Source organism: Sphingomonas sp. CD22 (assembly GCF_034556155.1).
Classification (GTDB): domain Bacteria; phylum Pseudomonadota; class Alphaproteobacteria; order Sphingomonadales; family Sphingomonadaceae; genus Sphingomonas.
The window spans coordinates 56,806-109,285 of the sequence record NZ_JAYDYX010000001.1; the positions used below are offsets into that span (position 1 = coordinate 56,806).

Annotated in this window: 59 protein-coding genes, 1 tRNA gene and 1 other RNA gene (2 of these 61 running past the window's edge); 32 read left to right on the top strand and 29 right to left on the bottom strand. The window is 69.4% G+C overall.

The features are described 5' to 3' along the window. Positions 1-1,770 carry the 5' portion of a phosphoribosylformylglycinamidine synthase subunit PurL gene (gene purL, locus SFC76_RS00260; RefSeq protein WP_322847501.1) on the bottom strand. Its footprint begins 450 nt before the window's first position, so only the first 1,770 of its 2,220 coding nucleotides appear in the window; the start codon lies at positions 1,768-1,770; its stop codon lies off the left edge, out of view. A 103-nt stretch (positions 1,771-1,873) separates the two neighbouring features. On the opposite strand from purL, the gene SFC76_RS00265 reads away from it, so the two are divergent. Beyond that, the gene (locus tag SFC76_RS00265) at positions 1,874-2,182 is read left to right on the top strand and encodes a polyhydroxyalkanoic acid system family protein (protein WP_322847502.1); all 309 of its coding nucleotides are present in this window, start codon (positions 1,874-1,876) and stop codon (positions 2,180-2,182) included. Positions 2,183-2,309: 127 nt separating this feature from the next. On the opposite strand, the gene fghA is transcribed toward SFC76_RS00265, so the two are convergent. From fghA to SFC76_RS00280, 3 genes are read right to left on the bottom strand one after another with little or no spacing between them, the layout of a single operon-like run. Continuing rightward, positions 2,310-3,146, bottom strand: a complete 837-nt coding sequence (fghA, locus tag SFC76_RS00270) for an S-formylglutathione hydrolase (protein ID WP_322847503.1) — start codon at positions 3,144-3,146, stop codon at positions 2,310-2,312. A 3-nt stretch (positions 3,147-3,149) separates the two neighbouring features. After that, positions 3,150-3,533: a VOC family protein gene (locus SFC76_RS00275; protein WP_322847504.1), complete on the bottom strand. Its 384-nt coding sequence runs from the start codon at positions 3,531-3,533 to the stop codon at positions 3,150-3,152. A gap of 32 nt (positions 3,534-3,565) precedes the next feature. Further along, complete coding sequence (locus tag SFC76_RS00280; RefSeq protein ID WP_322847505.1) at positions 3,566-4,672, bottom strand: S-(hydroxymethyl)glutathione dehydrogenase/class III alcohol dehydrogenase; 1,107 nt, start codon at positions 4,670-4,672, stop codon at positions 3,566-3,568. Between the two features lie 136 nt (positions 4,673-4,808). On the opposite strand from SFC76_RS00280, the gene SFC76_RS00285 reads away from it, so the two are divergent. From SFC76_RS00285 to SFC76_RS00300, 4 genes are all read left to right on the top strand, one after another. Beyond that, positions 4,809-5,462, top strand: a complete 654-nt coding sequence (locus SFC76_RS00285) for a PepSY-associated TM helix domain-containing protein (RefSeq protein ID WP_322847506.1) — start codon at positions 4,809-4,811, stop codon at positions 5,460-5,462. A 62-nt stretch (positions 5,463-5,524) separates the two neighbouring features. After that, positions 5,525-6,004, top strand: coding sequence for a DUF2271 domain-containing protein (locus tag SFC76_RS00290; protein WP_322847507.1), 480 nt, complete (start codon positions 5,525-5,527; stop codon positions 6,002-6,004). Between the two features lie 14 nt (positions 6,005-6,018). Continuing rightward, complete coding sequence (locus SFC76_RS00295; protein WP_322847508.1) at positions 6,019-6,858, top strand: DUF4198 domain-containing protein; 840 nt, start codon at positions 6,019-6,021, stop codon at positions 6,856-6,858. A 10-nt stretch (positions 6,859-6,868) separates the two neighbouring features. Beyond that, complete coding sequence (locus SFC76_RS00300) at positions 6,869-7,834, top strand: FAD:protein FMN transferase (protein WP_322847509.1); 966 nt, start codon at positions 6,869-6,871, stop codon at positions 7,832-7,834. Between the two features lie 177 nt (positions 7,835-8,011). Here SFC76_RS00300 and SFC76_RS00305 read toward each other — a convergent pair whose 3' ends face one another. Next, positions 8,012-8,656, bottom strand: a complete 645-nt coding sequence (locus SFC76_RS00305) for a histidine phosphotransferase family protein (RefSeq protein ID WP_322847510.1) — start codon at positions 8,654-8,656, stop codon at positions 8,012-8,014. Then, positions 8,657-9,115 (bottom strand): M67 family metallopeptidase, encoded by a 459-nt coding sequence (locus tag SFC76_RS00310; RefSeq protein WP_322847511.1) that lies wholly within the window; start codon positions 9,113-9,115, stop codon positions 8,657-8,659. 17 nt (positions 9,116-9,132) lie between these two features. Between SFC76_RS00310 and SFC76_RS00315 the strand changes: the two genes are divergently transcribed. The 4 genes from SFC76_RS00315 to mtgA all read left to right on the top strand — a co-directional run bounded on the left by SFC76_RS00315 (position 9,133) and on the right by mtgA (position 13,070). Next, positions 9,133-10,080, top strand: a complete 948-nt coding sequence (locus tag SFC76_RS00315; protein WP_322847512.1) for an RluA family pseudouridine synthase — start codon at positions 9,133-9,135, stop codon at positions 10,078-10,080. Between the two features lie 61 nt (positions 10,081-10,141). Further along, entirely contained in the window at positions 10,142-11,044 is a 903-nt protein-coding gene (gene rpoH, locus SFC76_RS00320) for an RNA polymerase sigma factor RpoH (protein WP_322847513.1), read from the top strand. Position 11,045: 1 nt separating this feature from the next. After that, a complete protein-coding gene (locus tag SFC76_RS00325) occupies positions 11,046-12,386 on the top strand; it encodes an NAD(P)/FAD-dependent oxidoreductase (protein ID WP_322847514.1) in 1,341 nt (446 codons plus the stop codon). 9 nt (positions 12,387-12,395) lie between these two features. Next, entirely contained in the window at positions 12,396-13,070 is a 675-nt protein-coding gene (gene mtgA / locus SFC76_RS00330) for a monofunctional biosynthetic peptidoglycan transglycosylase (RefSeq protein WP_322847515.1), read from the top strand. 161 nt (positions 13,071-13,231) lie between these two features. On the opposite strand, the gene SFC76_RS00335 is transcribed toward mtgA, so the two are convergent. After that, on the bottom strand, positions 13,232-13,555 hold the full coding sequence (locus SFC76_RS00335; protein ID WP_038660987.1) for a YbaB/EbfC family nucleoid-associated protein: 324 nt from the start codon (positions 13,553-13,555) through the stop codon (positions 13,232-13,234). Beyond that, a complete protein-coding gene (locus tag SFC76_RS00340; protein ID WP_322847516.1) occupies positions 13,552-15,219 on the bottom strand; it encodes a DNA polymerase III subunit gamma/tau in 1,668 nt (555 codons plus the stop codon). Before SFC76_RS00340 ends, SFC76_RS00335 begins: the two co-directional genes overlap by 4 nt. 230 nt (positions 15,220-15,449) lie before the next feature. Here SFC76_RS00340 and recJ point away from each other — a divergent pair, with 230 nt between their 5' ends. Continuing rightward, on the top strand, positions 15,450-17,204 hold the full coding sequence (gene recJ, locus SFC76_RS00345) for a single-stranded-DNA-specific exonuclease RecJ (RefSeq protein WP_322847517.1): 1,755 nt from the start codon (positions 15,450-15,452) through the stop codon (positions 17,202-17,204). Positions 17,205-17,258: 54 nt separating this feature from the next. Further along, positions 17,259-17,333 (top strand) — tRNA-Glu (locus SFC76_RS00350). Positions 17,334-17,785: 452 nt separating this feature from the next. Here SFC76_RS00350 and SFC76_RS00355 read toward each other — a convergent pair. Next, complete coding sequence (locus SFC76_RS00355; RefSeq protein ID WP_322847518.1) at positions 17,786-18,007, bottom strand: hypothetical protein; 222 nt, start codon at positions 18,005-18,007, stop codon at positions 17,786-17,788. 176 nt (positions 18,008-18,183) lie between these two features. Between SFC76_RS00355 and SFC76_RS00360 the strand changes: the two genes are divergently transcribed. After that, positions 18,184-18,402 (top strand): hypothetical protein, encoded by a 219-nt coding sequence (locus tag SFC76_RS00360; RefSeq protein ID WP_322847519.1) that lies wholly within the window; start codon positions 18,184-18,186, stop codon positions 18,400-18,402. A 5-nt stretch (positions 18,403-18,407) separates the two neighbouring features. Here the strand turns inward: SFC76_RS00360 and SFC76_RS00365 are convergent, their stop codons facing one another. After that, positions 18,408-18,812, bottom strand: a complete 405-nt coding sequence (locus SFC76_RS00365) for an HIRAN domain-containing protein (protein WP_322847520.1) — start codon at positions 18,810-18,812, stop codon at positions 18,408-18,410. Positions 18,813-18,821: 9 nt separating this feature from the next. Beyond that, positions 18,822-19,907 carry a potassium channel family protein gene (locus SFC76_RS00370; RefSeq protein ID WP_322847521.1) on the bottom strand — a complete coding sequence of 362 codons (1,086 nt, stop codon included), beginning with the start codon at positions 19,905-19,907 and terminating at the stop codon, positions 18,822-18,824. A 489-nt stretch (positions 19,908-20,396) separates the two neighbouring features. On the opposite strand from SFC76_RS00370, the gene SFC76_RS00375 reads away from it, so the two are divergent. From SFC76_RS00375 to mgrA, 4 genes are all read left to right on the top strand, one after another. Further along, positions 20,397-21,095: an ABC transporter ATP-binding protein gene (locus SFC76_RS00375; protein ID WP_322847522.1), complete on the top strand. Its 699-nt coding sequence runs from the start codon at positions 20,397-20,399 to the stop codon at positions 21,093-21,095. Further along, the gene (locus tag SFC76_RS00380) at positions 21,088-23,613 is read left to right on the top strand and encodes an FtsX-like permease family protein (protein WP_322847523.1); all 2,526 of its coding nucleotides are present in this window, start codon (positions 21,088-21,090) and stop codon (positions 23,611-23,613) included. Before SFC76_RS00375 ends, SFC76_RS00380 begins: the two co-directional genes overlap by 8 nt. Continuing rightward, a complete protein-coding gene (locus SFC76_RS00385; RefSeq protein WP_322848042.1) occupies positions 23,613-24,680 on the top strand; it encodes a carotenoid 1,2-hydratase in 1,068 nt (355 codons plus the stop codon). Before SFC76_RS00380 ends, SFC76_RS00385 begins: the two co-directional genes overlap by 1 nt. A gap of 79 nt (positions 24,681-24,759) precedes the next feature. Continuing rightward, positions 24,760-25,845, top strand: a complete 1,086-nt coding sequence (mgrA, locus tag SFC76_RS00390) for an L-glyceraldehyde 3-phosphate reductase (protein WP_322847524.1) — start codon at positions 24,760-24,762, stop codon at positions 25,843-25,845. 6 nt (positions 25,846-25,851) lie between these two features. Here mgrA and SFC76_RS00395 read toward each other — a convergent pair whose 3' ends face one another. The 3 genes from SFC76_RS00395 to SFC76_RS00405 all read right to left on the bottom strand — a co-directional run bounded on the left by SFC76_RS00395 (position 25,852) and on the right by SFC76_RS00405 (position 28,711). Next, positions 25,852-26,190: a hypothetical protein gene (locus SFC76_RS00395; protein WP_322847525.1), complete on the bottom strand. Its 339-nt coding sequence runs from the start codon at positions 26,188-26,190 to the stop codon at positions 25,852-25,854. 331 nt (positions 26,191-26,521) lie between these two features. Further along, positions 26,522-27,664 (bottom strand): FMN-dependent L-lactate dehydrogenase LldD, encoded by a 1,143-nt coding sequence (gene lldD, locus SFC76_RS00400; RefSeq protein ID WP_322847526.1) that lies wholly within the window; start codon positions 27,662-27,664, stop codon positions 26,522-26,524. Positions 27,665-28,165: 501 nt separating this feature from the next. Continuing rightward, positions 28,166-28,711, bottom strand: a complete 546-nt coding sequence (locus SFC76_RS00405; protein ID WP_322847527.1) for a DUF2076 domain-containing protein — start codon at positions 28,709-28,711, stop codon at positions 28,166-28,168. Positions 28,712-28,901: 190 nt separating this feature from the next. Between SFC76_RS00405 and SFC76_RS00410 the strand changes: the two genes are divergently transcribed. Further along, entirely contained in the window at positions 28,902-29,558 is a 657-nt protein-coding gene (locus SFC76_RS00410) for a sulfite oxidase-like oxidoreductase (protein ID WP_322847528.1), read from the top strand. On the opposite strand, the gene SFC76_RS00415 is transcribed toward SFC76_RS00410, so the two are convergent. Both SFC76_RS00415 and SFC76_RS00420 read right to left on the bottom strand, forming a co-directional pair. Then, positions 29,549-30,352 (bottom strand): metallophosphoesterase, encoded by an 804-nt coding sequence (locus SFC76_RS00415; protein ID WP_322847529.1) that lies wholly within the window; start codon positions 30,350-30,352, stop codon positions 29,549-29,551. The genes SFC76_RS00410 and SFC76_RS00415 overlap by 10 nt on opposite strands. Further along, the gene (locus SFC76_RS00420) at positions 30,349-31,155 is read right to left on the bottom strand and encodes a hypothetical protein (RefSeq protein WP_322847530.1); all 807 of its coding nucleotides are present in this window, start codon (positions 31,153-31,155) and stop codon (positions 30,349-30,351) included. Before SFC76_RS00420 ends, SFC76_RS00415 begins: the two co-directional genes overlap by 4 nt. A 131-nt stretch (positions 31,156-31,286) precedes the next feature. On the opposite strand from SFC76_RS00420, the gene SFC76_RS00425 reads away from it, so the two are divergent. Continuing rightward, positions 31,287-32,360, top strand: a complete 1,074-nt coding sequence (locus tag SFC76_RS00425; RefSeq protein WP_322847531.1) for an aldose epimerase family protein — start codon at positions 31,287-31,289, stop codon at positions 32,358-32,360. Here SFC76_RS00425 and SFC76_RS00430 read toward each other — a convergent pair. Then, entirely contained in the window at positions 32,347-33,615 is a 1,269-nt protein-coding gene (locus tag SFC76_RS00430; RefSeq protein WP_322847532.1) for an MFS transporter, read from the bottom strand. The genes SFC76_RS00425 and SFC76_RS00430 overlap by 14 nt on opposite strands. A 345-nt stretch (positions 33,616-33,960) precedes the next feature. On the opposite strand from SFC76_RS00430, the gene SFC76_RS00435 reads away from it, so the two are divergent. From SFC76_RS00435 to SFC76_RS00475, 9 genes are all read left to right on the top strand, one after another. Continuing rightward, positions 33,961-36,255: a chemotaxis protein CheA gene (locus SFC76_RS00435; protein WP_322847533.1), complete on the top strand. Its 2,295-nt coding sequence runs from the start codon at positions 33,961-33,963 to the stop codon at positions 36,253-36,255. Then, positions 36,255-36,680: a chemotaxis protein CheW gene (locus tag SFC76_RS00440; RefSeq protein WP_322847534.1), complete on the top strand. Its 426-nt coding sequence runs from the start codon at positions 36,255-36,257 to the stop codon at positions 36,678-36,680. The genes SFC76_RS00435 and SFC76_RS00440 overlap by 1 nt, the downstream gene beginning before the upstream one ends. 65 nt (positions 36,681-36,745) lie before the next feature. After that, positions 36,746-37,111, top strand: a complete 366-nt coding sequence (locus SFC76_RS00445) for a response regulator (RefSeq protein ID WP_038660946.1) — start codon at positions 36,746-36,748, stop codon at positions 37,109-37,111. 17 nt (positions 37,112-37,128) lie between these two features. Next, positions 37,129-38,235 (top strand): chemotaxis protein CheB, encoded by a 1,107-nt coding sequence (locus SFC76_RS00450; protein WP_322847535.1) that lies wholly within the window; start codon positions 37,129-37,131, stop codon positions 38,233-38,235. Beyond that, on the top strand, positions 38,232-39,089 hold the full coding sequence (locus SFC76_RS00455; protein WP_322847536.1) for a protein-glutamate O-methyltransferase CheR: 858 nt from the start codon (positions 38,232-38,234) through the stop codon (positions 39,087-39,089). Before SFC76_RS00450 ends, SFC76_RS00455 begins: the two co-directional genes overlap by 4 nt. Positions 39,090-39,130: 41 nt before the next feature. Beyond that, entirely contained in the window at positions 39,131-39,820 is a 690-nt protein-coding gene (locus SFC76_RS00460; protein ID WP_322847537.1) for an N-acetylmuramoyl-L-alanine amidase, read from the top strand. A gap of 90 nt (positions 39,821-39,910) precedes the next feature. Continuing rightward, an RNA gene (gene rnpB, locus SFC76_RS00465) (RNase P RNA component class A) lies at positions 39,911-40,279 on the top strand. 43 nt (positions 40,280-40,322) lie between these two features. Further along, on the top strand, positions 40,323-40,862 hold the full coding sequence (locus SFC76_RS00470; protein ID WP_322847538.1) for a J domain-containing protein: 540 nt from the start codon (positions 40,323-40,325) through the stop codon (positions 40,860-40,862). Continuing rightward, entirely contained in the window at positions 40,847-41,197 is a 351-nt protein-coding gene (locus SFC76_RS00475; protein ID WP_322847539.1) for a (2Fe-2S) ferredoxin domain-containing protein, read from the top strand. The genes SFC76_RS00470 and SFC76_RS00475 overlap by 16 nt, the downstream gene beginning before the upstream one ends. Before the next feature lie 9 nt (positions 41,198-41,206). On the opposite strand, the gene SFC76_RS00480 is transcribed toward SFC76_RS00475, so the two are convergent. The 9 genes from SFC76_RS00480 to SFC76_RS00520 form a co-directional block, all read right to left on the bottom strand. Then, positions 41,207-41,611: a SufE family protein gene (locus SFC76_RS00480; protein ID WP_322847540.1), complete on the bottom strand. Its 405-nt coding sequence runs from the start codon at positions 41,609-41,611 to the stop codon at positions 41,207-41,209. A 213-nt stretch (positions 41,612-41,824) separates the two neighbouring features. Continuing rightward, complete coding sequence (locus tag SFC76_RS00485; protein WP_322847541.1) at positions 41,825-42,058, bottom strand: hypothetical protein; 234 nt, start codon at positions 42,056-42,058, stop codon at positions 41,825-41,827. A 158-nt stretch (positions 42,059-42,216) separates the two neighbouring features. Continuing rightward, a complete protein-coding gene (locus SFC76_RS00490) occupies positions 42,217-42,495 on the bottom strand; it encodes a hypothetical protein (protein ID WP_322847542.1) in 279 nt (92 codons plus the stop codon). A gap of 11 nt (positions 42,496-42,506) precedes the next feature. Further along, positions 42,507-42,770, bottom strand: coding sequence for a hypothetical protein (locus tag SFC76_RS00495; protein WP_322847543.1), 264 nt, complete (start codon positions 42,768-42,770; stop codon positions 42,507-42,509). A gap of 15 nt (positions 42,771-42,785) precedes the next feature. Further along, the gene (locus tag SFC76_RS00500; protein WP_322848043.1) at positions 42,786-43,091 is read right to left on the bottom strand and encodes a hypothetical protein; all 306 of its coding nucleotides are present in this window, start codon (positions 43,089-43,091) and stop codon (positions 42,786-42,788) included. Between the two features lie 42 nt (positions 43,092-43,133). Beyond that, positions 43,134-43,511 carry an envelope stress response membrane protein PspC gene (gene pspC, locus SFC76_RS00505; protein WP_322847544.1) on the bottom strand — a complete coding sequence of 126 codons (378 nt, stop codon included), beginning with the start codon at positions 43,509-43,511 and terminating at the stop codon, positions 43,134-43,136. Position 43,512: 1 nt separating this feature from the next. After that, positions 43,513-43,776, bottom strand: a complete 264-nt coding sequence (gene pspB, locus SFC76_RS00510) for an envelope stress response membrane protein PspB (RefSeq protein ID WP_179509201.1) — start codon at positions 43,774-43,776, stop codon at positions 43,513-43,515. Position 43,777: 1 nt separating this feature from the next. Then, entirely contained in the window at positions 43,778-44,443 is a 666-nt protein-coding gene (gene pspA / locus SFC76_RS00515) for a phage shock protein PspA (protein ID WP_322847545.1), read from the bottom strand. 64 nt (positions 44,444-44,507) lie between these two features. Next, entirely contained in the window at positions 44,508-44,645 is a 138-nt protein-coding gene (locus SFC76_RS00520; RefSeq protein WP_322847546.1) for a hypothetical protein, read from the bottom strand. A 175-nt stretch (positions 44,646-44,820) separates the two neighbouring features. Between SFC76_RS00520 and pspF the strand changes: the two genes are divergently transcribed. Both pspF and SFC76_RS00530 read left to right on the top strand, forming a co-directional pair. Continuing rightward, positions 44,821-45,873, top strand: coding sequence for a phage shock protein operon transcriptional activator (gene pspF, locus SFC76_RS00525; RefSeq protein ID WP_322847547.1), 1,053 nt, complete (start codon positions 44,821-44,823; stop codon positions 45,871-45,873). Between the two features lie 86 nt (positions 45,874-45,959). Further along, complete coding sequence (locus SFC76_RS00530; RefSeq protein WP_137898920.1) at positions 45,960-46,565, top strand: superoxide dismutase; 606 nt, start codon at positions 45,960-45,962, stop codon at positions 46,563-46,565. Positions 46,566-46,708: 143 nt separating this feature from the next. On the opposite strand, the gene SFC76_RS00535 is transcribed toward SFC76_RS00530, so the two are convergent. Genes SFC76_RS00535 through mtaB form a run of 3 tightly spaced genes read right to left on the bottom strand, consistent with a single transcriptional unit; the run spans position 46,709 to position 49,562 of the window. Next, a complete protein-coding gene (locus SFC76_RS00535) occupies positions 46,709-47,347 on the bottom strand; it encodes an inner membrane-spanning protein YciB (protein WP_322848044.1) in 639 nt (212 codons plus the stop codon). A gap of 38 nt (positions 47,348-47,385) precedes the next feature. Beyond that, a complete protein-coding gene (gene ftsY, locus SFC76_RS00540) occupies positions 47,386-48,324 on the bottom strand; it encodes a signal recognition particle-docking protein FtsY (RefSeq protein WP_322847548.1) in 939 nt (312 codons plus the stop codon). Beyond that, complete coding sequence (gene mtaB / locus SFC76_RS00545) at positions 48,321-49,562, bottom strand: tRNA (N(6)-L-threonylcarbamoyladenosine(37)-C(2))-methylthiotransferase MtaB (protein ID WP_322847549.1); 1,242 nt, start codon at positions 49,560-49,562, stop codon at positions 48,321-48,323. Before mtaB ends, ftsY begins: the two co-directional genes overlap by 4 nt. Here mtaB and SFC76_RS00550 point away from each other — a divergent pair. The 3 genes from SFC76_RS00550 to rpsP all read left to right on the top strand — a co-directional run. Then, positions 49,561-50,136 carry a DUF924 family protein gene (locus SFC76_RS00550; protein ID WP_322847550.1) on the top strand — a complete coding sequence of 192 codons (576 nt, stop codon included), beginning with the start codon at positions 49,561-49,563 and terminating at the stop codon, positions 50,134-50,136. The genes mtaB and SFC76_RS00550 overlap by 2 nt on opposite strands. Before the next feature lie 381 nt (positions 50,137-50,517). After that, positions 50,518-52,026: a signal recognition particle protein gene (ffh, locus tag SFC76_RS00555; RefSeq protein WP_322847551.1), complete on the top strand. Its 1,509-nt coding sequence runs from the start codon at positions 50,518-50,520 to the stop codon at positions 52,024-52,026. Positions 52,027-52,066: 40 nt separating this feature from the next. Then, a protein-coding gene (rpsP, locus tag SFC76_RS00560) for a 30S ribosomal protein S16 (RefSeq protein WP_322847552.1) crosses the window boundary here: on the top strand, positions 52,067-52,480 show its 5' portion. 18 nt of this gene lie beyond the right edge of the window; 414 of the gene's 432 nt are visible here — the first part of the coding sequence; the start codon lies at positions 52,067-52,069; its stop codon lies off the right edge, out of view.

Consider the following 52,480-nt stretch of genomic DNA (forward strand, 5'->3'; position numbering starts at 1 on the left):
GCATTCGCGCAAATAGAGCGACTGGCCGAGATGGCCACCACGCTTGCCGACCGTTAGGATGATGTCGCCGGTGCCCTTGAAGGCGATCGTCGCATTCTTGGTCCAGTCCTTGAGCAGGCCGACGCCGCCGATCGCCGGGGTCGGCAGGATCGCGCTGCCGCCGCCGGTCGCCTTCGATTCGTTGTAGAGGCTGACGTTGCCCGAGACGATCGGGAAGTCGAGCGCGCGGCACGCCTGCGCCATGCCGTCGAGACAGCCGACGATCTGGCCCATGATCTCGGGCCGCTGCGGATTGGCGAAATTAAGGCAGTTGGTGATCGCGAGCGGCGTCGCGCCGACCGCGGTGAGGTTGCGCCACGCCTCGGCGACCGCCTGCTTGCCGCCCTCGACCGGGTCGGCGAAGCAATAACGCGGGGTGCAATCGGTGGTGATCGCCAGCGCCTTGTCGGTGCCGTGGACGCGGACGACGGCGGAATCGCCGCCGGGGGCCTGCACCGTGTCGGCGCCGACCATGTGATCGTACTGCTCCCAGATCCAGCGGCGGCTGGCGACGTCGGGCGAGCCCATCAGCGTCAGCAGGTCGGCGGCGATGTCCTTGCTCTGCGGTACGTTGGTCAGCGGCGCCGGCTTGGGCGTCGGCACGTGCGGACGATCGTACAGCGGCGCCTCGTCGGCGAGCGGGCCCAAGGGGATGTCGCAGACGGTCTCGCCCTTGAAGGTCAGCACCATGCGGCCGGTGTCGGTGACGCGGCCGATGACCGCGAAGTCGAGCTCCCATTTGCGGAAGATCGTCTCCGCCTCCGCCTCGCGGCCGGGCTTCAGGACCATCAGCATGCGCTCCTGCGATTCGGAGAGCATCATCTCGTACGGCGTCATGCCGGTTTCGCGCTGGGGGACGTCGTCCATCACCAGTTCGATGCCGACGCCGCCCTTCGACGCCATCTCGACGCTGGACGAGGTGAGGCCGGCGGCGCCCATGTCCTGGATCGCGACGATCACGTCGGTCGCCATCAGTTCGAGGCACGCCTCGATCAGCAGCTTTTCGGTGAAGGGATCGCCGACCTGCACGGTCGGGCGCTTGGCGTCGGCGTCCTCGCCGAAATCGGCCGACGCCATCGTCGCGCCGTGGATGCCGTCGCGACCGGTCTTGCTGCCGACGTAGACGATCGGATTGCCGATGCCGCTGGCGGCGGAATAGAAGATCTTGTCCTGATCGGCGACGCCGACGGTCATCGCGTTGACGAGGATGTTGCCGTCATAAGCGGGGTGGAAATTGACCTCGCCGCCCACCGTGGGGACGCCGACGCAATTGCCGTAGCCGCCGATGCCGTGGACGACGCCGGCGATCAGGTGGCGCATCTTGGGGTGCGTCGGCGAGCCGAAGCGCAGCGCGTTCATGTTGGCGACCGGGCGGGCGCCCATCGTGAAGACGTCGCGCAGGATGCCGCCGACGCCGGTCGCGGCGCCCTGATACGGTTCGATATACGAGGGGTGGTTGTGGCTCTCCATCTTGAAGATGGCGGCCTGGCCGTCGCCGATGTCGATCACGCCGGCATTCTCGCCCGGGCCGCAGATCACCTGCGGGCCTTCGGTGGGGAGCTTCTTGAGATGGAGGCGGCTCGATTTATAGCTGCAATGCTCGGACCACATCACCGAGAAGATGCCGAGCTCGACGAGATTGGGCTCGCGGCCCAGCGCGTGGAGGACGCGCTCATATTCTTCCGTGGACAGGCCGTGGTCGGCGACGATCTGGGGCGTGATCTCGGTCATGCGCGCGCCTTAGCGGGACGGGGCGGGTTCGTCACCATCGCTGATCGGTTGACGCTGCCCGACGGACCCAGGCAGGGCGCGCGGCAATAGCTTTCCGGAGACGATGATGGCCGCGATCCCGTTCGACATTCCCCACAGCCTCGGTCGCGAGGAAGCGCGACGGCGGATCGAGGCGGGGCTGCCCAAGCTGGCGCAGCATATCCCCGGCGGCGGCACGGTCGATGCGGAATGGACCGGCCCGGATGCGCTGGCGCTGGCGATCGTCGCGATGGGGCAGAAGGTCGCCGTCGACATGGCGGTGGGCGAGGGCAACGTCAGCGGCACGGTGAAGGTGCCGATGATGCTGGCGATGATGTCCGGCCCGATCGCGGACTTCGTGAAGACGAGTGCGGAGAAAATGCTGAAGGGATAACCTTTCAACGCCGACATCGTCCTCACCCATCGCCGGCTTCGCCGTCTCTCCCTCTCCCGCCGGGAGAGGGAAGGGGCCCGCCCGGCGCAGCCGGGTGGGAAGGTTGAGGACGGGGTGCTTCGCTGCCTTACGTTAACCGTTCGGCGTGCCACGCGAGGTGGTCGGCCATGAAGGTCGAGATGAAGTAATAACTGTGGTCGTAGCCCGGCTGCATCCGCAGCGTCAGGTTGATGCCCGCCGCCTCGCACGCATCCGCCAGCAGCTGCGGCTTGAGCTGGTCGGCGAGGAACTGGTCGGCATCGCCCTGATCGACCAGCAGCGCGGGAACTCGCGCGCCGTCCTCAATCAGCGCGACGGCATCGTGGCGGCGCCACGCTGCCCGGTCGTCGCCGAGATATCCGCCGAGTGCCTTCTCGCCCCACGGCACCTGCCCCGGGGCGACGATCGGCGCGAAGGCGGACACCGCCTTGAAGCGATCGGCGAGCGTCAGGCCGATGGTGAGCGCGCCGTGGCCGCCCATCGAATGGCCCATGATCGACTGGCGATCCATGTCGGCGGGGACATGCGCGGCGATCAGCGCCGGAAGCTCCTCGGTGACGTAGGACCACATGCGGAATTTCGGCGCCCAGGGTGCCTGCGTCGCGTCGACGTAGAAGCCCGCGCCCTGGCCGAAATCATAGGCGGGATCGTCCGCGACGCCCTCGCCGCGAGGCGAGGTGTCGGGCGCGACGAAGACCAGCCCCAGCTCGGCGCAGGCGCGGCGATATTCGCCCTTGTCGGTGACGTTGGCGTGGGTGCAGGTCAGCCCGGAGAGATACCAGACGACCGGCAGCCTCTGCCCCTCCGCATGCGGCGGCACGTAGACCGAAAAGGTCATCGGCGTGCCGGTCGCGGTCGACGTGTGGCGGTAGACGCCCTGCGTGCCGCCGAAGGCCGCCGCGGTGGAGACGGTTTCGATCGTCATCGCTCAGGCCGCCATACGGTGCGCGGCACACAATTTGTTGCCGGCGGGATCGCGGAGATAGGCGAGATAGAGCGGGCCGAACGGCGACGGACGCGGGCCCGGGGCCTCCTCGATCGCGGTGCCGCCGTGGGCGAGGCCGGCGGCATGCCACGCCTCGACCGCCTCCGGCGAGTCGGCGGCAAAGCCGACCGTGCCGCCGTTGGCATGGCAGGCGGGCTCGCCGTTGATCGGGGTGCTCAGCAGCAGCCGGCCGCCCGCGTGCCGATAGGCGGTGCGGCCCTTGGGATCGCTGATCCCGGGCGCGACTCCGAGCGCGGCGAGCGTCGCATCGTAGAAGGCTTTCGAGGCGGCCATCTCGTCGGTGCCGAGCATGATATGGGAGAACATCGATTTGGTCCTTGTCGCGTCGAACGGGAGGGTCAGTAGATCACGACGCTGCGGATGCTTTCGCCGGCATGCATCAGGTCGAAGCCCTTGTTGATCTCGTCGAGCGTCAGCCGGTGGGTGATCATCGGATCGATCTGGATCATCCCGTCCATATACCAGTCGACGATCTTCGGCGTGTCCGTCCGTCCGCGCGCGCCGCCGAACGCGGTGCCGCGCCAGTTGCGTCCGGTGACGAGCTGGAACGGGCGCGTGCTGATCTCCTTGCCCGCCTCGGCGACGCCGATCACGATCGAGGTGCCCCAGCCGCGGTGGCAGCATTCGAGCGCCTGACGCATCACGTCGGTGTTGCCGGTCGCGTCGAAGCTGTAATCGGCGCCGCCGTCGGTGAGCTGGACGATATGCGCGACGATGTCGCCGACCTGCTTGGGATTGGCGAAATGGGTCATGCCGAACTTGCGGCCCCATTCCTCGCGGTCGGGGTTGATGTCGACGCCGACGATCATCTTCGCACCCGCGAGCCGAGCGCCCTGAATGACGTTGAGGCCGATGCCGCCGAGGCCGAAGACGACGACGGTGTCGCCCGGCTGCACCTTCGCGGTGTGGACGACGGCGCCGACGCCGGTGGTGACGCCGCAGCCGACGTAGCAGCTCGTGTCGAACGGCGCGTCGGGGCGGATCTTGGCGACCGCGATCTCGGGCAGCACGGTGAAGTTCGAGAAGGTCGAACAGCCCATGTAATGGAAGATCGGCTGGCCCTTGTAGCTGAACCGAGTGGTGCCGTCGGGCATCAGGCCCTTGCCCTGCGTCGCGCGGATCGCGGTGCACAGATTGGTCTTCTGGCTGAGGCACGACTTACACTGGCGACATTCGGGCGTGTAGAGCGGGATGACGTGATCGCCGACCGCGACGCTGGTCACGCCCGCGCCGATCTCGCGGACGATGCCGGCGCCTTCGTGGCCGAGCACGCTGGGGAACAGCCCCTCGCTGTCGAGCCCGTCGAGCGTATAGGCGTCGGTGTGGCAGATGCCGGTCGCCATGATCTCGACCAGCACCTCGCCTGGCCTGGGGCCGTCGAGGTCGAGTTCGACGATTTCGAGCGGCTTCTTGGCTTCGAAGGCGACGGCGGCGCGGGTCTTCATGGGGCAGGCTCCGGTAATGCGTGCGCTGCGGTTACCGCTTGTCGGTGGGGCGGGGCAAGCGCCGGGCGCGTGCGTGCGGATGATAATCATTCGCAAGACAGTTGAAATACGCCGCTTTGCCCGCTAGCCGGGAGCGGTGAGCATCGTCCGATCCGTCTCCGCCGCTCCGGCGCGTCAGGCCAAGCGCAAATGGCGCGGCTGGTGGCTCAAGCAATTGCACACCTGGCATTGGATGAGCGCGGCGGTGTCGCTGGTCGGCATGCTGCTGTTCGCGGTCACCGGGATCACGCTCAACCATGCCGCATCGATCGGTGTGACGCCGGTGGTGACCGACCGGGCAGGCACGCTGCCGCCGCCGTTGCTGCGCGACCTCAAGGCGCCGACCGCGGCCGACGCGGCCTTGCCGCCGCGCGTCGCGGCGGCGGTGGCGCGTGCGGTGGGGCTCGATGCGGCGGGCAAACCGGGCGAATGGTCGGACGGCGACGTCTATGTCGCGCTGCCGCGGCCCGGCGGCGACGCCTGGATCAGCATCGACCGGACGAACGGCAAGATCACCGCCGAAGTGACCAGCCGCGGCTGGATCGCCTATCTCAACGACCTGCACAAAGGCCGCAACGCCGGCGCCGCATGGGGCTGGTTCCTCGACGTGTTCGCGGGCGCCTGCATCCTGTTCACGCTGACCGGGCTGCTGCTGCTGCAGATGCACGGCAAGCACCGGCCGGCGACCTGGCCGATCGTCGCGCTCGGCGTGATCGGCCCGGTCGTGCTCATCCTCGTCTTCATCCACTGATAATGTGACGCCGATACCGAAAGCACGGACGGGGAATGACTGATTTGAAAGGGGAACGAACCATGCGCCCAACGACCTTTGCCCTGCTGGGCGGCGTGATCGCCGCACCGGCGGGTGCCGCGACCGTCACCGTGACGATCCCCAAACAGGACGTCGCCGAATATCACCGGCCCTATGTCGCGATCTGGCTGGAGCCCGCCGGCGGCGGCGCGGCACGGACGGTGGCCTTGTGGTACGAGACCAAGAAGACCGGCAAGGACGCGGGCACCAAATATCTCGCCGATCTGCGCGCCTGGTGGCGCAAGGGCGGGCGGTCGATGACCGTCCCCGCCGACGGGATCAGCGGCGCGACGCGCGCACCGGGCCAATATAACGTCAAGCTGCCCGACGGGCTGAAGCCCGGCGCCTATGTGCTCACCGTCGAGGCGGCGCGCGAAACCGGCGGGCGCGAGCTGGTGACGCTGCCGCTCACCGTCCCCAATCCCAGCGCGCGCGGCTCGGGCAAGACCGAACTCGGCGCCGTCGCCGTGTCCGCCCGTTGAGAGGAGCGCCGATCATGAAGCCCTTCACCGTCCGCCTGCTCGCCGCCGCGGCGTTGCTCGCCACGCCGGCGATGCTGTCTGCGCATCGCATGTGGCTGCTGCCCTCGGGCACGGTCTTTTCCGGCACCGACAGCTGGGTGACGATCGACGCCGCGGTGTCGAACGATCTGTTCTTCTTCGATCACCAGCCGCTGCGGCTCGACGGCATCAAGGTGTGGCAGCCCGACGGCACGCCCGGGCAGCTCCAGAATGGCGCGACCGGGCGCTATCGCTCGGTGTTCGACGTCCAGCTCGACAAGCCGGGGACGTGGAAGGTCGGCACCGCGATGGCGGGGGTGATGGGCAGCTTCAAGGTCGATGGCGTCGAGAAGCGCGTCGGCGGCCGCGGCGGCCCGCCGCGCCCCGGCCAGCCGGCACCGCTGACCGTCGCCGACATCCCGGCCAAGGCGACCGACGTGACGCTGACCGAGACCTCGTCGCGCAACGAGGTGTTTCTGACCGCGGGCGCGCCGACGACGACGGTGTTCGCGCCGACCGGCAAGGGCCTGGAGTTTGCGCCGGTCACGCATCCGGACGAGCTGATCGCCGGCGAGGCGGCGAAGTTCCGCTTTCTGATCGACGGCAAGCCGGCGGCGGGGCTGAAGGTCACCGTCATCCCCGGTGGCAAGCGCTATCGCAACGACGAGAATGCGATGACGCTGACCACCGGCGCCGATGGCGTGGTCAGCGTCACCTGGCCGGCGGCGGGCATGTATTGGCTCAACGCCACCGCCACCGACGCCAAGACCACCACGCCGCGCGCGACAGAGCGGCGGATGAGCTATGTCACGACGCTGGAAGTGCTAACGCCGTGACGGCGGCGCGGTGAGGATCGCGCTTCCTGCGGCGATCTCCGCCGCGGCGGTGGCGGCGTGCGATCCGGCGGCGGCGGTGACCGACCTCGGCGGCGAGACGATGGGCACGCGGTGGAGCGTGCGCGCCGTCCTGCCGGCTGGGGTGGCAGCCATCGCGCTACGGACGGCGGTGGTCGCGCGGCTCGACACGATCGTCGCGGAGATGAGCCATTGGCTACCCGCGTCGCTGCTGTCGCGCTTCAACCGCGCGCCGGCGGGAAGCGCCATGGTGCTGCCGCCCGACTTCGCCGAGGTGATGGCGCGCGGGCTGGCGATCGCTGAGGCGACCGGCGGCGCGTTCGATCCGGCGATCGGGCGGCTCGTCGATCTGTGGGGTTTCGGGCCGGTACCAGCGCCGGCGGCGCCGGACGCGGCTGCGCTCGAAGCGGCGCGGGCGGCTTCCGGTTGGCGGCGGCTAGGCTGGAGCGCCGGCGACCGGCGATTGTCGCAGCCGGGCGGGGTGGCGCTCGACCTGTCGGGGATCGCCAAGGGCTTTGCCGTCGATGCGGTGGCGGCGACGCTGGCGCGGCTCGGCGTCGGTCATGCGCTGGTCGAGATCGGTGGCGAACTGGTCGGGCGCGGGGTGCGGCCGGACGGCCAGCCGTGGTGGGTCGATCTGGAGACGCCGCCGGGGATCGATGTCGCGCCGCTGCGCATCGCGTTGCACGGCCTGGCGGTGGCGACGTCGGGGGATTATCGGCGCGGGCGGCATACGATCGACCCGCGGACCGGGCGGTCGACGGACAACGGTGTGGTGTCGGTGAGCGTGATCGCGGCGGATGCGCTGACCGCGGATGCCTGGGCGACCGCGCTGACCGTGCTCGGGCCGGATGCCGGCATCGCGCTGGCGACGCAGCAGGGCATCGCGGCGCGGATCGTCGTGGCGGCTGGGGGCGAAAGGCTAACGCCGGCGCTGGCGGCGATGCTGGCGGACTGATCGGGGTGGTCGGTTGTCGTGACTGTGTGCGCCCGCGAAAACGAGACCTCTGCGAAACGCCTTACGTACCCCGGCGAAGGCCGGGGTGCAGCCTTGATGTGTATCCGGTGGGCTTCCCGAGAGGTTTCGCCTTCGGGACGAGCGATGCCGCTACGGACGTGCAGCGGCCGCTCCCGCTTACTTCCCCCGGAACACCGCGCCGAAGATCATGATCGTCTCGGTAGGTTCGCTGATCTGGATCGTGCCGCCGGCCTGCGTCACCAGGCTGTGGACGAGATAGGCGGCGGCGGTGCGGGGGGTGACGCCCTCGGGGCCTTCGCCATGGTTGAGCGCGGTGCGCAATTCGGGGGCTAGGATGATGCGCGGCCCTTCGATCTTGACGACGATCTCGAGCTGGCCGTTGTTCTCTTCGCCGCCGACGTCGAGCGTGCCGCCGCGGACCAGCGATTCGCTGGCGATCAGCGTCAGGTTGAGCATGACTTTCAGCGCCGTCTTGGGCAGCGTCTCCGCCTCGACCCACCAGTTGAAGGTGGTGCGCTTGTTATCGATCAGCAGGCCCTCGATCGCCGCCTTCGCCTCGCGGCTGTCGACCTGTTCGCCGAAGCCGCCGGCGCCGCCGAAGGCCAAGCGGAAGAACTTGAGTTTGTTGGCGGAGGCGCGGGCGCTCTCGCTGAGCAACTGGAAGACGCGGGCGCGCATCTCCTCGTCGGTCTCGTCGGTCAGCAGCTCCAGCCCGTTGTTGAGCGCGCCGACCGGCGAGAGCAGGTCATGGCACAGCCGCGAGCAGAGCAGGCTGGCGAAATCGACCGGACTGACGGACATTCAGGTTCCTCGAAAAAGCGATGACCGATGTGGCCGAGCCGGCTCCGCTGCGCAAGGGTCGTCGCCGAGTGCGACGGGATCGAACCGTCCCTCCACGGCACCGGCGGCGCCCGCGCGCCAGCCGCGCAGCATTCCACCTGCGGCGATCAGCCACAAGGTGCCGTCGGGCGCGGCGCTCGCCGCGTCGCGCGGCGAGGGGCGGGGATCGCCGTTGGGGTGCGAATGGTAATGGCCGACGATCGCCGGGCCGCCGCTGCGCGACGCACGATGCGCGGCGATCAGCGCGGCGGGATCGATCTCGAACCAGCGCGCCGGATCGGCCGCGACGTTGCGGCACGGCCGGATCGCGGTGATCGCGGTCGCGCTGCCGAACAGCAGCCCGCACACTTCCACATCCGGCGTGGCGGCGGCTGCGCGCAATATCTGTCCGACAAGATCGCTTGTAATCGTCACCGTCATGCCCACATCCCTAAGTCATGGACCGGGGGGTTTCCATCATCGAAGCAACGATCGCGCCGGCGGCGGACGGCTGGCGGCTGGATCGTGCGCTTGCCGATGCGGTGCCGACGTTGTCGCGCGAGCGGCTCAAGGTGTTGATCGCCAGCGGCGCGGTGACCCGCGACGGGCTGATGGTGCGCGATGCCGCCAAGAAGGCGGCGGCCGGGGACCGGCTGCTCGTCGCGGTGCCGGTGCCGACGCTGCCGCACAACGAGGCGCAGGATATCCCGCTCGTCGTCGCCTATGAGGACGAGCATCTGATCGTCATCGACAAGCCCGCCGGGCTGGTCGTCCACCCTGCCGCGGGCAATCTCGACGGGACGTTGGTCAACGCGCTGCTGCATCATTGCGAGGGCTCGCTGTCGGGGATCGGCGGCGTCGCGCGTCCGGGCATCGTCCATCGCATCGACAAGGATACGTCGGGGCTGATGGTCGCCGCCAAGACTGACCGTGCGCACGAGGGACTGGCGCGCCAGTTCCACGATCACAGTATCGACCGCCGCTATCGCGCGATCGTCGGCGGCGTGCCGCGGCCGGCGGCGGGCAAGGTCGACGCGCCGCTCGCGCGCTCGGCGACCAACCGCAAGAAGATCGCGATCGTCCAGGGCGGCAAGCGCGCGGTGACGCATTTCGCGACGATGCAGGTGCTGCGCGATGCGGCGCTGGTCGAATGCCGGCTGGAGACGGGGCGGACGCATCAGGTGCGCGTGCATATGGCGTCGATCGGCCACGCCTTGCTGGGCGACCCGGTCTATGGTAGAACAAAGGGTGTTCAAAAGGCGCTGCTCGAAACCCTCGGTTTCCGCCGTCAGGCCTTGCATGCGGCGCATCTGGGGTTCATCCATCCGGTGAAAAGCACCGCTTTGGCGTTCGATAGCGTTATGCCTGCCGATATGCAGGAACTGTTCACCGAGCTTCACGTATAGATTTGAGTCGTTCTTCACCGCAGTGCGGGATGAACGCCTCCGCAGAAAGGGAGATGAGATCATGGCAGCCCGCAGCAACGTCCCCGCGACGATTCCTGCCCTCGGCGGGGAGCAGAGCCTCAACCGCTACCTGTCCGAGATCAAGAAATTTCCCATCCTGGCTCCCGAGCAGGAATTCATGCTCGCCAAGCGCTTCCAGGAGCATGGCGACACCGATGCGGCGGCGCAGCTCGTCACGTCGCACCTGCGGCTCGTCGCCAAGATCGCGATGGGCTATCGCGGCTACGGCCTGCCGACTTCTGAGCTGATCTCCGAGGGGAATATCGGCCTGATGCAGGGTGTGAAGAAGTTCGAGCCCGATCGCGGTTTCCGCCTCGCCACCTATGCGATGTGGTGGATCCGCGCCTCGATCCAGGAATATATCCTGCGCTCGTGGAGCCTCGTGAAGATGGGCACCACCGCGGCGCAGAAGAAACTGTTCTTCAACCTGCGACGGATGAAGTCGAAGCTCGACGCGTTCGAGGACGGCGACCTGCGGCCCGAGCACATCACCAAGATCGCCACCGATCTCGGCGTCGCCGAGAGCGACGTGATCAGCATGAACCGCCGCATGGCGATGGGCGGCGACACGTCGCTCAATGTCTCGATGCGCGAGGACGGCGAGGGCCAATGGCAGGATTGGTTGCAGGACGATGCGCCGCTGCAGGACACCGTCGTCGCCGAGGCGCAGGAGGCGGACGTCCGCCACGGCATGCTCGTGTCGGCGATGGACGACCTCAACGACCGCGAGAAGCATATCCTGACCGAGCGGCGGCTGACCGACGATCCCAAGACGCTCGAAGAGCTGTCGCAGGTCTATGGCGTGTCGCGCGAGCGCGTGCGGCAGATCGAGGTGCGGGCGTTCGAGAAGCTGCAGAAGGCGATGATGCGCATCGCCGGCGAAAAGCGCCTGCTCGCCGCGTAAAATGATCAGCAGTCCCGGCCTCATCGTCGTCGTCGGCGGCGGTGCGGCCGGGATCGCGGCGGCGCGGCGGTTGCGCGATGCCGGCGAGGACGTGCTGCTGGTCGAGGCGGGGGACCGGCTCGGTGGGCGGGCGCGGAGTGTTCCCCTCGCGGATTTGTCTGCCGAACCGCCGTTCGCCCCGAGCTTGTCGACGGGCAGCTCGCCACAGCAGTCGCGGACTTCGGCAGACCCAGCCCTCACGGATGCGGGAAAGGCTCTGGCGGTCGATGCCGGCTGCGGCTGGCTCCATTCCGCCGGACGCAATCCGTGGACTGCGATCGCCGAGCGGGACGGCTTTGCGGTCGACCGCTCCTCGCCCAATTGGGGCGTGCAATGGCGCGATCTCGGTTATCCGCCCGAAGACCAGCGTGCGTTCCGCGCCGCTTACGATCGTTGGGACGAGGCGGCGCATGCCGCGCTCGGCGGCGCCGATCGGCCGCTATCCGATTTCATAGCCGCCGGGGACGAGCCGTGGCGGCCGATGATCGATGCGATCTCCGGCTATGCCAATGGCGCGCCGCTCGATCGCGTCTCGCTGCACGATTGGGCGGCGTATGAGGATGCGGCGACCGAGGACAATTGGTCGCTGCCGGCGGGCTATGGCACGTTGATCGTCCACCATGCCGGCGACGTGTCGGTCCGGCTGAATACGCCGGTGACGCGGATCGATCGTCGCTGGCGGACGATCCGCCTCGACACCCCCGCCGGGACGATCGAGGCGGACCGCGTCATCCTCGCCATCCCGACCACCGCCTATGAGGGGATCGCCTTCGATCCGCCGCTGCCCGACAAGCAGGCGGCTGCGGCGGCATTGCCGCTGGGCCTTGCCGACAAGGTTTTTCTCGCGGTCGATCGCCCCGAATGGCCGGCGCAGGCGCATCTGATCGGCGATCCGCACTGCGCCTGTACCGCGAGCCACCGGCTGTCCCCGCTCGGCCTGCCGCTCGTCGAGAGCTTCCTCGGCGGTGCCTGCGCCGAGGCGATGCCCGACTCTCGCGCCGCAAGCGACTTCGCGATCGGGGAACTGGTCGGCCTGCTCGGCTCGGATTGGCGCAAGCGGCTCGCGCCGCTGCATGCGACGCACTGGCGTGGGCAGGCATATATCCACGGCAGCTACAGCCACGCCCGCGTTGGCCATGCCGGCGCCCGCGCGATCCTCGCCACGCCGGTCGACGATCGCCTGTTCTTCGCCGGCGAGGCATGTTCGCGCCACGATTTCTCCACCGCGCATGGCGCCTATCAGACCGGCATCGACGCCGCCGCGGCGATCCTGCACTTGAAGGGGGCCGCGCCGCGCCCGTAAGGAGCGGGGATGATCCGCATCCTCCTCCTCCTGTTCAAGGCCGGTCTGGTCTTCGTCGCGATCAGCGTCTTGTGGGTCGGCATCTACCGCTTCGTGCCGGTGCCGTTCACCTGGACGATGGCGGGGGACCTGATCGGCGGACGCAGCGTCACCAAGGACTGGATGCCGCTGTCGCAGATGGACCCCGACATGCCGCGCGCCGCGATCGCCGGCGAGGATGCGCGCTTCTGCGAACATCACGGCTTCGACTGGAAGGGGATCGCCAGTGCCGCGTATAGCAACGCGCAGGGCAAGCGGCTGCGCGGCGGCTCGACGATCAGCCAGCAGACCGCGAAGAACGTCTTCCTGTTCCAGAGCGGCGGCTATGTGCGCAAGGCGTTCGAAGCTTATTTCACCGTGCTGATCGAGACCTTGTGGGGCAAGCGGCGGATCATGGAGGTCTATCTCAACGTCGCCGAGACGGGGATCGGCACCTATGGCGCCAATGCCGCGGCGCTGCGCTATTTCCACCACGACGCTTCGCATCTGTCGCCGACCGAGGCGGGCCGGATCGCCGCGGTCCTGCCGCTGCCCAAGAAGCGCGCGGCGATCGATCCGCACGGCTTCGTCCGCCGCCACGGCAACGCGCTGTCGCGGTATGTCGGCGTAGTGCGGCGCGGCGGGCTGGATGGGTGTTTGAAATAGGCTCATTCCTCCCCCGCCAGGGGGAGGGGGGCCGCTCGGCGTCAGCCGAGTGGTGGAGGGGGAGGACAGGACGGAAGTTCGATTAATAAGCTCCCGCCCTGTCCTCCCCCTCCGTCACGGCTTCGCCGTGCCACCTCCCCCTGGCGGGGGAGGAGTTAGGCTCAGAACGGCAGCTTGAAGCCCGGCGGGAGGGGCAGGCCGCTGGTCATCTTCGACATTTCCGCGCCCGACACCGCATCCGCCTTGGTCCGCGCGTCGTTGAATGCCGCCGCGAGCAGGTCTTCGAGCATCTGCTTTTCGGACACTTCGATCAGCGAATCGTCGATCGCGATGTTGATGATCCGGCCCTTGGCGCTCGCCTTGACCTTGACGAGGCCGCCGCCCGAGACGCCCTCGACCTCGATCGTGTCGAGCTGGTCCTGCGCCTTCTGCAATTCGTTCTGGACGTTCTGCGCCATGGCGAGGATTTCGTCGATGTTCTTCATGCGTTGCTCCGTTTGCCCGGCCAGGCTTCCAGTTCCGCTTCCGGAAAGGCCGCGAATGCCGCCTTCACCAGCGGCGTGGCGAGGATCGCCTGACGCGACGCCTCTTCATCCGCCTTGGCCTTCTCGCGCAAGGTAGGCGCGCCGGGCGCATCCTCCAAGGCGATCTTCCAAACCTGGCCGGTCGCTTTCTTGAGCGCCTCGGCGACGTCGCGCAGCGTATCCGCCGACATCGGCCGCGATCCGCTGAGGATCAGCTCGGGTGCCTCGTAGCGGACGATGCGCGCGCCGTGGCTGAGCTGCGCGGCGACGGCGAAATGACCGTTGTCTTCCAGCAGCGCGACGAGGCCGGGGAAATCGGCGGGCGCGCCGGGGCGTTCGGCGACGACGGGAGCGACCGGCGCGGCCAGCGCAGCCGGGGGCGCGGCGGCGGGTGCCGCCGGCGCGCCGAGCTTGCCGCTGGCGATCTGCCGCGCGAGCTCGCCGGGATCGGGTAGCGTCGAGGCATGGATCGCACGCAGCAGCGCCATCTCCGCCGCCTCGATCGGCAGCGCCGCCTTGGCGACCTCGTCATGTCCCTTGAGGAAGAGCTGCCACAGCCGGTGCAGGGCAGGGAAGGATAGTTTCTCGGCCCATTCGGCGCGCGCGTTGCGCTCCTCGACCGGTTGCGCCGGATCGTCGGCGGTGCCGACCTTGGCGAGCGTGATGCCGTGCACGCTCTCCAGCATCGACCGCAGCACCGACTGCGGATCGACGCCATAGTCATACTGGCGGCGCAGGCTGGCGAGCGCACCCGCCGCATCGCCCGCGAGCACCAGCCCGAGCAGGTCGCGCACCGCGCCGCGATCGGACAGGCCGAGCATCTGCCGCACCGCCGCCGCCGTCACGCCCGGTCCTTCTGGGCCACCCTCGAGCCCGGCATGCGCGATGCCCTGGTCGAGGATCGACAGGCCGTCGCGCGCCGATCCTTCCGCGGCGCGCGCGATCAGCATCAGCGCCTCGGGCTCGGCCTCGACGCCTTCTTGCCTACAGACGAAGGCAAAATGCGCGGCGAGCTGGTCCGCCGAGATGCGCCTGAGGTCGAAGCGCTGGCAGCGCGACAGCACGGTGATCGGCACCTTGTTCACCTCGGTGGTGGCGAACAGGAATTTGACGTGCGCGGGCGGCTCTTCCAGCGTCTTCAACAGCGCATTGAAGGCGTTCTTGGAGAGCATGTGGACCTCGTCCACGATGTAGATCTTGTAGCGCGCCGACACCGCCGCATAGCGCGCCGCGTCGATGATCTCGCGCACGTCGTCGACGCCGGTATGGCTGGCGGCGTCCATCTCGATGACGTCGATATGGCGCCCTTCGGCGATCGCGCGGCACGGTTCGCAGACGCCGCACGGATCGATCGTCGGGCCGCCCTTGCCGTCGGGGCCGATGCAGTTGAGCGCCTTGGCGATCAGCCGCGCGGTCGAGGTCTTGCCGACGCCGCGCACCCCGGTCATCAGGAACGCATGCGCCAGCCGGTCGCGCTTGATCGCATTGCCGAGCGTGGTGACCATCGCATCCTGCCCGATCAGCTCGGAAAAGGTCTGCGGACGGTATTTGCGCGCGAGCACGCGATAGGGGTTGGCCTTGGCGGCAGGCTGCGGTGGTTCGCCCAGATCGAAGGAATCGGCCATTGGGTTTCATATAGGGGCGCGGGGGCGCGGTGTCGAAGGCGCATGCGGCACGGACTTCCATGCCGTCATCGTGCACCAGTCCAGATTTTGAGTAACAGTCCCGATGTACCCCGGCCTTCGCCGGGGTACAGGCTGGCGGCAGCGATGGCCCTCATCGGTTTACCCTATCCTGTCGAACGCCTAGGAGACACCGGCGCCTTTCGCGCCCATTCCGGAACCCGCTGCCAATCATGACCCCCGTTCTCGGCGTATCCCATTCGATTCTCGGCCAGCCCTGGCATTGGCGCAGCCTCGCCGCGGACGCGCGCGACGGCTTCGGCGCCGACGATCTCGTTACCCAGTTGCTGCTCGCCCGCGGCGCCGAGCGCGAGACGCTCGACCAGCATCGCACGCCGTCGATCCGCGCCTTCATGCCCGACCCCTCCGTGTTCCGCGACATGGACCGCGCCGCGGTGCGGCTCGCCGATGCGGTGCAGGCGGGCGAGAGCGTCGCGGTGTTCGGCGATTACGACGTCGATGGCGCGACCTCGGCGGCGCTGATGATCCTCGTGCTGCGCGATCTCGGGCTCGAGGCGCGGCCGTACATCCCCGACCGGCTGCTCGAAGGCTACGGCCCGTCGGGCGACGCGCTGGTTCGGCTGGCGGGAGAGGGGGCGTCGCTGATCGTCACCGTCGATTGCGGCGCGCAGGCGTTCGAGGCGCTGGCGATGGCTCATGCGCACCCGGTCGACGTCGTCGTCGTCGATCACCACAAATGCGCCGCCGCGCTGCCGCTGGCGCATGCGCTGGTCAATCCCAACCGGCTCGACGAGGACGAGGGCGCGGCGCACGGCCATCTCGCCGCGGTCGGCGTCTGTTTCCTGCTCGCCGCGGCGCTGCTGCGCACGCTGGAGGCGCGGGGCTTCTTCGCCGACCGGCCCAAGCCGAACCTGATCCACCATCTCGATATCGTCGCGCTCGGCACCGTCGCCGATGTCGCGCAGCTCCGCGGCCTCAACCGCGCCTTCGTCGCACAGGGGCTCAAGGTGATGGCGCAGCGCCGCAACGTCGGCCTTGCCGCGCTGATCGAGGCGTCGCGGCTGACCCGCGCGCCGACGTGCAGCGACCTGGGCTTCGCGCTCGGGCCGCGGATCAATGCCGGCGGGCGCGTCGGTCGCGCCGATCTCGGCGTGCGGCTGCTCACCACGCGCGATCCAGACGAGGCGCGCGGCATCGCCGAGGAACTCGACCGGCTCAACGAGGAGCGCCGGCTGATCGAGGCGGGCGTACAGCAGGCCGCCGAACTGCTCGCCAACGACCGCCGCCGCGTCGTCGTCGTCGCCGGCGAGGGCTGGCACCCCGGCGTGATCGGCATCGTCGCCGGCCGCCTCAAGGAGAAGCTCGGCCGGCCGGCGATCGTCATCGCGATCGGCGAGGACGGGCTCGGCAAGGGCTCGGGCCGGTCGATCTCGGGCGTCGACCTCGGCGCGGCGGTGCTCGCCGCCAAGGAGCACGGCCTGCTCGTGGCGGGCGGCGGCCATGCGATGGCGGCGGGGCTGACGATCGCCGCCGACGGTATCGCCGCCTTCGCCGATTTCCTCGAAGAGCGGCTGGCGGCGGGCGTCGACCGGGCGATCGGCGAGCGGGCGTTGCTGGTCGATGCGGTGCTCGCGCCCGGCGGGATCAACCCGCTGCTGGTCGAATCGCTTGATGTCGGCGGTCCCTACGGCATGGGCTGGCCGGCGCCGCGGATCGCTGCCGGTCCGGTGCGGATCATCAAAGCGGACGTGGTCGGCAACGGCCATGTCCGCGCGGTAGTGGCGGGCGACGACGGCCGCAGCTTCAAGGCGGTGGCGTTCCGCGCCGCCGACACCGCCCTGGGGCAGGCGCTGCTCGCCGCGGCGCCGCACCGCCGCCTGTGGCTCGCCGGCCGCGCCAAGATCGACGATTGGGGCAGCCGCCCGGCAGCGGAATTGCACCTCGAAGACGCCGCCTGGGCGAATTGATGCATCACAACCCCTTGACCGATCGCCGACCCCCCTCTAGCAGCACCCTTCGCTGGCCCCTTCGTCTAGCGGTTAGGACGCGGCCCTTTCACGGCTGAAGCACGGGTTCGATTCCCGTAGGGGTCACCAGCAGCGCAACCGGCCATGGTCGGCTTGCCGCTGGTGACGGCAATCTCAAGGTAACGACATCATTCCGGCGATAGCGGCGCGGCGGGGTCGCTTGGCGCCGGGCCTGCCTCCTGCGGCTGGTCGAAGGCGACCACCCATTGCGGATAGCCGTCGGGTGCCATCACGATGTCGGCATGGCCGACGGGGTCGTTACCCGTCTCGATCCAGCCGGCACCGTGACACGTGTCGCAGATCGCGCGCTTGCAGCGGAAGCTGACGAGGTCGATCTCGACGTTCCATTGGCCGTAGCCGTGGCAGATCGGGCATTTCGCATCGAGCGTGCCGTTGCGCGGTTGCAGCGCGATGATGTCGAAGGCGTGCGGGCTGTTGGGGCCGTCGCAATGGACGACGTTGCTGGCATGGGCGATCGGTCGTCTCCTCGGACAATAGCAAGCGGTCGGCGGCGCGGCGGGTCAGTCCGGCACCACCCAGTTGAGCTCGTCCGCCGCCGCCTCGGCGGTCTTGACGAGATGGCGGACGTAATTCTGGAAGATCGGCACCGTGAAGGTGACGAGCACCGGATCGGCGTCGGGTTCGTTGAAGGTCAGCACCACGAAGCGGGTGCCGGTCTCGTCGATCATCAGGCCGGCTTCCATCGCGCCTGGCCCGCTCGGGCTGATTACCACCTCCGCCATGGATCAGCGCGGCTCGCCGCAATGGCGCGGTCGAAGGATAACGGGTCTTGGCATGGCAGCTCCTGCGCGGGTCGAGCGGGTATAACGCCCGATGACGGTTTCCGCCCACGCGTCTTTCGTCGCGGCGGTTCGTTTCCACCGCCATCGGCCCGTTGCGGCGCGAGAGGGAGAAGACGATGCGGTTCGTGCAGATCGAGATATTGCCCACGGGCAAGGCGCTGGTCGATATCGACAAACTGACCCATGCGGTGCCGGAGGGCGAGGGCAGTCGCCTGTTCCTCGGCGCCCAGCATCTCGACGTGCCGCATACGCTCGCCGAGCTGGAGAATATCCTCGCCGGGCGCGAGCGCACCGACGATGGCGAGAACAGCTCCACCGGCTTCGGCCTGCGCTAAGGCGGTCAGGCACCCCATTCCGGCCCGTCGTCATCGGGGTAGAAGGCGTGGGGGTCATCGGGCTCGGATCGCGGCGTCGGCGCGGACGGCACCGGCAAGCTCGGCTGGCCGCCGCCGAAGCGCAGCCGGATATAGGCCGAACCACCCGCCATGCCCTGGAAGATCGCCGCCGCCTCTTCGCCGCGGCTTAGCCGCGTGCCGATATACGGCGCGCGCTCGGCGCTGACATAGCCGAGCTGCACGCCGCGCGGACTGACGATCGCGATGGCGTTGCCGTCGTGCTTGTTCTTCGGTTCGGGCAGCAAGGCGACGGGCTCGCCGGGCAGCGTCATCATCGCTTCGGAGCGGCGATTGCTGCCGTCGGCATTGGCGAAATCGATGCCGACGACGGCGAGGGTCAGTTCCTGCATGGCCGCGATCTAGGCCTTGGCCGCATCGCCGGCCTGCACCAGCTCGATCACCCAATCCCCCGCCAGCAACTGCCGCGCTTCGGGTTGCAGGACGCCGATCGCCCGGTCGTCGCGATAGATGCGGACGATCTGACCATCGGTGCCGTCGCGCGGCGCGGTGCCGATCTCGTCGGCACGCACCGGGCGTTCGCGCAATTCGATCTGGCCGCCGCGGGTGACGAGGTCGGCGACATAGTCGGCGACGTGCGGGCCGGCGGTGCATTGCGCGAGTAACTGGCCGCCGAAGCTCACCGGGTTGACGATGATGCTCGCGCCGGCGTCGCGCGCCAGCAGCTCGTTCTCGATCGCCGCGATCGAGACGGCGATCCCGGCATGCGGCGCGAGGCGGCGGCAGGTGAGGATGATCAGCACCGCGGTGTCGTCGCGCCCGGGGCAGATGATGACGGTGCGCGCGGCGCCGACCTTGGCGGTTTCGAGGACGCTATTGTGCGTTGCATCGCCCTCGACGGTGGCGATGCCCCATGCCTCGGCGCGGCGCAGCCGCTCGGCGTCGGCGTCGACCACGACGATCCGCTCCGGCGGGTGGCCGCGTTCGATCAGTTCGCCGACCGCCGCCGAGCCGGAGCGGCCGAAGCCGCACACGATGACGTGATCCTTCAGTTCGTGCCTGACCAGTCCCATGCGCCACCGCTCCCATCCCTGCCGCAGCATGAAGCTGTAGGCGCTTCCCAGGAAGATGAGGAACACGAAGATGCGGATCGGCGTGACGACGAACGTGTCGAACATCCGCGCCGAATCGCTCACCGGCACGATGTCGCCATAGCCGACCGTCGTCACCGTGATGACGGTGAAATAGACGATGTCGAGGAAGCTGACCGCGCCGTCGGTATTGTCGCGCAGTCCCGCCCGGTCGATCCAGTGACCGCCGAGCGCGATGCCGACGAGCAGCAGCACCGCGGCGGCGCGGATCGCCAGCGTGGTCAGCGGGCCGAGCCGCCCGGCACGATAGAAGCGCGGACGCACCGGGTGCAGCGCCACCGGCGCCGCCATCCGCCCCGGCGCCAGCGCCGGCGGTGGGGGACGATGCCGGCTCACGGGGCGGGGACGGTGGCGATGACCATCCGCTCGTGGTGCGGGAGGATGGCGGTCGAGCGCAAGCGCCGCGTGGCGAGGCGGCTGCGAAAACTTCGCTCGTTGCAGATCAGCGATGTACCCCGGCGAAGGCCGGGGCTCAGTTGGGAAGGCCGTCATGAGTCATGACGAAGGTCCGCCCCACTGGGCCCCGGCCTTCGCCGGGGTACAAGTCTGGTGTGTTGTGGACCGGCTTTCGCATCTCGGCTGGGATCTATCGCATGTGACCGTTCATGCTGGTCGCCCGCTTTCCCCTTTCACTCCGTCACCGGGGTGACAGACCTGACGGAGAAACCGATCGAGCCTCGCGATCACCGCCGCCGTTTGCGATAGCCTCGGGGTACATCGAGGGTTTCGCGGCGCGCCATGGACGGCCTCGGGAACCGAATGGGCGACCGGATGTACCGACAGGGTGCCGGCGCAGCCTGCGGTGCGCGCGGGAGGGGCGGAACGATGAGCTTGAGCGAAGGACCCGGCGAGCGGCCGCTGCTCGCAGTGCGCGCGCTGGGCAAATCGGTGCCCGGACCGCGACGGTTGTTCCGTCGACTCGACCTGTCGGTCGCGGCGGGGGAACTGGTTGCGATCATCGGCGAATCCGGTGTCGGCAAGTCGACGCTGCTCAACATCCTCGCCGGGCTCGACGATGCCGACGAGGGCAGCGTCGCGATCGACGGCATCGATCTCGGTACGCTCGACGAGACGGCGCGCACGCGGCTGCGCCGCGAGCGGATCGGCTTCGTCTTCCAGGCCTTTCATATCCTGCCCTATCTGACGCTGCGGCAGAACGTTGCCCTGCCGCTGGCGCTGGTCTCGCCGGACGCGACCGAGGCCGATTCGCGCGCCGATGCGATGCTCGATGCGGTCGGGCTGGACGGGCGCGGCGGCGGGTATGCGCGCGATCTGTCGGGCGGCGAGTTGCAGCGGGTCGCGATCGCGCGGGCGCTGGTCCACCGCCCGGCGCTGATCCTCGCCGACGAACCGACGGGCAATCTCGATCCCGATACCGCGGCGCGGGTGCTGGCGCTGTTCGCCACGGCGGTGCGCGGCCATGGTGCCGCCGGCGTGATGGTGACGCATTCCGAGGCGAGCGCGGCGATCGCCGACCGCGTGCTGACGCTCGGCGCGGATGGACTGGTCGATCGGCGTGGCTGAGCGCGCCGGGCTGATCCGGGGACGGCTGGCGCTCGGCTGGCTGATCGGCGGCGAATGGCGTTTTCATCCGGCGCGCTTCCTGACGACGGCGGTGGCGATCGCGGTCGGCGTCGCGCTGGGCTTCGCGGTGCATCTCGTCAACGGATCGGCGATGGCGTCGTTCGACGGCGCGATGCGCGGCGTCAGCGGCGCGGCCGAACTGTCGGTGCGCGCGACCAGCCCCCTCGGGTTCGACGAGGTGCTGTATCCGCGCGTGGCGACGGCGCGGGGCGTCGCCGATGCCAGTCCGGTCGTCAGCCTCGACGCGCGGATCGGCGGCACGCGCCTGACGCTGCTAGGCATCGACGTGATCCGCGCCGCGGCGGTGACGCCGTCGCTGATCGGCATCCGCCCCGCCGGCCCCGAGACCAGCAACGACGGCGTGTTCGACGAGGCGGCGCTGTTCCTCTCCCGCCGCGCGCTCGCACAGGCGAAGGCACGGGTCGGCGCGATCGTGCAGGTCACCGCCAACGGCCGGACGGTGCCGCTGCGGATCGCGGGGACGCTGCCGGGTGCGGACGAGGCCGCGGTCGGCGTGATCGACATCGCCGCGGCGCAATGGCGGTTCGGCCGGCTGGGCCGGATCGACCGGCTCGATCTCGCTCTGTCCGATCGCGACGCGGCCGAGCCGGCGTTGCGCGCGCTGCTGCCCGCCGACGCGGTGCTGTCCAGCCCGGCGTCGCAGAACGCGCAGGGCGATGCGCTGTCGCGCGCCTATCGCGTCAATCTCGACATGCTGGCGCTGGTCGCGCTGCTGACCGGCGGCTTCCTCGTCTATTCGGCGCAATCGCTGTCGGTGGTCCGTCGGCAGCGCGCCTTCGCCTTGCTGCGGACGCTCGGCATGCCGCGCGGCGGGGTGATCGCCGCGGTGGTGGTGGAGGGCGTCGCGATCGGGCTGGTCGGTGCCGCCGCCGGGCTGCTCGCCGGCTACGGCCTCGCCTGGGCGGCGCTGCATTGGTTCGGCGGCGATCTCGGCGCGGGCTATTTCGGCGGCGGTCGGGCGCATGTCGTCTTCCAGCCCGCGGCGGCCGTCGGCTTCTTCGCCCTCGGTCTCGCCGCGGCGATCCTCGGCAGCGCTCTGCCGGCACGCGTCGCGGCGCGGGCGGCGCCGGCGGCGGCCCTGAAGAACGCGGGCGACGTGCTCGATCCGCGCCGGCCGGTCGCCTGGTGGCCCGCCGCGGCCCTGCTCGCCGCGGGCGCGGCGGCGGCGCTGTTACCCGCGGTCGCCGGCCTGCCGCTGTTCGGCTTCGTCGGCATGGCGCTGATGCTGGCGGGCGGGGTGGCGGGCGTGCCGTGGTTCGCCCGCACCTTGCTGGCGCCGCTCGCGCGTCGCGGCGGCGGCGACGTGCCGCGCCTGCTCGCGGTGCGGCACCTGCATGGCGCGCCGGGCGAAGCGGCGACCGCCCTGTGCGGCATCGTCGCATCGACCGCGCTGATGATCGCGATGGCGACGATGGTGACGAGCTTCCGCGGCGCGGTGGACGACTGGCTCGGCGACGTGCTCGGCGCCGATCTCTACGCGCGCACCACCGCGGGGGCGTCGTTCGATCCCGCGACGCGCGCGCGGCTGGCGGCGACGCCGGGCATCGCGACGGTGGCGTTCAGCCGGCAATTGCCGCTGACGATCGCCGCCGACCGCCCGCCGGTCAGCCTGATCGCCCGGCCCGAGCGGGGCGGCCGCGATCCGCTGCTGGTGCTGATCGACCGCGTGCCGTCGCTGCCGCGCGGCGCGCTGCCGGTCTGGGTGTCGGAGCCGGCGCAGCGCCTGTACGGCTGGGACCCCGGCGAGACGATCGAGCTGCCGATCGCCGGCCGCACCCGCTTCGTCGTCGCCGGCGTCTGGCGCGATTACGGGCGGCAGGCGGGCGCGGTGCTGGTCGACGAGCGCGATTATCAGCGGCTGACCGGCGATGACGGACGCGACGAGATATCGGTGATGCTCACGCCGGGGCAGGACGCCGGCCGCGTCGCCGCCGCTCTCACCGCACGGCTGCCCGCCGATCTCAACGGACAGGTCGAAATCACCCGGCCGGCGACGCTGCGGCGGCTGGCGCTGACGCTGTTCGACCGCAGCTTCGCGGTGACCTATCTGCTCGAGGCGGTGGCGATCCTCGTCGGGCTGGCGGGGGTGGCGGCGACGATGTCCGCGCAGACCATCGCTCGCGAGCGCGAATTCGGCATGCTCCGCCACCTCGGCCTGACGCGCCGCCAGCTGACCGCGATGCTCGGGATCGAGGGCGCGATCGTCGGGTTGACCGGGGCGCTCGCCGGCATCGGCCTCGGGCTGCTGCTGGCGCAGGTGCTGATCCACGTCATCAACCCGCAGTCGTTCAACTGGACGATGACGACGCGCATCCCGGTCGGCACGCTGGTCGGCGTCGCCGCGGCATTGACCGGGGCGGCGGCGGTGACGGCGGTGCTCGCCGGGCGGCGCGCGACGGCACGCAGCGCGATCACCTCGGTACGGGAGGATTGGTGATGAAGCCGTTGGCGACGATGACGGGCTGGCTGGCGGCGGTCGCGGTGGCGGCACCGGCGGCGACGCCCTATCCGCAGGTGCGGCCGGGCATCGTGCTGCGCTTTCCCGCCGATCATGGCGCGCACCCTGCGTTCCGCACCGAATGGTGGTACGTCACCGGCTGGCTGAAGACCGCCGAGGGGCGCGACCTCGGCTTCCAGGTCACCTTCTTCCGCACCCGTCCTCCGGTCGATCCGCGCAACCCCAGCCGGTTCGCCGCCGGGCAGGTGCTGTTCGCGCATGCCGCGCTGTCCGATCCGGCCACCGGGCGGCTGTTGCACGGCGAGCGCTCCGCGCGGCAGGGCTTCGGTCTCGCCGCGGCGCCGACAGACGACGCCGACGTGGCGATCCGCGACTGGCGGTTGCGGCGGGCGCCGGACGGGCGCTGGCAGACCGCGGTGGCGGCGGACGGCTTCCGGCTGGCGCTGGCGTTCCGGCCGACGCAGCCGCCGCTGCCGCAGGGCCGCGGCGGCTACAGCCGCAAGGGGCCGCGCCCCGAAGAGGCGAGCTATTATTATTCAATCCCGCATCTGCGCGTCGCCGGACAGGTGCGGATCGCCGGGCGGCCGGTCGCGGTGACCGGCGAGGCGTGGCTCGACCGCGAATGGTCGTCCGATTACCTCGCGCCGGCGGCGCAGGGCTGGGACTGGACCGGCCTCAACCTCGACGACGGATCGGCGCTGATGGCCTTCCGCATCCGGCGCAAGGGCGGCGGGACGCTCTGGGCGGGCGGATCGCTGCGCCGCCCCGACGGGCGGACGACGGTGCTGGGGCCGGGCGACGTCGCCTTCCGGCCGGTCGCCACCTGGCGCAGCCGCGCCACCGGCGCGGTCTATCCGGTGATGCAGGATCTCGCCATCCGCGTCGATGGCAAGGTCACGACGCGGCGGCTGACGCCGCTGTTCGCCGCGCAGGAGCTGGACGCGCGGCGCAGCGGCCTGCCGGTCTATTGGGAGGGGGCGGTGCGCACGCCGGGCGGGCGCGGCTATCTGGAGCTGACCGGCTACGACAGGCCGCTGGCGATGTAGTCGCGCGGGCTGCGGCAACCTTTTGCCCGGGCGGTTGCTTTGCATGGTGTCGCCCAGGATGCGTGATCGAGGATTTTCCATGGCCTTTCCCGAACCTTATACCGCCGCTGCCGGTCGCTACGATGCCGGCATGTCCTATCGCCGCACCGGCCGCAGCGGCCTGCGCCTGCCGGCGATCAGCCTGGGACTGTGGCAGAATTTCGGCGGGACCGACGTCTTCGAAACCGGCCGCGCGGTGCTGCGCCGCGCCTTCGACCGCGGCGTCACCCATTTCGACCTCGCCAACAATTACGGCCCGCCCTACGGATCGGCGGAGGAGAATTTCGGCCGCGTGCTGGCGACCGACTTCAGGGCGCATCGCGACGAGCTGATCCTGTCGACCAAGGCGGGGTGGGACATGTGGCCCGGCCCCTATGGCGATATCGGCTCCTCGAAAAAGTATCTGATCGCCAGTTGCGACCAGAGCCTCAAGCGCATGGGCGTCGATTACGTCGACATCTTCTATTCGCACCGCGTCGATCCGGCGACGCCGCTGGAAGAGACGATGGGCGCGCTGGTGCAGCTCCACCGCCAGGGCAAGGCGCTGTACGTCGGCATATCCTCCTACGAACCGGGTCTGACCCGGCAGGCGGCGGCGATCCTCGCCGAGGAGAAGGTGCCGCTGTTCATCCACCAGCCGAGCTATTCGATTCTCAACCGCTGGATCGAACGCGAGCTGCTCGCGACGCTAAACGACCTGGGTACCGGCTGCATCGCCTTTTCGCCGCTCGCACAAGGCATGCTCACCGCAAAATACCTCGATGGCGTGCCCGCCGATGCGCGCGCAAGCCGCGAAGGTTCGCTGTCGCAGACGTTGCTCACGGAGGCGAATGTGGCGGCGATCCGCACCCTCGACGGGATCGCGCGCGAGCGCGGCCAGACGCTTGCACAGATGGCGATTGCCTGGGTGCTGCGCGATCCCCGCGTCACCTCCGCACTGATCGGCGCGCGGTCGGTCGCGCAGCTCGACGATTCGCTCGACGCGCTGAACAATCAGGCGTTTTCCGAGGACGAGCTCGCCGCGATCGATGCCGCCGCTGAGGATGGCGGGATCAACATCTGGTCGGATTCGTCGGACATCGCCGACCTGCCTGCGCGGCAAGGCGTGCCGCTCGGATCGCGCTAGCGCCGGTTAGCGCTGCTTCTTGGTGATGGTCGCGGTGAAGTCCGGGTCCTTGTTCGCCACCCAGTCGACGAACTTGCGCGTCGCCGGGTCGGCGAGCAGCCCCTCGGCGTTCATGCCGTGGCGCTGCAGTTCGGAATTGGTGAAATTGGCGGTCACCGTCTGCTGGCAGATCGGGTGCATCGGCACGACGTCACGGCCGCCACGGCTCTTGGGAACGGGATGGTGCCAGACGATCGTCTTGCCCGTCGGCCGGCCGCACAGCCAACACGGCGGCACCGGTGCGGCTGCCTCCTCCTCGGTCGGGAGGTCGTCGTCATACCGGTATTTGCCGTGCTTGCGGGCCATGCGTCTGCCTCGATCGTGCGCCCGCGCCGGGCGATGTCGCACGCACCGCTACACCAGCGTGCGACCGGGGCCGAGCAGGAAGTGACGGCGCCCGGCCGAAAGCTCAGCGCGCGACAGGCGTCGCGCACCATCTCGCCAAGGAGAGCGTCACCAGCGCCGAGAAGGACACCGAGCCGGCCAGCGCAACGACGATCTGGGTGGTCATCACCGGGCTCCTGTTCTCACGATCTGCACGACACCCAACCCCCGACCGTCCCATTCGGGTGCAGATCGCCGGTTCGACCGCCGCGTATTTCGCCCGATCGCTACAGAGCCGGCCCGACCGAAGGCGTCATCGCACCAGCGCACTGGCATCGAGCCGCGCGATCGTCGTCCGGCCGGTCAGCGCCATCGCGACGCGCATCTCCGCCTCGACCAATTGCAGCATGTGGGTGATGCCCTGTTCGCCCGCCGCGGCGAGCGCATAGACCCAGGCGCGGCCGAGCAGCACGCCATGCGCGCCGAGCGCCAGCATCCGCACCACGTCCAGCCCGGAGCGCACGCCGCCATCCGCCAGCACCGTCAGCCGGTCGCGCACCGCGTCGGCGATCACCGGCAGCGCGGCGGCGGTCGACGGCACGCCGTCGAGCTGGCGCCCGCCGTGATTGGAGACGACGATGCCGTCCGCGCCCAGGGTCGCCGCGGCCCGCGCATCCTCGACGTCGAGAATGCCCTTGATGATCAGCGGCCCGTCCCAGCTATCGCGGATGAATTCGAGATCGCGCCAGGACACGGTCGGATCGAAATTGTCGCGCATCCAGGCGAAGAAATCCTCGAGGCCCGTGTTCTTGCCGAGCACCGGCGCGACGTTGCCGAGCTGATGCGGCCGCCCGCGCACGCCGACGTCATAGGCCCAGCGTGGGCGCATCAACGCCTGCGCGGTGCGCCGTGCCGCGCCGCGCAAGCCCGACGCGCCGGCCAGTCCGGAGCGATAATCGCGGTAGCGCGATCCCGGTACCGGCATGTCGACGGTGAAGACCAGCGCCGAACAGCCCGCATCGCGCGCCTGCGCCATCAGCTCGCGCATGAAGCCGCGGTCGCGGATCATGTAGAGCTGGAACCAGAAGGGTGCGTCGGTCGCCGCCGCGACCTCGCCGATCGGGCAGGCGGACACCGTCGACAGGCAGAAGGGGATGCCGGCCTTGTGCGCGGCGCGCGCCGCCTGCACCTCGCCGCGGCGCGCGTTGAGGCCGGCGAGCCCGATCGGTGCCAAAGCGATCGGCAGCGCCTGCGACCGGCCGAACAGGGTGGTCGAAAGGTCGAGCGTCGAAACGTCGGTCAGCACGCGCTGGCGCAACGCGATCGCTTCCAGATCGGCGATGTTCCGGCGCAGCGTCACCTCGGCATACGAGCCGCCGTCGATATATTCGAACAGGAAATGCGGCAGCCGCCGGCGGGCGAGGTCGCGGAAATCGAGCGTGGAGGCGGCTTTCATGGCACGGACTTCTCTGACGGCGACCGCGGCGGAACGCGGCGGTCACGGTGTATCGCAGGACCCCGTCCGCGCCGGCTCTACGGCACCGATGCCATGACGCCGCGGAGCGAAACGTGAACCCACCAGATCGTCCATCGCCGAAGATTTTGAAAGCACGTTTTTATCGGAGCCGATCGACGGGTATCGGCACCGCGACCGCGACACCTTCGCTCCGCCACCCCGGGTCGAGCTCGGAGCTATTGCATATGACCATTGGGGTGTTGCAACGGCTTTCCCATCCCCGTCATGCCGGACTCGATCCGGCATCCCGCTTCTTCGCACCGTCCAAAGAAGCGGGACCCCGGCGCAAGGCCGGGGTGACGGAGCGGCTTTGGAAACCCGTCCGGATTACACAAACGCCCATATGCGATAGCCCAGGGGGCGAGCCCAGGGCGACGAAAGAGCGACGCTTCGGCGACCTTCATCCGCGGCGCGCACCGGGCGGAGATCCCGCGCCGGCACCTACCAGTCGCTGCTGTCGTTACCGTCGTCGTCGTCACCGTAATTGTTGACGACGACATTCTCTTCCGGCGCGCCGAGGAAGCCCTGGCCGCCGCCGCCGAAGCCACCGTTGTGGTGGCCGCCGAACAGGTCGGAAAGCCCGCTGAACAGCATCTCGCCGCCGGCGACGCCGGCCGCGGTGGTGCCGGCCGACCGCAGGAAGCTGCCGAGGCCGCCGCCGCCCGACAGAATGCCGGGCCGTGCCTCCGGTGCCGGGGGCGCATAAGCGGGTTGCGACCCGCCCCATGGGCCGCGGTCGGTCGGCAGGAAGCTGGGCGATGGCGCCGGCGGGGCGAGTTGCCGCTCCAACTCCGCGATCCGTGCCTGCGCAGCGTGCAGCGACTGGTCCGCCACGATCGCATGCTGGACCAGCACGTAGCTCGCGTCCGGGTTGGCGGCGAGCGCCTGCCGGATCAGCGTATCCGCCTCATTGTCCTTGGCGACGCCGCGCGCCGCGACCAGTTCGTTGAGGAAATTCGTCAGAAGGGTGCGTTCGTCGGGTGTCATGCTTCGTCCTCGCGGTGAACGACCGCGAAGATCGGTCGCCGCCCCGCCACGTTCAACCGCGCCGCGGCCCCGCCGCGCCATCGTGACGCGGATTTCATCTGGTCTTCAGGAACGCCCCGGGGCGCAGGGCGTCGTCGCGCTTGCCTTCGCAGGCGATGATGCGGGATGATGCGGCTCAACGGAGATCGACATGACCGACGATGCGACGCCGCCCGACAGCAAGCTGACCCGCTCCAAGCAGCGCTGGGCGAGCGAGCACAAATTCTTGACCGGCCATGACGCGCGGCCCGAGGACGAGCGGTTGCCGCCGGGCCAGCATCTGGTGCGCGACTGGCCGGTGCTCGATCTCGGGCGCCAGCCGGATATCGCCACCGACCGGTGGGAGCTGCGCATCGGCGGGCTGGTCGAGCAGCCGGTGACGCTCGACTGGGCGGCGTTCATGGCGCTGCCGCAGACGCGCAGCCGGTCGGACATCCACTGCGTCACGACCTGGTCGCGCTACGACAACGATTGGGCGGGCGTCGCGACGCGTGACCTGCTCGACGTGGTGCAGCCGACCGCCGCGGCGGCGTTCGTCAAGCTGCACGGCTATGACGGCTACACCACCAACCTGCCGCTCGCCGATTTCGCGGCGGAGCAGGCGATGGTGGCGCATAGCTGGGACGGCGCACCGCTGACGCGTGCGCATGGCGGCCCGGCGCGGCTGCTCGTCCCGCATCTCTATTTGTGGAAAAGCGCCAAATGGTTGCGCGGCATCGACATCCTCGCCGCCGATGCGCCCGGTTTCTGGGAGGTCAACGGCTATCACATGCGCGGCGATCCCTGGACGGAGGAACGCTATTCGTAAGCCCGGTCGGCGAGGGCGGTGTCGTCGACCGCCTGGATGATCTCGGCGCGATCCTCGCACAGGTGCAAGGCGGTGAGCACGCCGGTCTTATAGGCGCCGGTATCGATGCCGATGCGGTGCGGCAGTATCGTCGGGCGATTGCCGGTCCAGGTGTGGCCGTGGACGATCACCGAGGCGGCGGGTTTCGGGTGGTCGAGGAATCCCTCGCGAATCCAGAGCAGATCGTCGCGGCGCTGCGCATGGAGCGCGACGCCGGGCACGACGCCGGCATGGACGAAGGCATAATCGCCGATCTCGATCAGCAGTTCGAGGCGAAGCAGCAGATGATAATGCGAGGTCGGCATCGCATCGAGCAGGCTGTCGCGCAGCGCGGTCAGCGCCGCCGGCCGTTCCAGTTCGGCCGGCTCGGGCATCTCGATGCCGTAGGAGCGCACGGTCGCGGCGCCGCCGACCGCCAGCCACCGGCCGTGGTCGGTCGGCTGTTCGAGGAAGTCGCGCAGCATCGCCTCGTGATTGCCTTCGAGCAGCCGCGCCTCGACCGCAGTCGAGCGCAGCAGCCAGGTCAGTGCGGCGAGCACCTCGGCCGACGCCGGCCCGCGATCGACATAATCGCCGCACAGCACCAGCAGCGGCGTCACGCCCGGATAGCGTTCCGCCGCATCGCGATTGATCTCGGCGAGCAGCGCCCGCAGCAAATCGTAGCGGCCGTGGACATCGCCGATCGCGTAGAGCGGCTGTTCCCCGGCGCGCACGCCGTCCGCCGGCGCAAGCCGCTCGCGCCGGAAGCCGATCATTGCAGCGCCACGCGATCCTCCGCCGGCGCATCCTCGGCGAACACGCGCAGGTCGGCGGCGATCATGCCGTAGATGCGCAACGCCTCGCGGGGCCGGCGGACGGCGACGCGGCGGGCGCGCAGCCATTCGTCGCGATAGTCACGCAGCGTGCCCGCGCGGACCTGCGCCATCGTCGCCTGGTCGTAGGCGACGGCGACGGTACGTTCCGCGCTGCGCAATTGCGGCGCGAGGCAGCTCGCCTCGTCGAAACAGGCGCTGCGCCTCGGTGCGGTGGCCAGCACGGCGGCACGGTCGGGCGCATAGCTCGGCCGTTCGACGGGGCGCACGACCGGGCGCGGCGGCGCCTCCGCGACGATATCCCGCGTCGTCACGTAAGGACGCGGCGCGGGGGCCGCGGGCGTCACCGGTGCGTCGTCCGCGACGGCGGTGGGCGAGGGCGGCAGCGACGGGGTAGCGTCGGCGATCTGGACCGGCTGCGGCGCGACCGCCGGCACGGCGGCCGGTTGCGGGAGGGGTTGCGGCCGCTTGGTCGCGATCCGCTTCGCCGGCGCCGCGGCCGGTGCCTCCATCACGTTGCTGCCGCCGACGATCCCCGCGGTCAGCATCGTCACCACGCCGCCGGCGGCGAGCATCGCCAGCCACGGGCGGCGCTTGCGACGCAGCCGTTCCGGATGGGCGAGCACCGGCAGTGCCGCGGGCGCGCTGCGCAATTCCCGCCCGAAGATCGCGGCCATATCGTCGGCCACGCCTTTGATCTTGGGCGTCGCCTGCGGCCCGGTTGCTGGCAGATCGGAATCAATCATGATGGCGATATTAAGCATAAGCGCTGAACCTTGGCTGTATCCGATGTTCAACAATCGTTTCGCATTGGCGCGCGCCGCACCGTGAAAAGAGGCTCGCGCCGATGGAAGCGCTGCCATAGAACGGCCGGGTGATGCTTCTCCCGCTCCTCGCCGCCACCGCCGCGCCGATCCCGGCCGATCCGACGATCACGCTGCGCAACGGCGGGGGCATGGCGGTCCGCCTGATCCCGCAGGGTGCGATCGTGACCGCGATCGAGGTGCCCGACCGCAACGGCCGCGTCGCCAATGTCGTGCTCGGCTATCCCAGGGCTGCGGACTATCGGACCAAGATCCGCAAGAACGGCTTCGGCGCGACGATCGGGCGCTATGCCGGGCGGATCGCCGGCGCGCGCTTCGCGATCGACGGCGGGCCCGTGACGCTGGTCGCCAACGACGGTGCCAATGCGCTGCACGGCGGCGGCCCGTTCGGCTTCGACACATCGGACTGGCAAGTGCGCCACCGATCTGGCGGCGACCGCGCGACCTTCACCTTGGTCAGCCCGGACGGCTTCCAGAACTTTCCGGGCCGCCTGACGGTAACGGTGCGCTATCGGCTGTCCGCCGACAACGCGCTGCACATCGATTATCGCGCGCGCACCACAAGGCCGACCGCGGTGAACATCACCAACCACAGCTATTTCAACCTCGCCGGCGAGGGTAGCGGGAGCGTGTTCGGTCAGTGGCTGCAACTGCGGGCGGAGCGCGCGATCGTCACCGACGCGGGCGGCATCCCGACCGGGCGGCTGGCGCCGGTGGCGGACACGCCGATGGATTTCCGCTGCCCGCGGCGCATCGGCGAGCGGATCGCCAGCCCGGAACTCAAGGGCCGCGGCTACAATCACGCCTGGCTGTTCGACAAGCCCGTCGGCACGCTCGCGCCGGTGGCGCGGCTGATCGACCCGGCATCGGGCCGGACGCTGACGATCGAGACGACGGAGCCGTCGGTGCAGCTCTATACCGGCGGCTATATCGACGGCAGCGACGCCGGTCCGAGCGGCCACGTCTACCAGCCCGGGGACGGCGTCGCGCTGGAGATGCAGCACGTCTCCGACAGCCCGCACCAGCCGCAATTCCCGACGACGATCCTGCGCCCCGGCCAGACCTATCGGCAGACGACGATCTGGCGGTTCGGCACCGACGGCACCGCGGCGCCTAGCTGCCGCTGACCGCGTTCCGGCGCCCCACGCGCAGGCCCGCGGCCGGCGCCGCGCGTTGCCGGCAGGCGAGCGCCAGCGCGACGCACGTCGCCGCCAGCGTCGCCAGCGCCGCGACGATCAGCAGCGACGGCGGCGAGTGCGGATCGGCGAGCGTGTCGCGATAGGCGGAGGCGCCGAGCACGCGGCCGAGCAGCAGCATCGCCGCCGCCTGCGCCAGCTTCGACACGCAGGTGAAGACGCCGACATAGCCGGTCGCGCCGCCCGCCGCGGCGCGGCGCATTATCGCCGCCCACAGCATCAGCCACAGCCCGCTCGCCCCCGCGCCGAAGCCGAACCCGGCGAGGATCACCCCCGCCGCCGTGGCCCGCAGCGGACCGAGCAGGATCAGCGCCGCGAGCACAAGCACCAGCGCCGCCGCACCCAAGGCGCCGCTGGTCCGCACCCGGCGCCGGCAGGCGAGCCACGCCGGCTGGCTGACGAGTCCGCCGATTCCCGCCCACAGCAGCAGCCCGACGCCGCCCGCGGCATAAGCGGCATAATAGGGCTCCAGCGTGCGGAACAGCGAACTCGCCGCCACCATCACCGCCAGCGCGGCGAGGATCGTCGCGAAGCGCAGCGCGACGCCGTCGTCGTCGCGCTGCGCCGGCATCGCCGCGATCCCGGTGATCGGCGATCGCGCCAGCCACCAGCCGGTCGCGCAGACCAACGAAGACAGGATCGCCGCCCAGGTCAGCCACGGCAGGTCGGCATGGCCGTGGATCAGCAGCGGTCCGGCCAGGCCGCCGACCGCGATGCTCGCCAGACCCGAGGCGACGTTGCGCCGCGCGAGCAGCGTACAGCGCCCGTCCTCGTCGAGCGGCGCCAGCGCGACCATCGCATTCTGCGGCACGTCGATGAATGGATAGGCGAGGCGGAACGCCAGCAACGTCGCCAATGCCCACGACAGCCGCGCCTCCGCCCCGACCAGCGGCGTCGCGCAGAACGACAGGAAGAACAGACAGGTCGCCGGCGTCGCGGCAAGCTGCAACCGCGCCGCGCCGGCGAGCCCGACCATTCGCCCGCGCCAGCGCATTCCCAGCGCCGCATCGACCACGCCGTTGAGCGCCAGCGTCGCCGCCATCACCCCGCTCATCGCCGCCGCGCTGAGCCCACAGGCTTCGGTGAGGAAGAAGCCGAACAGCAAGGTGCTGGCATGCCACAATTGGCTCTTGGCGAAATGCGCGAGCAGATAGGGCGAGAGCGCCGCCGCCAGTGCCGGGCGCATCCGGCCATCGCAAGGCGGTGTGGTCCCCATCCGCGCAAGGCTAGCCGGTCTGTGTGTGCCTTTTGTGTAAGCGCGCCGCATCGCATCGGTTCGGGCGAAACCTCCGCGCGACCTCTGCAAACGCCACCCGTGCTCCTGCGAAAGCACGAGCCCAGGGTTCCGAATGCCGCAAGCCGTTGTGCTGCTTGGCCCTGGGTTCCTGCTTTCGCAGGAACACTGTGCTGATCCGCCGACATTGCGGACTTTCGAAGAGAACTTGCCTCCGCGCCGGCTCGCCCCACCCAGCAACTAAACGCCGCCTTAACCTGTCTCCCCGCATGAGCCTGTGGGAATTGCCGGGGACCCATGGACGACCTTTTACAGGAATTCATCGCCGAGACACGCGAGACGCTGGAGGCGCTTTCGGGGGAGATCGTCGCGTGGGAGGCGGCGCCGACCGACCGTGCGCGGCTCGATGCGATCTTCCGCTTCGTCCATACGGTGAAGGGCAGCTGCGGGTTTCTCGACCTGCCGCGGCTGGCGCGGCTCAGCCACGCCGCCGAGGACGTGCTCGCCGCGGTCCGCGACGGCAAGCGTGTTCCCGATACGCTGCTGGTCGATGCCGTGCTCGCGATCGTCGATCGCATCGGCGAACTGGTCGAGGCGATCGATTCGGGCGCGGCGCTCGACGATTCCAGCGAGGAGCTGCTGATCGCCGCGCTCGCCGAGGATGCGCGGCCCGTCGCGCAGGTCCAGCCCGCCGCGATGGTCCGCGCCAACAGCCGTTCGGTCCGTCTCAACGTCGATCTGCTCGACCGGATGATGAGCGGCATGTCGGAGATGGTGCTGGCGCGCAACGAACTCGCCCGCCGGCTGCGCGACGAACAGGTCGATCCGCTGGTCGAGGCGGCGCTGGAACGATTGTCGCTGACCGTCTCCGACATGCGCGACACCGTCACGCGCACGCGGATGCAGCGGATCGACGCGCTCTTCTCCGCGCTGCCACGGATGGTTCGCGATACCGCGGGCGAACTCGGCAAGCTGGTCGCGTTGAGCATTGGCGGGGCGGATGTCGAACTCGATCGCGAGATGATCGAATTGATGCGCGATCCGCTGGTCCATATCATCCGCAACGCGGTCGATCACGGTATCGAGACGCCCGCCGAACGCCGTGCCGCGGGCAAGCCCGAAAACGGGCGGCTGATCGTCTCGGCGCGCCAGTCGGGCAACCAGATCCTGATCGAGATCGCCGACGACGGCCGCGGCATCGACGTCGACCGGCTCACCGCCAAGGCGCGCGCGCAGGGGCTGGTCACCGACGCCGCGCTCGCCGGCATGGACTCCGCGGCGCGGCTCGATCTCGTCTTCCACGCCGGCCTGTCGAGCCGCGACACCGTCACCGCCATTTCCGGCCGCGGCGTCGGCATGGACGTGGTGCGTTCCAACATCGAACATATCGGCGGGCGTATCCAGCTCGCGAGCCGGCCGGGGCAGGGGCTGACGATCGTCATCGCGGTGCCGCTGACGCTGTCGATCATGTCGACGATCGTCGTCGGCGTCGGCGACCAAAGGTTCGCGATCGCGCGCCAGTCGGTCGACGAGATCCTGCGCGTGCGCGGCGACGCGGTGCGGATCGACACCATCGGCGATGCGGAGGTGGCGACGGTGCGCGGCCGGCGGCTGCCGCTCGTGTCGCTCGGCCGGCTGCTCGGCATCGGCGACGGCGGCGAGACGACGCTGGCGATCGTCTCCACCCGCGACGGCGATTACGCGCTGGCGATCGATCACGTCATCGATACCGAGGAATTGGTGGTGAAGCCCGCCGCGCCGGCGGTGATGGCGACCGGCGTCTACGCCGGCCATACGTTGCCCGATTCGGGGCTGCCGATGCTGTTGCTCGACGCATCGGGCATCGCCGTCGTCGCCGGGCTCCGCTTCCTGCGCGGCCTCGCCGGCGAGGAGGACGCTGCGGTCGCCGCGCCGGCGCCGGGCGTGCTCGCGCTGATGTTCGAGGATCTCGACGGGCAGCGCCGCGTGCTGCCGATCGCCGCGATCGACCGCGTGGAGCCGGTCTCGGCGGACGCGATCCGCCGCACCGGCGGCCAGTTGCGGCTGGCGATCGGCGGCAGCCTGGTGCCGCTCTATTCCGCCGCGCCGATCGGCGATCGCCGCGACGTGCCCGTGCTCCGCCTCACCGACGGCGTCACCGAGATCGCCTATGCGATCCACGAACCGGTCGAGATCGTCCAGTTGCCGACCGAGATCGCGCCCGCGCGCGGCACCGGGCCGGTCGCCGGGGTGGTGATCATCGATGGCGAACAGGTCGAACTGCTCGACGCGCATGCGCTGTTCGCCGGCGAGCTGCGGCCGTCCGCCAGCGACCGATTGTGTTGGCTGCAACCGGATGCCGGCGGCTGGATGGAGACGTTCCTGCGGCCGATGCTGGAGGCGCTCGGCTATCGCTGCGTGATGCAGCCGCCACCGGACGGACCGGCCGATGTCGCGTTCGTCATGAACGATGCCGCGATCGCCCCCGCCGACGCGCGCAACGTCGTGCGGCTGCGGCAGGAGCGTCACGACGTCGGCGATCCCGCCAGTATCTATCGCTACGACCGGCCGGCGCTGCTCGATGCGCTGGCGCATGCCGTGGGAGGCCGCTGATGGGCTTGTTCCTGATCGCGCATATCGCCGGCCGCGGCGTCGCCATCGAGACCAGCCAGGTCGATTCGGTGGTCGACATCGCCGAGATCGTCGCGGTGCCCCGCGCGGAGGCCGCGGTGCGCGGGCTGGTCGCGTTGCGCAGCCGGGTGGTCACCGTCATCGACACCGGTACCGCGCTCGGCCTCGATCCGACGCCCGATTCGGCGCGCCGCGCGGTGATCACGCGGATCGACGGCCATCATTATGCGATCCTGGTCGACGAGCTGGAGGACGTGTCCGTCTTCGATCGCCAGCCGCTGTCGCCCGGCCTCGCGCTCGATCGCGGCTGGGCGGAGGTCGGCGTCGGGCTGGTCGAGCGCGACGGCGAACCGCTGCTGATCGTCGATCTCGCCGCCCTCGTCCCGCAACAGGTGCTCGCCGCTTAACGCGACGCTTACGCTTCGCTGCCATCATGCCAAGCAGCGATCATCGCTGGTAAAAAGGCTTATCCATGAAGACGTGCCTCGTAGTCGACGATTCGAAGGTGATCCGGAAGGTCGCGCGCCACATTTTGGAGACGCTCGATTTCACCGTGGCGGAGGCGTGCGACGGCCGCGAGGCGCTGGACGCCTGCCTGGCCTCGCCGCCCGATGTGATCCTGCTCGACTGGAACATGCCGGTGATGAGCGGCATGGACTTCCTGCGCGCGCTGCGCGAGGCGCCGATCGCCTCGCGCCCCAAGGTGGTGTTCTGCACCACCGAGAACGGCATGGCCTATATCCGCGCCGCGATCGAGGCGGGGGCGGACGAATATGTGATGAAGCCGTTCGATCGCGACACGCTCGAATCGAAACTCCAGATCGTCGGCATGGCCTGACGGGCGGGAGCCCTGCCATGGCCACCGCCGTCCACCCCCTTCACCAGCCGGATGCCGCAGCGGGTCGCCGTGCGCCCGCACGCGTGCTCATCGTCGACGATTCGGCGGTGGCGCGCGCGGTGATGGAGCGGATCATCGCCGCGACCGACCGTTACGTGGTGATCGCCAGCGTCAGCACCGCGTCCGCGGCGCTGGCGGTGCTCGCCCGCGAACGCGTCCAGTTCGTGCTGCTCGACGTGCAGATGCCCGGCGTCGACGGCCTCACCGCCTTGCCCGGCCTGATCGCGGCGGGGCAGGGGGCGAACGTGCTCGTCGTGTCCGGCCAGGCCGGTGAAGGCGCCGCGACCACGGTACAGGCGCTGGCGCTCGGCGCGACCGACACCGTCTTCAAGCCGGCGAGCGGCGAGCGGCTGGGTCAGTTCGGCGAGATCCTGATCGACAAGCTCGATCGGCTCGCCAGCGTCGCCTGCGACGGCCGCCGGGCGCCCGCCGTGGTGCCGCTGCGCTCCGCCGCCACGCCGATGCCGCGTACCGCCCCCGCGGCCGACGAATATGACGTGATGGCGATCGGTGCGTCGACCGGCGGCATCCATGCGCTCAGCGCGCTGCTCGCGGAGATTCCCGCGACCTTTCGCCTGCCGATCCTCATCACCCAGCACCTGCCGGCGTCGTTCATGCCCTATTTCGCCGCGCAGCTCGCGGTGATCGGCAACCGCCCGTGCGAGGTCGCGATCGACCGGCTGCGGTTGCGGCCCGGCCGGATCATCGTCGCGCCCGGCGACGCGCATATGCGCTGCGTCGCGCTCGGCGACGGATCGGCGGCGATCCGCCTGACCCACGATGCCGCGCCGAGCGGCTGCACGCCCTCGGTCGATCCGATGTTCGCCTCGATGGCGGAGGTGTTCGGCGCGCGCATGCTGGCGGTGGTGCTGAGCGGCATGGGCCGCGACGGGGCGGAGGGTGCGCGGCTGGTCCATCAGGCCGGCGGCTGCGTGCTGGTGCAGGATCAGGCGAGTTCGGTGATCTGGGGCATGCCGGGCGCGGTCGCCGACGGCGGCAGCGCCGATGCGGTGCTGCCCCCCGACGCGATCGGCCGCCTCGCCGCGGCCCGACGCCGGCCATGAACGCCGCGCCGCACCCCCCCGTTTCGCCCGGCGTCTCCCAGGTCGCGCTCAACGTCTTCAGCGCCTTGCTCGAGGCGCGTACCGGCCAGCAGATCGCCAGTTATCGTTCGTGGCGGATCGATACCGCGCTCAAGCCCTTGCTGCGCGAACGCCGGCTCGACACGCTCGACCAGCTCGTCACGCTGCTGCTCGACGGCAATGATGCGCGCGTCGGCGACCAGATCGTCAACGCCCTGGTCAATCAGGAGACCTCCTTCTTCCGCGACGCGCCGGTCTTCGATCTGGTGCTGGAGGCGGTCGCCGCCGCCGAGGCGGCGGGGCGCCGGCCGCGCATCTGGTGCGCGGGCTGTTCGACCGGGCAGGAGCCCTTGTCGCTGGCGATGCTGTTCGCCGAACGTGCCGAGGGCGGCGCAGCGGTGCCCGAAATCGTCGCCACCGACGTGTCGGAAGCCGCCTGCACCCGCGCCCGCGCCGGCCGCTACACGCAATTCGAGATCCAGCGCGGTCTGCCGATCCGGCGCATGGTCCGCTGGTTCCATGCCGACGGTACCGACTGGGTCGCCAAGCCCGAGCTGACCCGGCTGGTGACGGTGCGCCGCCACAATCTCGTCGCCGAACCGCCGCCGCCCGGTGCGTTCGACGTGATCCTGTGCCGCAACGTGCTGCTCTACCTTTCGGCCCCGGCCAAAAGCGAGGTGTTCGCCCGCTTCGCGGCGGCGATCCGGCCGGGCGGTACGCTGGCGCTCGGTGCGGGCGAGACGGTGATCGGCCAGACCGACGCCTTCCAGCCCAGCCGCCGCCTGCGCGGCCTCTACGAACGCACCGGCAAGGCCCCCCGCGCGGCGGCGGCCTGATCCCCCTTACGCATCCGTTCGGCCTTCGCTAGGCTGCGCGGATGACAATCCTCGACACGCCCTCGCCGAACTTCGACGAGCGGTCGATGCCGATCACCATGATCGTGCTGCATTATACCGGCATGCAGGATGGCCCGTCCGCGCTGGCGCGGCTGCGCGATCCCGAGGCGAAGGTGTCCGCGCATTATCTGATCGAGGAGGACGGCACCGTCTGCCGGCTGGTCGCCGAGGAGATGCGCGCCTGGCATGCCGGCCGATCGCATTGGCGCGGCATCACCGACATCAATTCCGCGAGCGTCGGGATCGAGATCGTCAATCCCGGCCACGAATGGGGCTATCGCCCGTTCACCGAGGAACAGATCGACGCGCTGATCCCGCTGGTCGCGGCGATCAAGGACCGCCACGGCATCACCCGCGGCAATATCGTCGGCCATTCGGACATCGCACCCGCCCGCAAGCGCGATCCCGGCGAGCTGTTCCCCTGGTATCGCCTCGCCAAGCTGCGCCTCGCGCTGCCGCGGCCGACGCGCAACCTGATGGACCCGATGTGGCCGCAGGCCGGCTTCCTGCTCGCGCTCGAACGCTTCGGCTATGACGTCAGCGAACCGATGGCGGCGATCATGGCGTTCCAGCGCCGCTACCGCCCCGAACTGGTCGATGGCGAGATCGACGCGGAATGCCGGATGATCCTGCTCGCGCTGCTGCTTCCCAAACCGCAGGGGGATGACTGATCTTGCTGAACGCTGCGGTAGAGCAGCGTTCAGGGGGTGCGGGCCGGCACCGCTTCCCTAGCGCGTGTTCCCGCGCTAGGGCGACCGGCGTCAGAGGGTCGGGCGGCCGCGGGTATCTCTTGGGATACGCGAGGAAAGTCCGGGCTCCGCGAAACGACGGTGCCGGGTAACGCCCGGCGGGGGCGACCCCAGGGAAAGTGCCACAGAGAGCAGACGGCGCCGGCTTCGGCCACGCCACGGTGAAAGGGTGCGGTAAGAGCGCACCGCGCGCCTGGTAACAGGGGCGGCACGGCAAACCCCACCGGGAGCAAGACCGAATAGGGGCGGCACATGGGCTTCGTTTCAGCTCGTCGCCCGGGTTGGTTGCTGGAGGCGGCGCGCGAGCGTCGTCCTAGAGGAATGGTCGCCTATCCCCCGCAAGGGGGTGGACAGAACCCGGCTTACAGACCCTCTGACATCACGCCCCCGTTGCGCCGCGCCGTCCAAGGCTTATGTGATCCCGATGGCGCGCAGCACATCTCGTTCGAACGATTGGGGGTTCCCGCGCTGGCGCGGCTATGGCTCGGGCCGCGAGACGACGACGGTGCGCATCTGCGACCGCCACGGCTGCGACGAGCCGGGCAATTGCCCCGCGCCCAAATCGCCCAACAGCCCCGACCGCTGGTATTTCTGCGCGACGCACGCCGGCGAATACAATCGCGGCTGGAATTATTTCGAGGGCCTGTCCGCCGAAGAGGCGGCGCAGCGCGAGGCGTCGGAGACGAGCACCGCGTCCGGCTACGCCAATGCCAGCCATTACGCCTGGGGCGGATCGGGTGACGGCAGCCGATCGCGCGACGAAATGCACGCGCTGGAGGCGCTGGGGCTCGACACCGACGCGGATTTCGACGCGGTGAAGACGGCGTGGCGCAAGCTCGCCAAGGAGAACCATCCGGACATCCGCCCCGGCGACGGCAACGCCGCGGTCCGCTTCCAGGCGGTGCAGGCGGCCTATGAGGTGTTGCGCGCGGCGGAGGAGCGGCGCGAGTGGCGCCCCCGCTGAAGCAGGTGCCCAGCGCCTGGCAGGGCGCGATCCTGGTCTGCGGCAAATGTTCGAAGAAGCTCGACGGCGGCTTCGGCAAGAAGCGGCGCACGCCGCTCGCCAAGGTGCTGCGCAGGATCCTCGGCGTGGGGAAGGGGCGCAAGGCGACGCTCGGCGTGGTCGAGACGCGCTGTCTCGGTTTGTGCCCGCGCGACGGGGTCGCGATGATCGACGGCCGTTCGCCGGGGACGTGGCTGGTGGTGCCGAAGGACGCCGACGTCGCCGAACTGGCGGCGCGGCTGCATCGGCCATCGCCGGCTCACGATGCCGCGAAGGACCCGGCCCCGACGGCGTGAGCCGCACCGCTACACGTAGCGCGCTGCCGTCTCGCGGATCAGCGCGATCATGTTGGGAATGCCCTGCGTCCGGTTCGAGCTGAGCTGGTTCTTGAGGTCGAACGGCGCCAGCTCGCCCTCGATGTCCGCGGCGGCGACCGCCGGCGGCGCGCCGTCCTGCACCGTCAGCAGCACCAGCGCGATGATCCCCTTGGTGATCGCCGCATTGCTGTCGGCGAGGAAGTGGAGCGTGCCGTCCTCACGCCGTGTCGGATAGACCCACACCGACGCCGAACAGCCGCGCACCAGCGTCGCCTCGGTCTTCAGCGCATCGGGCATCGGCTCGAGCGTGCGGCCGAGATCGATCAACAGGCGATAGCGATCGTCGGCATCGAGGAAGTCGTATTCGTCGCGGATCTCGGCGATGCTGGTCATGCAGGCGGCGGTACAGGCGGGGGCGGGGAGGGGCAACCGTCGGAAAGCCTCAACCCCTTCGTCATCGCGGCGAAAGCCGGGACCCATGGTCGCGGGCGGGCGGCAAGGGCGCGCTATCGCCGATTTTGTCGTATCCATCGGTCCCGGCGTTCGCCGGGATGACGAAGGGGATAGCGCAGTCCCGTACCCACGCCACCGCCATCATCCGGGTGCCTACAGATCCACCCCGGCGGCGATCGCCTCCAGCTTGCGGATGCGCTCCTTCAGATCGGCGATCTCGATCCGCGAGCCAGCGGAAGGGCCGGACGGGATCGGCGCCTGGGCGTCGAGCTGCTGGTGTTTGAGCGCCAGCCAGCCGCGCCAGCCCGACAGGCAGGCGATGACGAGCATCGCCAGCCCGGCCAGCGCCACCAGCGAGAGAGTGAGATAGACGTTGGGATCGGTCATGATCGGCCTCCGTTGGCGGTTGCGCAGCGCGTGATCTCGCGGTCGGGATCGGCGGCTGCGGGTGTCGGTGATGATGCGCGCCACCATCCGGGCGCGTTCGTCGCGTTGCTCCGCCACGAGGACGAAGCCATCATATCGGTAGTCGCGGGTATCGGTGTTCAGTTGATCGGCAGGCGACCGGGCCGCGCATCGCGCAGCGTCTCGATCTCCTGCGCCAGATCGGCGCCGCGATCGGTGACGATGCGTTCGAGGACGCGGACCCGCTCCTCCAGCCGCTCGGTCTGGGCGGCATATTGCGCCGCCTTTTCCGCAACCTTGTCCGCCTCGATCTCCATCCGGCGCTGCTGGAGCGCGAACCACGGCTTGACGAAGACGCCGCCGAAGATCGCGAGCAGGCCGCAGGAGATGCCGAGGATCGGGATCATCAAAGGGGTCATCGGTCCGTCCTTCAGCTGGCGCGCAATTGGTCGATTTCGTGGCCGAGCCGGTGCGCGCGGTCGGTGACGATGCTCTCGACGGTCGCCAGCCGCTCCTGCAGCCGGTCGATCTGGCCGATGCGGCGGGCGTTCTCGGCGTCGAGCAGGTCGATGTTCTGGCGCGCCTCCAGATCGGGGGCGACGGTCGCCTGCCGTACCTTGCGGCGGCCGTACCATTGGATGGCGAGCGTGATCGCCGCGCCCAGGATCATACAGAAGACGTGATCGGGACCCATGATGCCGGTTCCTTCCTATTTGTCGCGGAGCGCTTCGATCTCGCGAGCGGTGCGCTCGGCGGGATCGGTGGCGATGCGTTCGAGGACGGCGATCCGTTCCTCCAGCCGGCTGACCTGGCCGGTCAGCTTGTCGTTCTCGTTGCTGAGCAGCATGATCTTGCGCTCCGCCTCGATATCCTCGCCGGCGGTGCCGCGCGTGCGGCGGCGGCTGCGGCGGCCTTCGTCCTCGATCGGGTAGCCATGCTTGGCCTTGACCCAGGTGGTGAAGGCGTGGCGCGCACTGATCGCACCGACGACGCCGACCGGCACCATCCAACCCATGTCCATCGTGATTCTCCCTGAACCTGCCGCGCGAGTCGTTGCTCAGCGCAGGCTGTCGATTTCCTCGGCCAGCCGGCTGTTGCGGCTGGTGTAATGCAGCTCGATGTCGGCGAGCCGGCGATCGATGTCGCGGAACTTGCTGCGCACTTCCGTAGTCGAGCGCGTCGGATTGGAGCGGACCCCCTGCCAGAATTTGGCATCCTCGGGCGTGTCGTACAGGCCGTTAGGCTTGTTATCCGCGACCCAGGCGATGATCATATAGGCGATCACGATCCACCATTGTTGGGCGATGATCGTCATCCCCGCGACGCCGAGACGAACCCAGAGCACGTCGACCCCGGTATAATCGGCGATCCCCGCGCACACGCCCTTCCACTTGGCATCCTGCGGATCGAGGTAGAATTTGGTGCGGCTCGACATCTCAGTTCCTCCGGTCGATCTGATAGGTGGGCTGTTGCGCGCTCAGGCTCGGCTTGAAGTCGGGATTGTCGGCGGCGACGATCCGTTCGACTGTATTGAGGCGATCTTCGAGCCGGCGGGCGAGATTGAACATCTCGTCGAGCAGCTTCTCGTCTTCCTGTGTGATCTTCGGCGCCTGCTTCCACTTGGTGATATAGTGGAAGACCAGCCACGGCAGGCCGATGAAGAGGATCGTAATTGCGAAGAAGGGAATGACGTCTTCCATCTCAATCCTCCTTCTTCATACGCGCCTTCAGCGCGGCGAGTTCGGCGTCGACCTTGTCGCTGGCGCGCAGTTCGGCGATCTCCTCCTCGAGGCTCTTCGGCGCGCCCAGGCCCAGCGCCTCGGCGCGGCCCTCGGCATCGTCGACGCGGCGTTCGAGGATGTCGAAGCGGCTGAACGCCTCGTGCGTCTTCGGCCCCGAATACATCTCGCGCAGGCGATAGCGGTTGTTGGCGCTCTCCAGCCGGGTCTGGACGTTCGACTGTTTGGTGCGGGCCTCGGTCAGCTTCTTCTGCAGCTTGGCGATATCCTCTTCGGACGCGCGCAGCGCATCGTCGAGCACCTTGACCTCGATCTTGAGCTGCTCGGCCATGTCGGCGGCCTTCTGCTTCTCGACCAGCGCCGCCTTGGCGAGGTCCTCGCGGTCCTTGCTCAGCGCCAGTTCGGCCTTTTCGGTCCAGCTGTCCTGAAGCTGTTCCAGCTTGCTGATATGGCGCCGCATCTCCTTCTGGTCGGCGATCGTGCGCGCCGCGGAAGCGCGGACCTCGACCAGCGTCTCCTCCATTTCGAGGATGATCATCCGGATCATCTTCGCCGGATCCTCGGCCTTTTCGAGCAGATCGGCGAAGTTGGCGGCGACGATGTCGCGGGTGCGGGAAAAAATGCCCATCGGTATCGGTGCTCCTGAATACGGGCCGGGGGGCGCTACGCGTGCCCGCCGGTTTGGGACCGCTTTACGCCGTCTGGCGGGCGGTCGCCACGGTCTGGCTCCCTCCCGTCGCCGGGCCGACCGCGCCAGCGACGCAGGTGGCGCTGAACAGGACGGTGCAGGCGACGGCGGCGAGCTTGCGGGCGATCTCGGACTTGAACATGGTAACCTCCTGATTTTCTGAACCTTGTCACCACCGTGCGGCGGTATGCCAGGAACATTGCAGGGAGCGTGCCAATTCCGAAAACGGCGGATTTGCGTCGATTTTCGGTGTCTTAGGTTGGCAAGGCACGGATGAACGCTTGCGTAACGTTGGCGTTTTCCGCCAGATGTTGGCGATGGAACGCACCTCGCAAGTCATCGGCCAATCGGGGGCCTTTCTGGACGCGCTGGAACGGGCCAGCCGCGCCGCCGCGCTCGACCGGCCGGTGCTGGTGATCGGCGAGCGCGGCACCGGCAAGGAGCTGGTCGCCGAGCGTCTCCACCGCCTGTCGCCGCGCTGGGACCAGCCGCTCGTCGTGATGAACTGCGCCGCGCTTCCCGAGTCGCTGATCGAGGCGGAATTGTTCGGCCATGAGGCGGGCGCGTTCACCGGCGCGACCAAGGCGCGCACCGGCCGGTTCGAGGAGGCGCATCGCGGCACCTTGTTCCTCGACGAATTGGGGACGCTGTCGATGGCGGCGCAGGACCGGCTGCTGCGCGCGGTCGAATATGGCGAGATCACCCGGATCGGATCGTCGCGCCCGCTGCGCGTCGACGTCCGCATCGTCGCGGCGACCAACGAGCATCTGCCCGACAAGGTCGACCGACACGAATTCCGCGCCGACCTGCTCGACCGGTTGTCGTTCGAGGTGGTGACGCTGCCGCCGCTGCGCGCGCGGTCGGGCGACATCGCGGTGCTCGCCGATCATTTCGGCCGGCGGATGGCGTCGGAGATCGGCTGGGACCGCTGGCCCGGCTTCGGTCCGCGCGCGCTTGACCAGTTGCTCAACTATCGCTGGCCCGGCAACGTCCGCGAGTTGCGCAACGTGGTCGAGCGCGCGGTCTATCGCTGGGAGAACGACGGGCCGGTCGATGCGATCGAGATCGATCCCTTCGCCTCGCCCTTCCGGCCGCAGGGTGGCCCCGGCGGCGGCCCGGGCAAGGCGCCCGCCGCCGATGCGCCGGTCGCCGACCGGCCGGTGCCCGAGGACAGCCCGGTCGCCGCCTGCGACGCCGGCCCGTCGGACTTCAAATCGCGCGTCGCGAGTTTCGAGCGCGAATTGCTCGCCCGCGCGCTCGCCGAGCATCGCTTCAACCAACGCGCCACGGCGGAGGCTTTGGGTCTCAGCTACGACCAGCTTCGCCATGCACTGCGACGACACGAACTGATCAACGCGACGGGCTCGTGACGCTTGCGTAACGGCATGGGAGCGTTAGGCCGGCTTTTGCGTTAACGCGGGGACGACATCGTCCCTATCCAAGAGGAGCCTTTCCCATGGCATTCGAACTGCCGCCGCTGCCGTATGACTATGACGCGCTGGAACCGGTCATCTCCAAGGAAACGATGACCTTCCACCACGACAAGCATCACGCAGCCTATACTGCCAAGCTCAACGAGGGCGTCGCCGCCGATTCGAGCCTCGAAGGCCTGTCGATCGAGGACATCCTCGGCCGCATCTCGTCGCTGCCGCCGCTCGTCCGCAACAATGGCGGTGGCTATTGGAACCACGATTTCTTCTGGAAGATCATGGGGCCCAAGGGCTCGACGCAGCCGTCGGGCGCGCTCAAGGACGCGATCGACGCCTATGGCGGCCTCGACAAGCTGAAGGAAGACTTCAACACGAAGGGTGCGGGCCAGTTCGGGTCTGGCTGGGCCTGGGTCATCAAGGATTCGAGCGGCGCGCTCAAGGTCACCTCGACGCCCAATCAGGACAATCCGCTGATGGACGACGCCAAGGACAAGGGCACGCCCATCCTCGGCAACGACGTGTGGGAACACGCATATTACCTCACCTACAAGAACGACCGGCCGGGCTATCTCAAGGCGTGGTGGGACGTGGTGAACTGGGACGAAGCCGGCAAGCGCTTCGACGCGGCGTAACCTTCAACTCCTCCCCGCTTGGCGGGGAGGGGGACCAGCCGCAGGCTGGTGGAGGGGGGTGTCCGCAGACGGTGTGCCGCGTGGCGATCCCCCTCCACCACCGGCTTCGCCGGCGGTCCCCCTCCCCGTGCCGGGGAGGACTTTTACTCCGGCGGAATACCCGCCTGCGGGTCTTCCGTATTCAGCCCGTGCCGCAGTAGCATCGGGATGTTCGCGAAGGCGAACAGCAACGTGAGCGGGATCGCACCCCACAATTTGAAGCCGACCCAAAAATCCCAATTGGTGTTGCGCCACACCGCCTCGTTGAGGGCGGCCATGCCGACGAAGAACAACGCCCAGTTGCGCGTCAGCTTGCGCCAGCCGTCGGCATCGAGCCCCGGATAGGCGGTGCCGAGCAGCCCTTGCAGCAACGGCCGCCCGGTGATGAGGCCGAAGGCGAGCACCGCGGCGAACATGCCGTAGACGAAGCTCGGCTTCATCTGGATGAACTTGGGATCGTGGAACCAGACGGTCAGCCCGCCGAACACGACGACGAACCCGCCGGAAATCCACAGCATCGGCGAGATCGTGCCGAGCCGCGACTTCGACACCACCATCGCGATCACGGTGGCGATGACGAAGGCGGTGGTCGCGACGATCACCTTGGCGATCACCAGCGCGCCGGCGCGATCGAGGTCGGAGAGGAACCCCGTCCCCGACGCGACGATCTGCATCGCGAGGCTCGCGGGGAAGAGGAAGTTGACCGCGAAGAAGACGAGCAGCGGGCCGTATTCGACCCCCATCCGCAGGCCGGGAGAGGATTGCTGCGTCGTGCCGCCGCTCACTTGCGCACCCCCTGATCGACACCGGCGATGATCCGCGCCACCTCGTTGGCGTCGAACGGCCTGAGGTCGGTCATGCCTTCGCCGACGCCGATCGCATGGATCGGCAGCCCGTATTTCTCCGCCGCCGCGACCAGCACGCCGCCGCGCGCGGTGCCGTCGAGCTTGGTCATCACGAGGCCGGTGACCCCGGCGACCTCCTTGAACACCTCGATCTGCGACAGCGCATTCTGGCCCGTCGTCGCGTCGAGGACGAGTACGACGTCATGCGGGCTCGCCGGGTTGATCCGCCCGAGCACGCGGCGGATCTTGGCGAGTTCGTCCATCAGCTCGCGCTTGTTCTGCAGGCGCCCGGCGGTGTCGACGATCAGCACGTCGATGCCGGTCTCGGTCGCCTTCTTGACCGCGTCCCAGACGACGCCGGCGGCATCGCCGCCTTCCGGCCCGGTGACGATCGGCACGCCGACCCGATCGGCCCAGGTGCGCAACTGGCCGATCGCCGCGGCGCGGAACGTGTCGCCCGCCGCGAGCATCACGCCGTAATCCTGCTCCATCAGCAGATGCGCGAGCTTGGCGATCGTCGTCGTCTTGCCCGATCCGTTGACGCCGATGACGAGGATCACCTGCGGCCGCGGGAAAGCCGTCACCTCGAGCGGGGTGGCGACGCGCGCCAGCGCCTTCTCGACCTCTTCGGCGACGATGAGGCGGATGCCCAGCTCTTCCATGTTGCGCTCGAACGTCCCCTCGGCGAGGCGGGTGCGGATCTTGCCCGCGGTGTCGGGGCCGAGGTCGGAGGCGATCAGCGCCTCCTCGACCTCGTCGAGCGTCGCATCGTCGAGTCGCGCCCCGCCGAGGCCCGCGAGGTTGCCGACCAGCCGGTCGGAGGTCTTCTTGAAGCCGCCGAGCAGCCGCTCGTGCCATGTCGGTGTGGTGCTCATATCATCGTACCTAGCAGATGGGTGTCGGTGGCGGCGGTGATGCGGACGGCGACGAGGTCGCCGGGGCGGGCGGGGGCGGGGGCGAGGCGGACCTCCGCGAAATTCCCCGCATGGCCGCGGTCGCCGGGGCGTTCGAGCAGCACCTGCTGCACCGTCCCGACCTGCGCCGCCAGCCATGCCGCCTTGCGCCGCGCCGCCGCGGCCCGCAATCGCTCGGCGCGCGCGCGGATCGCGCCGGCATCGACCTGCGGCATCCGTGCCGCCGGCGTGCCGGCGCGCGGCGAATAGGGAAAGATGTGGCCGTGGACGATGTCGGCATCGTCGATCAGCGCCAGCGTATCGGCGAACATCGCCTCGTCCTCGGTCGGGAAGCCGGCGATCAGGTCGGCGCCGATCGCCAGCTCCGGCCGCGCTGCCTTCAGCCGCGCCACCGTCGCCACCGCCTGCGCGCGGCTGTGCCGCCGCTTCATCCGCTTGAGGATCAGGTCGTTGCCCGCCTGAAAGGAGAGGTGGAGATGCGGCATCACCCGCGCCTCGCCGGTGATCAGCTCGGCGAGCCGGTCGTCGATCTCGATCGAATCGAGCGACGACAGCCGCAGCCGCGCCAGCTTCGGCACGTGGCGCAGGATCCGCTCGACCAGCATCCCCAGCGTCGGCGCGCCGGGCAGGTCATGGCCGTAGCTCGTCAAATCGACCCCGGTCAGCACCACCTCGGCATGGCCCGCGTCGACCAGCCCCGCGATCCGCTCGACCACCGCCCCCGCCGGCACCGATCGGCTCGGGCCGCGGCCGAACGGGATCGCGCAGAAGGTGCAACGATGATCGCAGCCGTTCTGCACCTCGACGAAGGCGCGGGCATGGCCGGTGAAGCTCGCGGCGAGATGCGGTGCGGTCTCGCGCAGCTGCATGATGTCGCCGACCACGACGGGCGCGAGGCTGTCCCACGCCGCGGGCAGCAGTTTCTCGCCATTGCCGATCACCCGGTCGACCTCGGGCATCGCCGCGAAGCCGGCGGGGTCGAGCTGCGCCGCACAGCCGGTGACGACCAGTTCGGCGCCGGGCCGTGCGCGGCGGGCGCGGCGGATCGCGACGCGAGTCGCCTTGACCGCCGCATTGGTCACCGCGCAGGAGTTGACGACCACGGTATCGCGCCCGGCGATAAGCGTCCGGATCGTTTCGCTCTCGGCGATGTTGAGGCGGCAGCCGAGGGAGATCACCTCTGGCGCGGGAGCAGACATGGCGGGCGATTTAGTCAACGAAGGGACCCAAGTCCATGACATGGCGTCCGCGGTGCTCGACTTCTGGTTCGGGCTGCCCGGCGAGGCGCAATTCGCCAAGGACGATTCGCTCGACCGGACGATCGCCGAACGGTTCGGCGCGATGCGCGACGGCGTGCTGCGCGCGCGGGCGGAAGGGTGGCGCGACGATCCCGACGCCTTGCTCGCTGCGATCATCCTGCTCGATCAATTCTCGCGCAACCTGCACCGCGGTTCGGCGGAGGCTTATGCGGCGGACGGGCTCGCGCTGGAACTCACCCGCACCGCGATCGGCCAGGGCTGGGACGAGCGTTATCCGCCCGATCGCCGCGTCTTCCTCTACATGCCGCTGATGCACGCCGAAGATATCGCGATGCAGGACCTGTCGGTCGCGAAGTTCGAATCGCTGGGGATCGCGGAGAACATCGCCTTCGCCCACGACCACCGCGACGTGATCGCGCGCTACGGCCGCTTCCCCAGCCGCAACGCCGACCTGGCGCGCGAATCGACGGCGGCGGAACGGGCGTATCTCGCGCAACCGGATGCGGGCTGGTAACGCGCGCCCCTCCCGTCATCCAACCCCCCCCCTCGTCATCCCGGCGAAAGCCGGGACCCATGGACACGACGCGGCTATGGTTGCGCGCAACGATCGACTTCACCGCATCCATGGGTCCCGGCGTCCGCCGGGATGACGAAGGGGGAGGATGGCTAAGGGGGAGGGTGACGAAGGGAGAGCGGTCGCTCTGTCTCCGCATCGGCCCCACTCCCCAACCCCCACGATCCACCAACCTTGCACCCTGCCGCGATTTCGCCTAATGCCCCCACACGTTCCTCCACGGAATGCGATCGATGAAGCGCCCACGGGTGCACGCTGGCCGGCGAGGTTTCGCCCGCCGGCGTCTTTTGCGTTGCGTGGCTTGATGAGGGTTTCGAGGCGATGTTCGACAGTCTGAGCGACCGGCTAGGCGGGGTATTCGACCGCCTGCGTGGCCGTGGCGCGCTGACCGAGGCCGATGTGCGGACCGCGATGCGCGAAGTGCGCGTCGCGCTGCTCGAGGCCGACGTCGCGCTGCCGGTGGCGCGCAGTTTCGTCGACAAGGTCACCGAACAGGCGGTCGGCCAGAACGTGCTGCGCTCGGTCACGCCGGGGCAGCAGGTCGTCAAGATCGTCAACGACGCGCTGGTCGAGATGCTCGGCGCCGACGCGTCCGAACTCGAACTGGCGGTGGCGCCGCCCGCCGTCATCATGATGGTCGGCCTGCAGGGCTCGGGCAAGACGACGACCACCGCCAAGATCGCCAAGCGCCTCGTCGCGCGCGACCGCAAGAAGGTGCTGATGGCGTCGCTCGACGTCAATCGCCCCAATGCGCAGGAGCAGCTCGCGACGCTCGGCACGCAGATTGAGGTCGCGACGCTGCCGATCGTCGCCGGCCAGCAGCCGGTCGACATCGCCCGCCGCGCGCTCCAGGCCGCCAAGCTGCAGGGCTATGACGTCCTGATGCTCGACACCGCCGGTCGCCTGCACGTCGATCAGGCGCTGATGGACGAGATGCAGGCGGTGGCGGAGATCGCCACGCCGCAGGAGATCCTGCTCGTCGTCGATTCGCTGACCGGCCAGGACGCGGTCAACGTCGCGCAGAACTTCTCCGAACAGGTGCCGCTGACCGGCGTCGTGCTGACCCGGATGGACGGCGATGCACGCGGCGGTGCCGCATTGTCGATGCGCGCCGTCACCGGCAAGCCGATCAAATTCGCCGGTACCGGCGAAAAGCTCGACGCGCTGGAGGCCTTCCACCCCAGCCGCGTCGCCGGCCGCATCCTCGGCATGGGCGACGTCGTCAGCCTCGTCGAGCGCGCCGCCGAATCGATCCAGCAGGAAGACGCCGAGCGGATGACCGCGCGGCTCGCCAAGGGTCAGTTCGACATGAACGACCTGCGCGGCCAGCTCCAGCAGATGCGCCGCATGGGCGGCCTCGGCGCGCTCGCCGGTATGATGCCGGGGATGAAGAAGGCGCAGGGCGCGCTCGCCACCGCGGGCGGCGACAAGATGCTGATCCATATGGATGCGATGATCGGCTCGATGACGCTGAAAGAGCGCGCCAAGCCCGAGCTGATCAACGCCAAGCGCAAGATCCGCATCGCCAAGGGCTCCGGCACGACGGTGCAGGAGGTCAACAAGGTCCTGAAGATGCATCAGGAAATGTCGACCGCCATGAAGAAGATCAAGAAGATGGGCGGTCTCAAGGGCATGATGGCGATGCTCGGCAAGGGCGGCATGGGTGGCCTCGGCAACGCCCTCGGCGGCGCCGGCCTCGGCGAGATGATGGACAAGGCCGGGGGTGGGGCCGGCGGCGGTCTGCCCAAGGGTCTCCCCGGCCTCGGCGGCGGCCAGGACGGCATGCCCAAGCTGCCGCCCGGCTTCGAAAATCTTCTCAAGAAGAAATAACAGATCAACGTAACCGACTTAGAACGAAGGAATATCTACAATGGCACTCAGCATTCGCCTGTCGCGCGGTGGCTCCAAGAAGCGTCCCTATTACCGCATCGTCGTCGCCGATGCGCGCTCGCCCCGCGATGGCAAGTTCATCGAGAAGATCGGCAACTACAACCCGCTGCTCGCCAAGGACGCCGAGAACCGCATCGTGCTCGACGCCGAGCGCGCCAAATACTGGCTGTCGAACGGCGCGCAGCCGACCGACCGCGTCGCCCGCTTCCTCGACGTCGCCGGCGTCCGTGAGCGCGCCGCGCGCTCGAACCCGAACAAGGGCAAGCCGGGCGAGAAGGCCACCGAGCGCGCCGAGGAGCGTGCCGAGAAGCTGAAGGCGCAGGAAGAGGCCGCAGCGGCCGCCGCCGCCGCCCCGGCCGTCGAGGAGGCTCCGGCCGCCGACGCCGAGACTGCC

What these genes read in the sequence shown, in the direction of transcription:
- mtgA (WP_322847515.1), top strand. Translation starts at nt 12,396, where the DNA reads ATGATCCGCATCCTCCTCCTCCTGTTCAAGGCCGGTCTGGTCTTCGTC.
- SFC76_RS00430 (WP_322847532.1), bottom strand. Translation starts at nt 33,615, where the DNA reads ATGCGCCCGGCACTGGCGGCGGCGCTCTCGCCCTATCTGCTCGCGCAT.
- pspC (WP_322847544.1), bottom strand. Translation starts at nt 43,511, where the DNA reads ATGTCGAGCCGCACCAAATTCTACCTCGATCCGCAGGATGCCAAGTGG.
- fghA (WP_322847503.1), bottom strand. Translation starts at nt 3,146, where the DNA reads ATGACGATCGAAACCGTCTCCACCGCGGCGGCCTTCGGCGGCACGCAG.
- SFC76_RS00355 (WP_322847518.1), bottom strand. Translation starts at nt 18,007, where the DNA reads ATGGCGGAGGTGGTAATCAGCCCGAGCGGGCCAGGCGCGATGGAAGCC.
- ftsY (WP_322847548.1), bottom strand. Translation starts at nt 48,324, where the DNA reads ATGAGCACCACACCGACATGGCACGAGCGGCTGCTCGGCGGCTTCAAG.
- SFC76_RS00275 (WP_322847504.1), bottom strand. Translation starts at nt 3,533, where the DNA reads ATGTTCTCCCATATCATGCTCGGCACCGACGAGATGGCCGCCTCGAAA.
- SFC76_RS00520 (WP_322847546.1), bottom strand. Translation starts at nt 44,645, where the DNA reads ATGTTCAAGTCCGAGATCGCCCGCAAGCTCGCCGCCGTCGCCTGCACC.
- SFC76_RS00440 (WP_322847534.1), top strand. Translation starts at nt 36,255, where the DNA reads ATGGGCTTGTTCCTGATCGCGCATATCGCCGGCCGCGGCGTCGCCATC.
- SFC76_RS00280 (WP_322847505.1), bottom strand. Translation starts at nt 4,672, where the DNA reads ATGAAGACCCGCGCCGCCGTCGCCTTCGAAGCCAAGAAGCCGCTCGAA.
- SFC76_RS00395 (WP_322847525.1), bottom strand. Translation starts at nt 26,190, where the DNA reads ATGGCCCGCAAGCACGGCAAATACCGGTATGACGACGACCTCCCGACC.
- SFC76_RS00445 (WP_038660946.1), top strand. Translation starts at nt 36,746, where the DNA reads ATGAAGACGTGCCTCGTAGTCGACGATTCGAAGGTGATCCGGAAGGTC.
- SFC76_RS00325 (WP_322847514.1), top strand. Translation starts at nt 11,046, where the DNA reads ATGATCAGCAGTCCCGGCCTCATCGTCGTCGTCGGCGGCGGTGCGGCC.
- SFC76_RS00460 (WP_322847537.1), top strand. Translation starts at nt 39,131, where the DNA reads ATGACAATCCTCGACACGCCCTCGCCGAACTTCGACGAGCGGTCGATG.
- SFC76_RS00405 (WP_322847527.1), bottom strand. Translation starts at nt 28,711, where the DNA reads ATGACACCCGACGAACGCACCCTTCTGACGAATTTCCTCAACGAACTG.
- mtaB (WP_322847549.1), bottom strand. Translation starts at nt 49,562, where the DNA reads ATGTCTGCTCCCGCGCCAGAGGTGATCTCCCTCGGCTGCCGCCTCAAC.
- SFC76_RS00315 (WP_322847512.1), top strand. Translation starts at nt 9,133, where the DNA reads ATGGACCGGGGGGTTTCCATCATCGAAGCAACGATCGCGCCGGCGGCG.
- SFC76_RS00360 (WP_322847519.1), top strand. Translation starts at nt 18,184, where the DNA reads ATGCGGTTCGTGCAGATCGAGATATTGCCCACGGGCAAGGCGCTGGTC.
- SFC76_RS00490 (WP_322847542.1), bottom strand. Translation starts at nt 42,495, where the DNA reads ATGACCCCTTTGATGATCCCGATCCTCGGCATCTCCTGCGGCCTGCTC.
- SFC76_RS00455 (WP_322847536.1), top strand. Translation starts at nt 38,232, where the DNA reads ATGAACGCCGCGCCGCACCCCCCCGTTTCGCCCGGCGTCTCCCAGGTC.
- SFC76_RS00450 (WP_322847535.1), top strand. Translation starts at nt 37,129, where the DNA reads ATGGCCACCGCCGTCCACCCCCTTCACCAGCCGGATGCCGCAGCGGGT.
- SFC76_RS00530 (WP_137898920.1), top strand. Translation starts at nt 45,960, where the DNA reads ATGGCATTCGAACTGCCGCCGCTGCCGTATGACTATGACGCGCTGGAA.
- SFC76_RS00310 (WP_322847511.1), bottom strand. Translation starts at nt 9,115, where the DNA reads ATGACGGTGACGATTACAAGCGATCTTGTCGGACAGATATTGCGCGCA.
- SFC76_RS00495 (WP_322847543.1), bottom strand. Translation starts at nt 42,770, where the DNA reads ATGGGTCCCGATCACGTCTTCTGTATGATCCTGGGCGCGGCGATCACG.
- SFC76_RS00385 (WP_322848042.1), top strand. Translation starts at nt 23,613, where the DNA reads ATGAAGCCGTTGGCGACGATGACGGGCTGGCTGGCGGCGGTCGCGGTG.
- SFC76_RS00365 (WP_322847520.1), bottom strand. Translation starts at nt 18,812, where the DNA reads ATGCAGGAACTGACCCTCGCCGTCGTCGGCATCGATTTCGCCAATGCC.
- SFC76_RS00470 (WP_322847538.1), top strand. Translation starts at nt 40,323, where the DNA reads ATGGCGCGCAGCACATCTCGTTCGAACGATTGGGGGTTCCCGCGCTGG.
- recJ (WP_322847517.1), top strand. Translation starts at nt 15,450, where the DNA reads ATGACCCCCGTTCTCGGCGTATCCCATTCGATTCTCGGCCAGCCCTGG.
- SFC76_RS00410 (WP_322847528.1), top strand. Translation starts at nt 28,902, where the DNA reads ATGACCGACGATGCGACGCCGCCCGACAGCAAGCTGACCCGCTCCAAG.
- SFC76_RS00375 (WP_322847522.1), top strand. Translation starts at nt 20,397, where the DNA reads ATGAGCTTGAGCGAAGGACCCGGCGAGCGGCCGCTGCTCGCAGTGCGC.
- SFC76_RS00340 (WP_322847516.1), bottom strand. Translation starts at nt 15,219, where the DNA reads ATGGCCGATTCCTTCGATCTGGGCGAACCACCGCAGCCTGCCGCCAAG.
- SFC76_RS00290 (WP_322847507.1), top strand. Translation starts at nt 5,525, where the DNA reads ATGCGCCCAACGACCTTTGCCCTGCTGGGCGGCGTGATCGCCGCACCG.
- SFC76_RS00335 (WP_038660987.1), bottom strand. Translation starts at nt 13,555, where the DNA reads ATGAAGAACATCGACGAAATCCTCGCCATGGCGCAGAACGTCCAGAAC.
- pspB (WP_179509201.1), bottom strand. Translation starts at nt 43,776, where the DNA reads ATGGAAGACGTCATTCCCTTCTTCGCAATTACGATCCTCTTCATCGGC.
- lldD (WP_322847526.1), bottom strand. Translation starts at nt 27,664, where the DNA reads ATGAAAGCCGCCTCCACGCTCGATTTCCGCGACCTCGCCCGCCGGCGG.
- pspA (WP_322847545.1), bottom strand. Translation starts at nt 44,443, where the DNA reads ATGGGCATTTTTTCCCGCACCCGCGACATCGTCGCCGCCAACTTCGCC.
- SFC76_RS00435 (WP_322847533.1), top strand. Translation starts at nt 33,961, where the DNA reads ATGGACGACCTTTTACAGGAATTCATCGCCGAGACACGCGAGACGCTG.
- SFC76_RS00305 (WP_322847510.1), bottom strand. Translation starts at nt 8,656, where the DNA reads ATGTCCGTCAGTCCGGTCGATTTCGCCAGCCTGCTCTGCTCGCGGCTG.
- SFC76_RS00480 (WP_322847540.1), bottom strand. Translation starts at nt 41,611, where the DNA reads ATGACCAGCATCGCCGAGATCCGCGACGAATACGACTTCCTCGATGCC.
- SFC76_RS00425 (WP_322847531.1), top strand. Translation starts at nt 31,287, where the DNA reads ATGCTTCTCCCGCTCCTCGCCGCCACCGCCGCGCCGATCCCGGCCGAT.
- rpoH (WP_322847513.1), top strand. Translation starts at nt 10,142, where the DNA reads ATGGCAGCCCGCAGCAACGTCCCCGCGACGATTCCTGCCCTCGGCGGG.
- SFC76_RS00500 (WP_322848043.1), bottom strand. Translation starts at nt 43,091, where the DNA reads ATGGGTTGGATGGTGCCGGTCGGCGTCGTCGGTGCGATCAGTGCGCGC.
- SFC76_RS00485 (WP_322847541.1), bottom strand. Translation starts at nt 42,058, where the DNA reads ATGACCGATCCCAACGTCTATCTCACTCTCTCGCTGGTGGCGCTGGCC.
- SFC76_RS00420 (WP_322847530.1), bottom strand. Translation starts at nt 31,155, where the DNA reads ATGATTGATTCCGATCTGCCAGCAACCGGGCCGCAGGCGACGCCCAAG.
- ffh (WP_322847551.1), top strand. Translation starts at nt 50,518, where the DNA reads ATGTTCGACAGTCTGAGCGACCGGCTAGGCGGGGTATTCGACCGCCTG.
- SFC76_RS00550 (WP_322847550.1), top strand. Translation starts at nt 49,561, where the DNA reads ATGGCGGGCGATTTAGTCAACGAAGGGACCCAAGTCCATGACATGGCG.
- SFC76_RS00535 (WP_322848044.1), bottom strand. Translation starts at nt 47,347, where the DNA reads ATGGGGGTCGAATACGGCCCGCTGCTCGTCTTCTTCGCGGTCAACTTC.
- SFC76_RS00415 (WP_322847529.1), bottom strand. Translation starts at nt 30,352, where the DNA reads ATGATCGGCTTCCGGCGCGAGCGGCTTGCGCCGGCGGACGGCGTGCGC.
- SFC76_RS00295 (WP_322847508.1), top strand. Translation starts at nt 6,019, where the DNA reads ATGAAGCCCTTCACCGTCCGCCTGCTCGCCGCCGCGGCGTTGCTCGCC.
- mgrA (WP_322847524.1), top strand. Translation starts at nt 24,760, where the DNA reads ATGGCCTTTCCCGAACCTTATACCGCCGCTGCCGGTCGCTACGATGCC.
- SFC76_RS00265 (WP_322847502.1), top strand. Translation starts at nt 1,874, where the DNA reads ATGATGGCCGCGATCCCGTTCGACATTCCCCACAGCCTCGGTCGCGAG.
- pspF (WP_322847547.1), top strand. Translation starts at nt 44,821, where the DNA reads ATGGAACGCACCTCGCAAGTCATCGGCCAATCGGGGGCCTTTCTGGAC.